Source organism: Martelella mangrovi (assembly GCF_040545495.1).
Taxonomy (GTDB): Bacteria; Pseudomonadota; Alphaproteobacteria; order Rhizobiales; family Rhizobiaceae; genus Martelella; species Martelella mangrovi.
Window position 1 is genome coordinate 57,672 of record NZ_JBEPLY010000015.1, and the last position, 57,671, is coordinate 115,342.

At 60.3% G+C, this 57,671-nt stretch carries 49 protein-coding genes and 1 tRNA gene (2 of these 50 cut by a window edge); 29 read left to right on the plus strand and 21 right to left on the minus strand.

The genetic code is table 11. From position 1 onward, the window contains the following. From ABID12_RS17920 to ABID12_RS17935, 4 genes are all read right to left on the minus strand, one after another. Positions 1–266: the start of an MGH1-like glycoside hydrolase domain-containing protein gene (locus tag ABID12_RS17920; protein WP_354435489.1), read on the minus strand. Its footprint begins 1,030 nt before the window's first position; the window shows 266 of its 1,296 coding nt (coding positions 1–266); it begins with the start codon at positions 264–266; the stop codon falls past the left edge of the window. Further along, positions 263–1,513 carry a carbohydrate ABC transporter permease gene (locus ABID12_RS17925; protein ID WP_354435490.1) on the minus strand — a complete coding sequence of 417 codons (1,251 nt, stop codon included), beginning with the start codon at positions 1,511–1,513 and terminating at the stop codon, positions 263–265. The genes ABID12_RS17920 and ABID12_RS17925 overlap by 4 nt, the downstream gene beginning before the upstream one ends. Continuing rightward, complete coding sequence (locus ABID12_RS17930) at positions 1,510–2,826, minus strand: carbohydrate ABC transporter permease (RefSeq protein ID WP_354435491.1); 1,317 nt, start codon at positions 2,824–2,826, stop codon at positions 1,510–1,512. Before ABID12_RS17930 ends, ABID12_RS17925 begins: the two co-directional genes overlap by 4 nt. A 69-nt stretch (positions 2,827–2,895) precedes the next feature. Beyond that, positions 2,896–4,239: an ABC transporter substrate-binding protein gene (locus tag ABID12_RS17935; protein WP_354435492.1), complete on the minus strand. Its 1,344-nt coding sequence runs from the start codon at positions 4,237–4,239 to the stop codon at positions 2,896–2,898. 406 nt (positions 4,240–4,645) lie between these two features. Between ABID12_RS17935 and ABID12_RS17940 the strand changes: the two genes are divergently transcribed. Continuing rightward, the gene (locus tag ABID12_RS17940) at positions 4,646–5,437 is read left to right on the plus strand and encodes a DUF1206 domain-containing protein (RefSeq protein WP_354435493.1); all 792 of its coding nucleotides are present in this window, start codon (positions 4,646–4,648) and stop codon (positions 5,435–5,437) included. A 264-nt stretch (positions 5,438–5,701) separates the two neighbouring features. After that, on the plus strand, positions 5,702–6,631 hold the full coding sequence (locus ABID12_RS17945) for an IS110 family RNA-guided transposase (protein WP_354435494.1): 930 nt from the start codon (positions 5,702–5,704) through the stop codon (positions 6,629–6,631). A 289-nt stretch (positions 6,632–6,920) separates the two neighbouring features. Here the strand turns inward: ABID12_RS17945 and ABID12_RS17950 are convergent, their stop codons facing one another. Then, positions 6,921–7,526, minus strand: coding sequence for a hypothetical protein (locus tag ABID12_RS17950; protein ID WP_354435495.1), 606 nt, complete (start codon positions 7,524–7,526; stop codon positions 6,921–6,923). Positions 7,527–7,905: 379 nt separating this feature from the next. On the opposite strand from ABID12_RS17950, the gene ABID12_RS17955 reads away from it, so the two are divergent. Next, complete coding sequence (locus ABID12_RS17955) at positions 7,906–9,675, plus strand: IlvD/Edd family dehydratase (protein WP_354435496.1); 1,770 nt, start codon at positions 7,906–7,908, stop codon at positions 9,673–9,675. A 97-nt stretch (positions 9,676–9,772) separates the two neighbouring features. Here the strand turns inward: ABID12_RS17955 and ABID12_RS17960 are convergent, their stop codons facing one another. Further along, positions 9,773–10,363: a transglycosylase SLT domain-containing protein gene (locus ABID12_RS17960; protein ID WP_319517590.1), complete on the minus strand. Its 591-nt coding sequence runs from the start codon at positions 10,361–10,363 to the stop codon at positions 9,773–9,775. Between the two features lie 250 nt (positions 10,364–10,613). Between ABID12_RS17960 and ABID12_RS17965 the strand changes: the two genes are divergently transcribed. Together ABID12_RS17965 and ABID12_RS17970 are read left to right on the plus strand one after the other, a co-directional pair. Then, positions 10,614–11,003 carry a TIGR02300 family protein gene (locus ABID12_RS17965; RefSeq protein WP_106313254.1) on the plus strand — a complete coding sequence of 130 codons (390 nt, stop codon included), beginning with the start codon at positions 10,614–10,616 and terminating at the stop codon, positions 11,001–11,003. A 320-nt stretch (positions 11,004–11,323) separates the two neighbouring features. After that, positions 11,324–11,399: transfer RNA gene (locus tag ABID12_RS17970), tRNA-Ala, on the plus strand. Positions 11,400–11,699: 300 nt separating this feature from the next. On the opposite strand, the gene ABID12_RS17975 is transcribed toward ABID12_RS17970, so the two are convergent. Next, complete coding sequence (locus ABID12_RS17975) at positions 11,700–12,500, minus strand: ceramidase domain-containing protein (RefSeq protein WP_354435497.1); 801 nt, start codon at positions 12,498–12,500, stop codon at positions 11,700–11,702. A 577-nt stretch (positions 12,501–13,077) separates the two neighbouring features. Between ABID12_RS17975 and ABID12_RS17980 the strand changes: the two genes are divergently transcribed. The 7 genes from ABID12_RS17980 to ABID12_RS18010 are packed head-to-tail and all read left to right on the plus strand — an operon-like array spanning position 13,078 to position 20,405. Then, positions 13,078–14,514, plus strand: a complete 1,437-nt coding sequence (locus ABID12_RS17980) for a M24 family metallopeptidase (protein WP_354435498.1) — start codon at positions 13,078–13,080, stop codon at positions 14,512–14,514. 51 nt (positions 14,515–14,565) lie between these two features. Then, the gene (locus ABID12_RS17985; RefSeq protein WP_354435499.1) at positions 14,566–15,822 is read left to right on the plus strand and encodes an ABC transporter substrate-binding protein; all 1,257 of its coding nucleotides are present in this window, start codon (positions 14,566–14,568) and stop codon (positions 15,820–15,822) included. A 23-nt stretch (positions 15,823–15,845) separates the two neighbouring features. Then, positions 15,846–16,745, plus strand: coding sequence for a carbohydrate ABC transporter permease (locus ABID12_RS17990; RefSeq protein WP_354435500.1), 900 nt, complete (start codon positions 15,846–15,848; stop codon positions 16,743–16,745). After that, positions 16,745–17,578, plus strand: a complete 834-nt coding sequence (locus tag ABID12_RS17995; RefSeq protein WP_106311996.1) for a carbohydrate ABC transporter permease — start codon at positions 16,745–16,747, stop codon at positions 17,576–17,578. Before ABID12_RS17990 ends, ABID12_RS17995 begins: the two co-directional genes overlap by 1 nt. 5 nt (positions 17,579–17,583) lie before the next feature. Next, positions 17,584–18,732, plus strand: a complete 1,149-nt coding sequence (locus ABID12_RS18000) for an ABC transporter ATP-binding protein (protein WP_354435501.1) — start codon at positions 17,584–17,586, stop codon at positions 18,730–18,732. Between the two features lie 30 nt (positions 18,733–18,762). Next, the gene (locus tag ABID12_RS18005; protein WP_354435502.1) at positions 18,763–19,656 is read left to right on the plus strand and encodes an ABC transporter substrate-binding protein; all 894 of its coding nucleotides are present in this window, start codon (positions 18,763–18,765) and stop codon (positions 19,654–19,656) included. A gap of 35 nt (positions 19,657–19,691) precedes the next feature. Next, a complete protein-coding gene (locus ABID12_RS18010) occupies positions 19,692–20,405 on the plus strand; it encodes an aspartate/glutamate racemase family protein (protein WP_354435503.1) in 714 nt (237 codons plus the stop codon). Positions 20,406–20,423: 18 nt separating this feature from the next. On the opposite strand, the gene ABID12_RS18015 is transcribed toward ABID12_RS18010, so the two are convergent. Next, complete coding sequence (locus ABID12_RS18015; RefSeq protein WP_354435504.1) at positions 20,424–21,299, minus strand: MurR/RpiR family transcriptional regulator; 876 nt, start codon at positions 21,297–21,299, stop codon at positions 20,424–20,426. Between the two features lie 543 nt (positions 21,300–21,842). Between ABID12_RS18015 and ABID12_RS18020 the strand changes: the two genes are divergently transcribed. Genes ABID12_RS18020 through ABID12_RS18035 form a run of 4 tightly spaced genes read left to right on the plus strand, consistent with a single transcriptional unit; the run spans position 21,843 to position 25,181 of the window. Continuing rightward, entirely contained in the window at positions 21,843–22,862 is a 1,020-nt protein-coding gene (locus ABID12_RS18020) for a Gfo/Idh/MocA family protein (RefSeq protein ID WP_354435505.1), read from the plus strand. Between the two features lie 9 nt (positions 22,863–22,871). Then, positions 22,872–23,945 carry a Gfo/Idh/MocA family protein gene (locus ABID12_RS18025; RefSeq protein WP_354435506.1) on the plus strand — a complete coding sequence of 358 codons (1,074 nt, stop codon included), beginning with the start codon at positions 22,872–22,874 and terminating at the stop codon, positions 23,943–23,945. 8 nt (positions 23,946–23,953) lie between these two features. Continuing rightward, on the plus strand, positions 23,954–24,736 hold the full coding sequence (locus tag ABID12_RS18030) for a FadR/GntR family transcriptional regulator (protein ID WP_354435507.1): 783 nt from the start codon (positions 23,954–23,956) through the stop codon (positions 24,734–24,736). A gap of 16 nt (positions 24,737–24,752) precedes the next feature. After that, a complete protein-coding gene (locus ABID12_RS18035) occupies positions 24,753–25,181 on the plus strand; it encodes a VOC family protein (RefSeq protein ID WP_354435508.1) in 429 nt (142 codons plus the stop codon). A gap of 303 nt (positions 25,182–25,484) precedes the next feature. Here the strand turns inward: ABID12_RS18035 and ABID12_RS18040 are convergent, their stop codons facing one another. Genes ABID12_RS18040 through ABID12_RS18050 form a run of 3 tightly spaced genes read right to left on the minus strand, consistent with a single transcriptional unit; the run spans position 25,485 to position 28,307 of the window. Continuing rightward, the gene (locus tag ABID12_RS18040) at positions 25,485–26,789 is read right to left on the minus strand and encodes a TRAP transporter large permease (RefSeq protein WP_106311940.1); all 1,305 of its coding nucleotides are present in this window, start codon (positions 26,787–26,789) and stop codon (positions 25,485–25,487) included. Between the two features lie 15 nt (positions 26,790–26,804). After that, positions 26,805–27,311 carry a TRAP transporter small permease gene (locus ABID12_RS18045; RefSeq protein ID WP_106311937.1) on the minus strand — a complete coding sequence of 169 codons (507 nt, stop codon included), beginning with the start codon at positions 27,309–27,311 and terminating at the stop codon, positions 26,805–26,807. 6 nt (positions 27,312–27,317) lie between these two features. After that, positions 27,318–28,307 carry a sialic acid TRAP transporter substrate-binding protein SiaP gene (locus ABID12_RS18050; RefSeq protein WP_354435509.1) on the minus strand — a complete coding sequence of 330 codons (990 nt, stop codon included), beginning with the start codon at positions 28,305–28,307 and terminating at the stop codon, positions 27,318–27,320. Between the two features lie 157 nt (positions 28,308–28,464). Here ABID12_RS18050 and ABID12_RS18055 point away from each other — a divergent pair, with 157 nt between their 5' ends. From ABID12_RS18055 to ABID12_RS18065, 3 genes are all read left to right on the plus strand, one after another. After that, positions 28,465–29,361 carry a dihydrodipicolinate synthase family protein gene (locus ABID12_RS18055; RefSeq protein WP_354435510.1) on the plus strand — a complete coding sequence of 299 codons (897 nt, stop codon included), beginning with the start codon at positions 28,465–28,467 and terminating at the stop codon, positions 29,359–29,361. A gap of 62 nt (positions 29,362–29,423) precedes the next feature. Then, positions 29,424–30,095, plus strand: a complete 672-nt coding sequence (locus tag ABID12_RS18060) for a GntR family transcriptional regulator (RefSeq protein ID WP_354435511.1) — start codon at positions 29,424–29,426, stop codon at positions 30,093–30,095. A gap of 30 nt (positions 30,096–30,125) precedes the next feature. Next, positions 30,126–32,780 carry a family 78 glycoside hydrolase catalytic domain gene (locus tag ABID12_RS18065; RefSeq protein WP_354435512.1) on the plus strand — a complete coding sequence of 885 codons (2,655 nt, stop codon included), beginning with the start codon at positions 30,126–30,128 and terminating at the stop codon, positions 32,778–32,780. A gap of 7 nt (positions 32,781–32,787) precedes the next feature. Here ABID12_RS18065 and ABID12_RS18070 read toward each other — a convergent pair whose 3' ends face one another. From ABID12_RS18070 to ABID12_RS18080, 3 genes are read right to left on the minus strand one after another with little or no spacing between them, the layout of a single operon-like run. After that, positions 32,788–34,038: a TRAP transporter large permease gene (locus ABID12_RS18070; protein ID WP_354435513.1), complete on the minus strand. Its 1,251-nt coding sequence runs from the start codon at positions 34,036–34,038 to the stop codon at positions 32,788–32,790. Further along, positions 34,035–34,541 carry a TRAP transporter small permease gene (locus ABID12_RS18075; protein WP_106311922.1) on the minus strand — a complete coding sequence of 169 codons (507 nt, stop codon included), beginning with the start codon at positions 34,539–34,541 and terminating at the stop codon, positions 34,035–34,037. Before ABID12_RS18075 ends, ABID12_RS18070 begins: the two co-directional genes overlap by 4 nt. Position 34,542: 1 nt before the next feature. Then, positions 34,543–35,529: a TRAP transporter substrate-binding protein gene (locus ABID12_RS18080; RefSeq protein ID WP_354435514.1), complete on the minus strand. Its 987-nt coding sequence runs from the start codon at positions 35,527–35,529 to the stop codon at positions 34,543–34,545. 827 nt (positions 35,530–36,356) lie between these two features. On the opposite strand from ABID12_RS18080, the gene ABID12_RS18085 reads away from it, so the two are divergent. The 5 genes from ABID12_RS18085 to kdgR all read left to right on the plus strand — a co-directional run bounded on the left by ABID12_RS18085 (position 36,357) and on the right by kdgR (position 41,534). Further along, positions 36,357–37,634: an ABC transporter substrate-binding protein gene (locus tag ABID12_RS18085; protein WP_354435515.1), complete on the plus strand. Its 1,278-nt coding sequence runs from the start codon at positions 36,357–36,359 to the stop codon at positions 37,632–37,634. A 63-nt stretch (positions 37,635–37,697) separates the two neighbouring features. Continuing rightward, positions 37,698–38,591 carry a carbohydrate ABC transporter permease gene (locus tag ABID12_RS18090; RefSeq protein ID WP_106311913.1) on the plus strand — a complete coding sequence of 298 codons (894 nt, stop codon included), beginning with the start codon at positions 37,698–37,700 and terminating at the stop codon, positions 38,589–38,591. A gap of 142 nt (positions 38,592–38,733) precedes the next feature. After that, positions 38,734–39,504 carry a carbohydrate ABC transporter permease gene (locus ABID12_RS18095; protein ID WP_227023813.1) on the plus strand — a complete coding sequence of 257 codons (771 nt, stop codon included), beginning with the start codon at positions 38,734–38,736 and terminating at the stop codon, positions 39,502–39,504. A 14-nt stretch (positions 39,505–39,518) separates the two neighbouring features. Next, positions 39,519–40,610 carry an ABC transporter ATP-binding protein gene (locus ABID12_RS18100; protein WP_354435516.1) on the plus strand — a complete coding sequence of 364 codons (1,092 nt, stop codon included), beginning with the start codon at positions 39,519–39,521 and terminating at the stop codon, positions 40,608–40,610. Between the two features lie 138 nt (positions 40,611–40,748). Beyond that, positions 40,749–41,534: a DNA-binding transcriptional regulator KdgR gene (gene kdgR / locus ABID12_RS18105; protein ID WP_354435517.1), complete on the plus strand. Its 786-nt coding sequence runs from the start codon at positions 40,749–40,751 to the stop codon at positions 41,532–41,534. A gap of 84 nt (positions 41,535–41,618) precedes the next feature. Here kdgR and ABID12_RS18110 read toward each other — a convergent pair whose 3' ends face one another. From ABID12_RS18110 to ABID12_RS18130, 5 genes are all read right to left on the minus strand, one after another. Further along, positions 41,619–42,755 carry a transporter substrate-binding domain-containing protein gene (locus ABID12_RS18110; RefSeq protein ID WP_354435518.1) on the minus strand — a complete coding sequence of 379 codons (1,137 nt, stop codon included), beginning with the start codon at positions 42,753–42,755 and terminating at the stop codon, positions 41,619–41,621. 43 nt (positions 42,756–42,798) lie between these two features. Further along, positions 42,799–43,947: a calcium:cation antiporter gene (locus ABID12_RS18115; RefSeq protein WP_354435519.1), complete on the minus strand. Its 1,149-nt coding sequence runs from the start codon at positions 43,945–43,947 to the stop codon at positions 42,799–42,801. Between the two features lie 157 nt (positions 43,948–44,104). After that, positions 44,105–48,268 carry a translocation/assembly module TamB domain-containing protein gene (locus ABID12_RS18120; RefSeq protein ID WP_354435520.1) on the minus strand — a complete coding sequence of 1,388 codons (4,164 nt, stop codon included), beginning with the start codon at positions 48,266–48,268 and terminating at the stop codon, positions 44,105–44,107. Positions 48,269–48,405: 137 nt separating this feature from the next. Then, on the minus strand, positions 48,406–50,334 hold the full coding sequence (locus ABID12_RS18125) for an autotransporter assembly complex protein TamA (RefSeq protein WP_354435521.1): 1,929 nt from the start codon (positions 50,332–50,334) through the stop codon (positions 48,406–48,408). A gap of 237 nt (positions 50,335–50,571) precedes the next feature. Further along, complete coding sequence (locus ABID12_RS18130; RefSeq protein ID WP_319517555.1) at positions 50,572–50,847, minus strand: YMGG-like glycine zipper-containing protein; 276 nt, start codon at positions 50,845–50,847, stop codon at positions 50,572–50,574. Between the two features lie 454 nt (positions 50,848–51,301). Between ABID12_RS18130 and hemA the strand changes: the two genes are divergently transcribed. The 3 genes from hemA to ABID12_RS18145 all read left to right on the plus strand — a co-directional run bounded on the left by hemA (position 51,302) and on the right by ABID12_RS18145 (position 54,476). Further along, the gene (gene hemA / locus ABID12_RS18135; RefSeq protein WP_354435522.1) at positions 51,302–52,516 is read left to right on the plus strand and encodes a 5-aminolevulinate synthase; all 1,215 of its coding nucleotides are present in this window, start codon (positions 51,302–51,304) and stop codon (positions 52,514–52,516) included. Between the two features lie 85 nt (positions 52,517–52,601). Further along, on the plus strand, positions 52,602–53,720 hold the full coding sequence (locus ABID12_RS18140; protein WP_354435523.1) for a serine hydrolase domain-containing protein: 1,119 nt from the start codon (positions 52,602–52,604) through the stop codon (positions 53,718–53,720). Positions 53,721–53,768: 48 nt separating this feature from the next. After that, entirely contained in the window at positions 53,769–54,476 is a 708-nt protein-coding gene (locus ABID12_RS18145; RefSeq protein WP_354435524.1) for an SDR family NAD(P)-dependent oxidoreductase, read from the plus strand. Positions 54,477–54,479: 3 nt separating this feature from the next. Here the strand turns inward: ABID12_RS18145 and dxr are convergent, their stop codons facing one another. Then, complete coding sequence (gene dxr, locus ABID12_RS18150) at positions 54,480–55,643, minus strand: 1-deoxy-D-xylulose-5-phosphate reductoisomerase (protein ID WP_354435525.1); 1,164 nt, start codon at positions 55,641–55,643, stop codon at positions 54,480–54,482. A 210-nt stretch (positions 55,644–55,853) separates the two neighbouring features. Here dxr and ABID12_RS18155 point away from each other — a divergent pair, with 210 nt between their 5' ends. Then, the gene (locus tag ABID12_RS18155; protein ID WP_106311882.1) at positions 55,854–56,735 is read left to right on the plus strand and encodes a 3-hydroxybutyryl-CoA dehydrogenase; all 882 of its coding nucleotides are present in this window, start codon (positions 55,854–55,856) and stop codon (positions 56,733–56,735) included. Here ABID12_RS18155 and cueR read toward each other — a convergent pair. After that, positions 56,702–57,163, minus strand: a complete 462-nt coding sequence (gene cueR / locus ABID12_RS18160; RefSeq protein ID WP_354435526.1) for a Cu(I)-responsive transcriptional regulator — start codon at positions 57,161–57,163, stop codon at positions 56,702–56,704. The genes ABID12_RS18155 and cueR overlap by 34 nt on opposite strands. A gap of 175 nt (positions 57,164–57,338) precedes the next feature. Here cueR and ABID12_RS18165 point away from each other — a divergent pair, with 175 nt between their 5' ends. Continuing rightward, positions 57,339–57,671: the 5' portion of a GFA family protein gene (locus ABID12_RS18165; RefSeq protein ID WP_354435527.1), read on the plus strand. It continues 72 nt past the right edge of the window; only the first 333 of its 405 coding nucleotides appear in the window; it begins with the start codon at positions 57,339–57,341; the stop codon falls past the right edge of the window.

Consider the following 57,671-nt stretch of genomic DNA (forward strand, 5'->3'; position numbering starts at 1 on the left):
ATTTCCGGACCCGGAAAATAGTCCGGATCGGTCTTGTGGAAGATGATATGCGGCACCATGCCATCCTCCCACTGACCGGAAAACAGCGTTTCGATTTCTTCCCATGCCCGGTTGCGGTCGAAAGTGGCAAAGCCAAGTGCGGCGAAGACGGAATCCCATTCCCACTGATACGGGTAGAGGCGCGCCGTCGGCACGGTGTAGCCGCCCCGGTCGTTCATGCGCAGGATGTCGATGGCCTGTTGTTTCAGCGAGGTATGCATGCTCATCCTTTCACGCTGCCGGCGGTCAGCCCTGCCACGAGGAAACGTTCGAACCACAGGAAGATGAACAGCACCGGCACGGTGGCAACCACCGCACCCGCCATAAGATGCTGGCGCGGCACTTCCGATGAATTGAGCGAGACGACCCCGCGCGAAAGCGTGAACATGTTGATGTCGTCCAGGAACATGAAGGCGAACAGGAATTCGTTCCAGGCGATCATGAAGACGTAGAGCGCAACCGAGGCGAGGGCGGGCAGCGCCAGCGGCAGGGTGATCTTGAGGATCACGCCAGGCCGCTTCAGCCCGTCCATCAGCCCCGCCTCTTCCAGCTCGGAGGGCAGTCCCCGGAAATAGCCCTGCAACATATAGAGCGCGACCGGAATGGTGGTCGCCGGGTAGACGATCATCAGCCCGATGAGTGAATTTCTGAGACCCACCTGCGAGAACACCGAATAAAGCGGGATCACCAGCACGATGGCAGGCACCATGTAAATCAGCAGGATGGAGCGCGACAGGAACGCCTGACCGGGAAAGCGAAGCCTGGCCACCGCATAGGCGCCGGGCACGGCAAAGACCAGCGTGATGATGACCGTTGCCACCGAAACGATGGCGGAGTTCATCAGGAAGGTGCCGAAAGAATAGACGGTGAACAATTCGATATAGGAATTGAACAGGCCGGAAAGCCCCTGGCTGAGGTCGATCGAAAGGTCGAGCGGATTGGAAATCAGCGATTGCTGGCTTTTGAAACTGGTCATCACCATCACATAAAAGGGCAGCGCCACGACGATGGTGAACAGCGTCAGGCCAAGCCCCTTCATGAAGCGCAGGAAGATGACTTCGAGGTGGTAACGGCCGATATTGCCGGCCTTCTGGTCATGAAGGGCGGCCACAATCGACCACCAGACGGCCACCAGAAAACCGGCAAAGGCGACAAGCTGCAGCCCCGTTGTGTAGGCGAGCGACAGCCCGAAGGGTTCACCGAACGTGGTCAGCATCAGCACCGCGAAAATGGCGACGATCATGAAAGCCTGTACCGCAGCCCCGCGCGCTTTCGGGCGGTCGCGGGTTCTGACCGGCGACAGCACATATATGGCCGCCCCCACCGCGCCCGCCAGTGCGGCATAGCCAAGCTGCGGTGCGCTTGCCTCACCGGAAAACAGCGTGAACACGAGGCCGATGACGATCATCCAGACGATTGCCCAGAAGGCGCCCAGAAGAATGGCGGCGATGAAGCCGGTTCCGATACGCATCATCCGTCATCCTGTGGTGAGAATTTGAAGAAGACCAGCGAGAAGAACAGCAGGACTGCGAAGACGACCACGGCAACCGCCGCGCCTGCGCCGAGATTGGAAACGGCAAAGGCCTGTTCATAGACATCGACCGTCAGCGTTCTGGTGCCGGCCGCCCCGCCGGTGAGCAGGAAAATGTCGTCGAACTTGTTGAAGGTCCAGATGAAGCGCAGCAGGAACAGAACCGCCAGAATGCCGACAAGCTGCGGCAGCGAAATGTACCAGAACTGTTGCAGCGGCGTTGCACCGTCGATTTCGGCCGCCTCGTAGACATCGGTGGAAAGCGCCTGCATGCGCGCCAGAATGAACAGGAAGGACAGCGGGAAATAGCGCCACGCCTCAAACGCGATCACGGTCGTCAGCGCCACCGGGAACTGGAAAGTCAGGCCGAAAATGGAAATATCGACATCGCGCTGACCGAAGAAATCGATCGGCGCGACAATCATGCCGGAGCGCACCAGAAGCGCATTCAGCGTGCCCGAATAGGGATCGAGCAGGATGATCCAGGTAAACGCAACCGCGATGACCGGCGCCACGTAAGGAAACAGGAACAGCCCGCGCAGCACCGAGCGTCCCTTGAAGCTCTGGTTCAAAAGCTGGGCGGCGAACAGCCCCAGCACCAGCGCGCTCGCCGTGCCGAACACGGTGTAATAGAAGGTCACCCGCAGCACTTTCCAGAAGTCCGGCGAGGAGAAAATGCGGGCGAAGTTTTCGAGCGTGAAGTCGAAATTCGTCAGGATATTGTCGGCCCGGCCCGAGGTTTGCGGCTCACTGTCTCTCAGTTCGACGGGCGATGTCAGATAGGCGGTATCGGCAATCACCTGCATGCGGATGCGGTCCCGGAATTTTTCCGGCAGGTCGCCTAGCGTGCAGCTCAGTTGACGGCCTTCCAGCGTGCAGCGTTCGTCCAGACCGGAGACCTGAAGGCCCTCGGGAATGATATCGACAAAACCGGCATTGTAGATAGAGGCCTTCTGCGAGGTATTGCGCAGCCGGAACTCGATTTCCGCCTCATCGCCGGGGTTTTCCAGATCGCCCCGGAGCCGCTCGTTGATGTTGAGCTGCGGCGGGCGCAGATCGGAAAGCTGAACCGGCTTGAACGATATCCAGAAATTGGCAATCAGCGGCAACAGCACCACGGCCAGCACAATGGCGAAGGTCGGAGCCAGCATCGTATAGGCAAAGCGCATTTCGCGCCGCGCCATCCGGCCGAAACCCTTGGGTGGTTTGGGGGACGGTTCGGGCGCGGGGCTGCCGCTGTCGGTCATGTCTGCCATGTCTCAAGCCTTTTGCGGGAAAAGCGGCCGGGCGTGGGGTTCGCGCCCGGCTGTTCTTTCGGCCAGAAATCAGTTGATTTCCGAAAGCTCCGCATTGAGCTTTTCGACGGCATCCGGTCCGGAAATCTCGCCATCGATATATTCGCGCACGACCTGATTGATGACCTGGCTGTTGACCATCTTCGAGGCGAGCGCTAGCTGGCCTTCCTTCACGCCCCAGCGATTGGCGGTCTCAAGACCGGTGACGATTTTCTGCACCGTCTCGGCTGGGTAGACATCGGCAAGCGGCGCCTTGCGGTCAACGCCGACCGGCAGCGTAGCCCACTCATCGACAAACTTGCTGGGCTCTTCCGCCGTGCCGCGACGGACCGGGAACTTGCCCTCCGGCGCCATCGACAGCGTGTTCATATAGCCCTCATCCATGGAGAACTTGATGAAGTCGGAGGCGACGTCGATATTGGCATCCGCCGTCACGCCGAGATAGCGGATATCCGCCCAGGCCGCGCCATCCGGGTTGGACGGACCGGAGAAGGTGGTGACGACGTCGGTCTTCTGGGCAAGTTCCGTGGAGGTCGGATCATCGTTGATGGTCGGCGGTGCGCTGTCGCGCAGGCCGGCAAGCTCATCGAGGATGAAGGGCGACCAGATGATCATCGCCGCCTTGCCGTCGAAATAGAGCGCGCGCGACTGCTGCCAGTAGAGTTCACCGGCAGGCGAGGCATCGGCCAGCGTCTTGTAGAATTCCAGAACCTCGATGGTCTTGGCCTCGTCCAGAGGCTTGAAGCCGTTTTCGTCCACCGGCGTCACGCCATTGGCGAGGAAGACATGCTCCAGCACCTGGCTCATGAAGTTGTCGTCAATCTTGGTGGCGGCGACGAAACCGTACATGTCCGGCGGATTGTTGAGGACTTCGATCGCCTTGGCGATGTTTTCATAGGAGTCCGGCGGAGCAAGGTCGTGCTCGTCAAACAGGTCCTTGCGGTAGATGATCATCTGCGTCCAGCCATCGACCGGCACGGCGGCGGTCATGCCTTCGAACTGCGCCATTTCGACAGCGCCGGGCGCGAAACTGTCAATGCCGAGGTCGTTTACGATTTCGTCGTCGATTTCCGCATCGAGAATACCGGCTTCCGCCCAGGGCAGCACATATTGCAGGGTCAGGTAGATGACGTCCGGCAGGTCGCCGGCGGCAAAGGCAGCGGTTGCGCGGGTGCCGAGTTCGCTTTCCGTCACCGGAATGACCTGCACCTCATTGCCGGTCTCTTCCATGAACGCGTCGGCGATTTCCTGCTGCTTGGCCAGCCGCTCGGGCTGTTCTTCCGTGGTCCAGAAGCGGATTGTGTCCGCATGTGCCAGGGATGCAGCGCTTGCCGAGAGCAAGAGGGCTGCCGTCAGTTTCGTCAGTGTCTTCATTGTCATCCTCCAAAAGCTTCCACCGGAAAACCTGAAGCCGGTCTTCCGCCACGACCCGGCAAAAGGCCGAACCGGTTTTTCGCGCGTCCGAAAGTGCAGACGACGCAGCGGCCGGGTTTAAAATCCGGGCCGTCACGAGATCATGACGCCGTATGCGTCAGGCCAGTCTGTTACCGATGGATCTCCTCCCATCGCCTGCAGTTTACTTAGGCATTTTTGAAAAATGCCAATTTAATAGACTTTAGCGCTTTCGGGCAAAGGGTCAAGGCGGGCTGTCGTCTTTGTCTGCGCGGCCTCTACGACTTTCGCAGCACCGGAACGCAAGCAGCGGGCAGCTTTCCCGGTTCCGGAACAAAGACTGAAACCGGGCGTTGCTTTCATGAAACAAAACAAAGGGGAACGCCGGATGGCAAAGGGTTCCAAATGGATCAAGCATCTGGCGCGAACGGGATATTTCGCGCGCGGCCTCGTCTATTCCATCATCGGTTTGTTTGCCATTCTTGCCGCAATCGGATCGGCGGAAAGCAAGGATACAAGGGACGCACTGCAAACCGTCTTGAGCCAGCCTTTCGGCTCGGCGCTGGTGGCTGTCCTCATTGTCGGGCTTGTGAGTTATGGTCTCTGGCGGCTGTTCCAGGCGGTCATGGACCCCGATGATCATGGTTTCGGGGCGAGGGGGCTGGCGGTGCGGGCTGGTCTTTTGTCAAGCGCCGTAACCTATGGTCTGCTGGCGTTTTATGCCTTGTCGCTCGTCGGCATTTCCAACGGTGGCGAGGGTGACGGCGCGTCGCTGGCTGAAATGATTGCCGGCTTTTTCGGTTCGCGGCCCGTTTCAATCGCACTTGCAGTAATTTTCGCCGGTGTCGCCATTGCGCACTGGTGGAAGGCCTACAGGCGCAAATATGCCGAACATCTCAAGGCCTCCGATGCGGTCATGACCTGGCTGCACCCGATATCGATGACCGGGCTGGCCGCACGGGGATGCGTTTTCGCCATTCTCGCCATGCTTCTGATTTTCCGTGGACTGATGAGCGAAGATGGTTCCGGCACGCCGGGGATCAAGGATGCGCTTGAATATACCCAGGACCTGCCGTTTGGCGCATTCCTGCTGGCTGCACTCGGCGTCGGTGTCGTGCTGTTTGCCGTCTATTCCTTCGCCGAGGTGATCTGGCGGGAGATCAATATCGAAGATGCGTGACAGGGTTCAGACCTTGCGTTCTTCGCATGTGTTCTGCTGGGGTGGGATGGAAGCTGAATTTCGGAGTGGTATGTGTAGGAAACGGACCGGAAATCCTGTGTATTGGATTTGTGCTATGTAGAGTGCGGGCGGAAGGCCGTCGGAATCCTGGTCGATAGAGACCGTTTACTGGCTTTTGGACCTCCGCCCGCTCTTGATAATCCCAACCTGAACAGTTGATGGAGGCCGTAAGCGCGGACCTCGTAGCACAGGATGAGGCTTGCCATGGTACACCCTGTTTACATCGGATGCGACGTCTCAAAGGCACATCTGGATCTTTTCGATGCCGCAACACAAAAAGCCGTCCGTATCGCCAATACCGGCACCGCCATCGACGAATGGCTTGCTACCCTTGAGGGGCGCGACGCGCAGGTCATTCTGGAGGCGACCGGACGTTATGACCGGCTGTTGTGCTCGGCGCTCGAGAGGTGGCGGCGGCCCTATTGCCGGGTCAATCCGGCGAGAGCCCGCGACTTTGCAAGAGCCACCGGCCAGCTTGCCAAAACCGATACCATCGATGCGCGACTTTTGGCGCTTATGGGCGAAACACTTTCACCACCCGTCACGACACCACCCGACCTGGCCCGTCAGCAACTGGAAAGCCTGCATACAAGGCGTGATCAGCTTGTTGCCATGCGTCAGCAGGAACGGCTGCGCCTTCATACAGCCGCGCCGTCGGAGCGCGACAGCATCGCACGCCACCTCGGCTGGCTCGATACGGAAATCGCCGCGATCGAACAACAGTGCCAGTCGCATGTGCGGACAAATGTGACGCTGAACGAGCAAAGCATCAGACTTCGCTCGATCCCCGGCATCGGTCAGATCACGGCATTCACCCTGATGGCCCACATGCCGGAACTGGGCGGCCCTTCGCCCGGCGGCATGGCGGCGCTTGCAGGCCTTGCCCCCTTCAATGCCGATAGCGGCATTCACCGCGGCCAGCGCCATATCCGCGGCGGACGAAAGCGTGTGCGTGATGCCCTCTACATGGCGGCGCTGGTGGCCTACCGGCTAAAGTCGCCCTGCGCCCGCATGGTCCAGGCCATGCAGGCCAAAGGCAAACCGTTCAAGGTCATGATCATCGCCATCGCCCGCAAACTGCTCGTCATTGCAAATGCCATTCTCAGGGATAAAACCACATTCGAAGCAGCTTGAAATAACATGCATCAATACAGTTGCCAGTCCTTTTCAGTTTACCGACAAACCTATCCTTTTTACGGACGTCATTCTCGGGCTTGACCCGAGGATCTAACCACCGCTCAGCACGAGCGGCGTTGGCGGTCTGTAATGGATTGTTTTAAATTTATTTTTTGCCCGATACGCTTGTCGCGTTCATACGTGCTTAGACCCTCGGGTCAAGCCCGAGGGTGACGAAGGAGAACGGGCGAGCTTTATCAACAAAATGAAGAAACGGACCGAAATTCTTCCGGTCCGTTTCCTTTTTTCAGGCCTTGCGGCGCAATGCCGCCGGGACGAAACTGTGGATCGAAAGGCCTTCGTCGCGGTGTTTGCCGCCGGCAACGCCGGCGAACCAAGCACCGGCTGCGGCCAGAACCGCGCCTGCCGCGGAGGCAAAGGCGGTGATGACCGAGGCATTGTGCATCATCTGCATCATTTCTTCGCTGACCTCGCCGCTGGAAGGCGCAGCACCCAGGCTGGAAAGCGCCGAGATTAACGCCGCGCCCGCGCCGAGCACCAGCGTGGAGAGCGCCCAGACGACAATGCCGTGAATGCCGTCGCGGAATTCGCTTTCATCGGGCGTTCCATCGCCGAAATGTGAGCGCATGCGACCGGCGACATAGCCACCGGCAGAGGCGCTGGCAAAGGCAACGAGGACGAGCCAGAGGCCGATGAGGAAAAGGGCCCATGACAGGCCGTCTTCACCCGGCATCGCATCGCTTACTGCAAGGCCGATGCCCGCGCCGAACTGGCTGAGCACTGTTGCCAGCGCGCCCGCGACGGCCGCGCCGCCGAAGATGGCGCCCCATTCGAGGTAGGAGGCGCCCGGCGCGGCCGGCGTGGTTACAGGATTGTGGTTTTGCTCTGTCATGACTCCCCCTTATGCCAGGCCGAGGACGGACAGGATAAACATGACGACCACAACAAGACCTACGAGATAAATAATACCGTTCATTGTTTCTGCTCCGTTTTAATTCGATGCCTATTCAACGGGCACTGACGCAGAACGTTCCGATGAAATCGCGCTTTTAGCGGGATAGAGGTGTCAGCCACGGCGACAAACCGGGGTGTTGCGGGCTATGAAAGATCGTGCATCACGACCCGATTGCTGATCATATGGAAGCAGAACATGGGAAGTGATGTCGCATGGCGATAGCCGGTTTCCGGCCGGGCCGGCGCCATTGACAATGACTGCCCAGACCGGCGCTTAGGCGTCGTGTTGCGGGCTTGCAGTATTGGGAGAAGGACATATGTCGCAACGTCGCCTGAGGTCTCGGGACTGGTTCGATAATCCGGATCATGCGGATATGACGGCGCTCTATCTGGAGCGTTTCATGAATTACGGCACAACGCCGGAGGAACTGCGGTCCGGCAAACCGATCATCGGCATTGCCCAGAGCGGCAGCGATATCAATCCCTGCAACCGTCACCACCTGGACCTTGCGCGGCGCCTGCGTGACGGCATTCGCGATGCCGGTGGTATTCCCATCGAGTTTCCTTCTCATCCCCTGTTTGAAAACTGCAAGCGCCCGACCGCGGCGCTTGACCGCAATCTTGCCTATCTCGGACTAGTGGAAATCCTTTACGGCTATCCGCTCGATGGCGTGGTGCTGACGACCGGTTGCGACAAGACGACACCGTCGGCGCTGATGGCCGCAGCAACGGTCAATATTCCGGCGATCGTCTATTCCGGCGGTCCCATGCTTGACGGCTGGTATGACGGGGAGCTTGTCGGTTCCGGCACCGTGATCTGGCGTTCGCGCCGCAAGCTTGCCGCCGGCGAAATCAATCGCGAGCAGTTTCTGGAGGCCGCCCTTGAATCCGCGCCTTCCGTCGGTCACTGCAATACCATGGGCACAGCCTCGACCATGAACGCCATGGCGGAGGCGCTCGGCATGTCGCTGACGGGCTGTGCGGCAATCCCCGCCGCCTATCGTGAACGCGCGCAGATGGGATATCGCACCGGCCGGCGTGCGGTGGAGCTGGTCAACGAAAATATCCGCCCGCTCGATATTCTCACCCGGGATGCTTTCCTCAATGCCATCCGGGTGAATTCGGCTATCGGCGGCTCCACCAATGCCCAGCCGCATCTCTCCGCCATCGCGCGCCATGCCGGGGTCGAACTGAAACCTTCGGACTGGCAGGACTATGGCTTCGATATTCCGCTTCTGGCCAATGTCCAGCCTGCCGGCGAGTTTCTGGGGGAACGCTTCCACCGGGCCGGTGGCGTTCCGGCGGTGATGTGGGAGCTGTTGCAGGCGGGGCGGCTTTCGGGCGACTGTCCGACGGTGACGGGCAAGGCTGTTGCCGACAATCTGCAGGGGCGGGAGGCGCAGGACCGCACCGTCATCAAGCCGTTTGCCGAGCCGATGCAGGAGCGGGCGGGTTTTCTGGTGATGAAGGGCAATCTGTTCGATTTTGCCATCATGAAGATGAGCGTTATCTCCGAGGAGTTTCGCAAGCGCTATCTTTCCGTTGCCGGGGAGGAGGGCATATTCGAGGGCAAGGCCGTGATCTTCGATGGTTCGGAGGATTATCATGCCCGGATCAATGATCCGTCTCTCGACATCGACGAACATACCATTCTGGTTATTCGCGGCGCCGGCCCGCGCGGCTGGCCGGGATCTGCCGAAGTGGTCAACATGCAGCCGCCGGACCGTCTTATCCGGAAAGGAATTACCAGCCTTCCGACAATTGGAGACGGCCGCCAGTCCGGCACGGCCGACAGCCCGTCGATCCTCCATGCCTCGCCGGAAAGTGCGGCTGGCGGCGGACTGGCCTTTCTGCGCGATGGCGACATCATCCGCATCGATTTCAATGCGGGCCGCTGTGATATGCTGGTCGATGACGCCGAGATCGAACGGCGAAAACAGGAGGCGCTTCCCGCTGTGCCCGCCGATGCGACGCCCTGGCAGCGGATCTACCGCAATTCCGTCACCCAGCTCGATGAAGGTGCCACCCTTGCCGAGGCCGAAGACTTTCGGGATATCGCATCGCGACCACCCCGGCACAATCATTGACCGGGCCGTTTGCTGTGGCCCGGTCACGCTGCCTTGAGCGATTGGTTTTGTAACGAGGAGGACGACAGGCGATCAGCCGCTGCGGCCGGAACCGGGATTACGGGCAGCGCTGCAGCTGTGCTTCGTAGATCTGGGTCATCTTCTGGGCGCGGGCGGCCGCGCTCTTGGCCACGGGCCGGCTTTTCCAGACACCGCGTGAATAACCGGCATGTCCTGAATGGTAGGCGAGGTAGAGATTGTAGGGGTCGTTGAGCGCAATGCCGTTTCTGATATGGCTTTGATTGTGATACCAGGCGATGAAATAGATCGCATCGCCGAAATCGGTGCGATTGGCGCCGCGCTGGCCGGTCCGTGCCTTGTATTCGCTCCAGGTGCCGTCAAGCGCCTGCGAATACCCAAGAGCGCTGGAAGCGCGCCGCCCCGGAATGAAGCCGAGGATCTTCTTGCGCGGCGGACGGGCATGGCTGTCGAAGGAGGATTCGACGTAGATCGTCGCCATCAGGACCGAAACCGGCACGCCATACTCGCGCGAGGCCTTTTCGGCATCCCGGCGCCAGTTTTCGAAGAACCCGTTTTTCTGGGCAAAAATCGCGCAGCTGTTGCCGACATTGCTGACGGTCGTTGAGCAACCTGTCAGAGTGGCAAGGCAGAGCACTGCGAACACGATCCAAAAGCGCGAAATAGACATGGAACGGACTGTATGCGGGGGACGTTAAGGAAAGGTTCTTAAAAATAGTTAACGCCGGCGATGTCTTCGGGGCGTTGCGCGCTGAGGTTCGGGCGGACGGGCCTTTCGGGCTGATGAAAATTCCTGCAACTTAGTCTTTGACAGACGGGCGGCATGACGATAAGGGGACCGCCTGAAGAACAAGCGCAGCGGTGAACGCTGCTGGATCGGCGAAAGCCAGCCTTCAACCGCAACATGAGAGGGTTTGAACGTGGCGAAAGCGGAACTCGGTACGAAAAGAACATGCCCTGACACGGGCAAGAAATTTTATGACCTCAACAAGGATCCGGTGGTTTCACCCTATTCGGGGAATTCCTGGCCGCTGACCTATTTTGAGGACACGGCATCCATCGCTGTTGTGGAAAGCGAAGAAGAAGAGGAAGTTGCGGAAGTCGACGCCGAAAACAATGAAGGCGCGATGGGCACGATCGAGGCTTCCGACGATGACAGCCCGTCCGACAACATTCCCAATGTCGACGGCGATGACGACGACGATGTGGATGTCGACGACGACGACAACACGTTCCTCGAGACCGATGACGATGATGATGACGATGTTTCCGACATCATCGGCGTTTCCGACGACGACGAGGACAATTGATCTCATCGTTATCGACGCAGCAATGCGGATTTGACACGACAAGCCGCCGGCTCTCGGGCCCTGGCGGCTTTTTCTTTGCCGGGGTTGCTGCTTTGGCGGGCCGGTTGCGATGACTGGCGCGCGGGAAATCCCGTTTTTCCGTCATGCGAAGCCCTGATCTTCCAAGCGGATAGGGGCTTTTGATGTTCGGCGAGGAGGCGGTTTGAATTTTTTTGCAGGCTTTGTTTTTTTATGGCTTGCATCCAGCGAAAATCCACAGTAACAAGCCGCCACCCGACGCGAAACGCGTCGCTTCGAACTGCTCAGGCAGTCTGGAGAATGGGGCTATAGCTCAGCTGGGAGAGCGCCTGCATGGCATGCAGGAGGTCAGCGGTTCGATCCCGCTTAGCTCCACCAAATTTTCCCTTTTGTAATGTGCTACATAGATTGAGCTTTTTGTGCAGGCTTTGACCGCTTCGGTCACTTGGCTTGAGCTTTTGGGCGTTCAACGCTGCTATGCGGGCACGATGGCTAAAGCATCAAGATGGGGTTCGCTCGTCACATGATTGCTTTGCGCGCCCATGTCTGCCGTACAAGGTCTTGGACCCAATTTCTGGAAGCGGCCATTTGCGGCACTCCGCACCATGTTTTTGAATGGGCGGAGATGAGGCATTCTTTGCATGTTGAACCAAAGGCGGCAATGCGAACGAAGCAGACTTACGCGTCACGGACGGGTGTTTCGGCTGATGGAACGTGTCGTATAAGGGCCAAAAGCAGCGCCAAGATCATTGCGCCGTTCAAAACATGCCACATGAAGTGCGTTCCGATTCCCGTCGTGGCGCAGGTCATCAAGTCGATCGTGCGAAAGACCAAGGAAGTCGTGAAACAGGCTGATGCCGTAAGCACAAGCTGTCGGGCAGGATGACGTTTGATAAGCGTCACAAGGGAAAATCCCCAGAGCGCCAAAAGGGCCGGAAGGTATTGCAACGATCCATTCAGGCGTTCGGGATCCGAGACGTCGTTCGTGGTAATGTCTCTGCCTGTCGCCCAGAACGCAGCGCTCACGCAAGCCGCGACGATAAGACATATCCTCAGTGTTCTCAGATAATTTCCGCTGTTTAGTCGAAAAATCACGGTGGCAATATACAACGCGACAAACGTCCAGATCGGGATCACGTCCAACAGCTCAGTTTTGCCGTTGGCAAAGGTGTGAAACAGGAATGAACCGAGGCCGATGGACACAGCCAGAAAAATCAGCACGCGCTCCGGAAGCCCGCGTCGGCCCGACGCCTGAAGCGCACGCCAAGCGAGCAATGCCGCGACCAGGAACGCGGCATTGCTGAGGGCATTGACGGGTTCATTCCAGAAACCTGGCGCAGAACGCTCGCAGTAGAGGTCTATGTAGCCAAGGAATGTCATGAACTCGTTCTCCGCAAGCAATCGGCTTCCGCTTTTCCCCATAGCAAAGCGGAAAGCGATCACCAAGGACTCGGAGGAGACGTTGTCTGCGGATGACACGAAAGTCCGCTCCGGGCCGAGAGTGCCGGAGCACGCAATGTAGGTCGATGTCCGCTTTGCCGCCAGGCCAATCGGAGATCTGCCCGACCGCTCCTGCCCCGCTTCTGCCGGTTTGTGCCCTCAATCCGAACGCTATGGCTGGGTGGTGTTTTTCAGAAGTGGTCGTCTGGCCGTCCCCCAAGCTAAAACAAGCCATTGTTACAAGTTGTGCCTCGAAGGGTAGCTTCTCGTCACAGGGCGGCGGGCTTGTGCCGCTTTCGCATCGCTTCGGAAGGTGCTGTTTTTCTGTTTCTGCCCATAAGATAGGCGGGGCTGAAACTGCGGTTTGATGGTTTTTTGCAGAAAATTGAAATAAAAATTTCATGGATTGGTTATCGTCATCGAAAAATCGCTGTTTTTACAGCCCCGTGAAGATAAGAGTATCTGAGCCTCTGGTCACTTTTTTGCTCCAAAATAGGCAAAAATTACGAATGCATATTTGATGGGCACGGCGCTTAAACTTGATGCGTGGTTGCTATTTGCAAAAAAAATTTCATCGATAAGCTGATCTCACCTTCAGTATCGATGAGACCATGCCATGACTGCCATAAATGCTTCCCTCGCCTCGTCAGGCTTTGCGCCCGACAATCGGTTCGAACGTCTTCTGGATGGCTTTCAGCCGTCCTTCGAGTTCGAGCCTGTCGGCCCGCTGCCGGAGAGTGAATTCGTCGACCGGCTGCGCCGCATCCGGCGGGAGGCCGTGGTTGCCGGTCATGACGTGATCCTGATCCATGCCGATTCCATCGGCTCCTACAAGGTCTCCAATTCCTATCTGCGCTATGTCTGCGACTGGGCGCGCGAGGGCGTTCTGGTCGTGCCGACGGATGACGACAAGCCGTTGACGATGTTTTCGATTTTCAGCAGCTCGGTTCTGCTGCCGCCGGCCGGTGAGCCGGTTCTTGTCGAGGATATCTGGCAGGTCGGCACATGGGGCCGGGAGACCTATAACCGGCCGGGCAATACGGTCGACAAGGTGGTCGAGGCGGTCGGTTCCTTTCTCGAGCGCGAGGGCTTTTCCGTTGCGCAGGTCGGCCTGATCGGCGATGCGACGTCCGCGCCTTACTGGAACGGCCTGAAAACCCGTCTGCCCAAAAGCGCCTTTGCCGATTGTTCATCGGTCATCGACCGGATGCAGAAAGTACGCTCCCCGCGCGAACAGGCGGTCGTGCGCGCTGCCGCCCAGCTTGCCGATATCGGCATTCAGGCGGCCTATCATGTGATCCGACCGGGCGTGACCGATTACGAGATCTATGCCGCCTTCACCTATGCCCAGATGGCGCGCGGCGGGGAGACCGGCGACGGCTACCAGATCGGTATCAACCGTTTCGGCACCCATTGCGGCAAGCCCTATGGCCATGTCGTGCGCAATGGCGACCTGATCAATCTTTATATTTCCGCCGTCATCTATCAGGGCTACACCGCCCAGATCGCCCGCATGATCGCCGTCGGCGACATCACGGACAAGCAGGAAGAGGTTCTGCAGATGTGCGTTGAGGGCGTGGAGAAAGCCGCGGCGAAGGTCCGGCCGGGCAACCTCGTTTCCGAAGTGGCGGACGCCTCCTTCGAGCCCTATCTCGAGCGCGGCTATCTGACATCGGCCGACAGCCGGACGATGCCCTATAACTGGGTTTCCGAAGACGACGGCAAGCCGCGGCTGATCCCGCGCAAGCACGTGCCGGATGAAGACTGGGAGCGCCAGGGCCGCAGGCTGATGCATGTTTACCCGGCAACGCTCGGGCCGCATAACCCCAATGTCGGCCATTCGGTGTCGATGCAGAAATTCAGGAATTACAATATCCAGTCGAACAATCACGACAAGCTGGAAGAGGGAATGACCTTCGTTCTCCATGCCCAGTGGCTCGAGCCGGAAGTGGCGGGCTGCAATGTCGGCGATTGTTATCTGGTGACAGCAGACGGTGCAGAAAACCTGAGCTGCCATACCCCGCTTGCGCCGCATCGCGTCAAAGCGGAATAGCCTCCCAACCCCAAACCAGAACAATAAAGAAAGCTTCAGAAGGAGAACGACATGTTCAAGCAGATACACCGCCGCAGGCTTCTGGCCTCCGCCGTTTTCGTCGGCCTTGCCGCCACGCTCGGCAGTGCCGGAACGAGTTTCGCCCAGTCCGGTGAGAAGGTCACCCTGGTGATTTCCAACTCGCAGTGGCTCGACGCCCTGCGCGGCCAGAACCTCTGGGCCGCCGTCAAGAAATACGAGGAGGTCAATCCGGATGTCGTCCTTGAGCAGGAAGCCATTCCGTCGAAGGAATATGCCGACAAGCTGACCACCGAGATGGGCGCCGGCCAGGGCCCCGATATCGCCATCATGCAGGAAGGCGTGTTCTTCACCATGGCCGATGCCGGCTTTCTGGTGGATGTCGGCGATGCCGTGAAGGGCGTCGACCTCAACAGCACCAACGAGAACGGCGTGATCGATGATGTGCGCTACGGCATCGCATGGCAGCGCGCCGCCTATGCGCTGATCTTCAACAAGGACGTAACCGAGGAACTCGGCGTCAATATCCCGACCACCGTGCAGGAACTCATCGCCTCGGCGAAGGAAGCATCCGAAAAGACCCCCGGCGTCATCGGTTTCACCGCCCGTCACCAGATCAACGATTTCAGCGGCTGGTCGATGGACTTCCAGAACTGGGCCTATGGCTATGGCGTCAACTGGGTCGATGACGAGGGCAATCTGACCATCGACACACCGGAAGCCGTCGCCGCCGTTCAGGCCTTCAAGGATACCTACGCCTCAGGCATCATACCGGTCGGCGACAGCATGCCGACGCAGCGCACGCGCTTCAAGGAAAAGCAGGTCGCCTTCTCGATCGACAATTCCGGCGGCACGCTGAACATCGCGTCCGGCGGCGCGCTTCCGAGCGCCGATATCGGCGCGGCTGCCATGCCGTTTGCCCATCCCGGCGCCCATCAGCAGATCTTCCTCGGCGTCAGCGCCCACAGCGACCATCAGAAGGAAGCCATCGACTTCCTGACCTGGCTGGTAAGCCCCGAAGGTCAGCAGTCGCTGCGTGCCGCTTCCGGCCCGGATGCGCTGGCAACCGATGTGCCGGTCACGGCCGAATTCGCCGCCGCCAACCCCTGGGCGAACGAGTTCGCAGAGCTTGCCAAGCACTCTCGCAGCACGCTCATTCCGGGCTATGAAGTCGAGACCCCGCAGATCATGCGCTACGTGATGCAGGCTGTCGAAAAGTCGATCCTGACCGACACGTCTCCTGCCGATGCGCTTGCCGAAGCCCAGGCTGAGGTCGATCGCGAGTTTTAATCCCCGCTGGCGGAGGAATGGCCATGACAGGCCCGAAACTGAAAAAAAGCATAACCCGCCTGACTGCCTACGGCTTCATTCTTCCGCCCATGATCTATCTGGTGGTGTTCATGTTCTGGCCGCTGGCGCGGCAGATGTATATGAGCCTCACCAAAACGCGGATCATCAATCCCAACCACGGCCGGTTCATCGGCCTTGGTAACTACGAGCGGCTTCTCGGCGATCCGTCGTTTTTCCAGTCGATCCGCGTCACGCTGATCTATGCGGCTCTGGCTGTCATCTTCGGCGTGTCGCTGGGCGTGATTTCCGCGCTGGCAATCGACCGGCCGTTCAGGGGGCGGGCCATTGCCCGCGGCATTCTCCTGTTCGGCTGGGCCGTGCCGAATGTCGCCGCCTCGCTGATCTGGCTGTGGATGTATAACGACCGTTCGGGCATCTTCAATCGGATCACCGAAACGCTCGGTCTTGGCCGGTTCGCGTGGCTCACCAGCACCGATCTTGCGCTTGCCTCTGTTCTGGCGGTGACGGTCTGGCAGGTGGCGCCGTTTGTCATGCTGGTCGTGTTGGCCGCGCTTCAGTCGGTTCCCGGCGAGGTGCGCGAGGCCGCGGCAATCGACGGCGCCGACGGGCTGAGCAGCTTCCGCATGGTCTCCCTGCCGCATATCCGGCCTGCCATTCAGCTGGCAGCGCTTCTGGTCTGCGTCTGGTCGATCCGCCGTTTCGATATCATTTACCTGCTCACCGGCGGTGGACCGGTCGGCTCCACCAGCACGTTGGTGGTCAAGATCAAGCAGGTTGCCTTCGAGAACCAGCAGCTTGGTCTTGCAAGCGCCTATGGCGCGGTCGGCCTGGTTCTGGCGCTGGCGATTGCCGGGATCCATTACTTTTTCGAACAACGCCGCATGAAGTGGATGTCGCGCTGATGACGACGAAAAAACTCACGCTCCGGCTTTTGCGCTACCTGCTGATCGGCGTTCTCGTCGTGCTGGCCGGATTCCCGGTCTACTGGATGGCCGCCACGGCGCTGTCGGAAAATTCCGAACTTTACGGCTCCGGTCAGGTGATCTGGCTGCAGCTGCGCCATTTCCCGCAGCTTTTCAACGATCTCAATCAGGTTCCGATTGGGCTGTGGCTGTTCAACACGCTTCTGGTTGCTGCCGGCGGCACGGTGCTCAGTCTGACGCTCGGCTCGCTGGCGGGCTATGCGCTGAGCCGCTTCCGCTTTCACGGCAAGGGGCTGGTCGGCTTCCTCCTGTTCGTCACCCAGGTCGTGCCCGAGGCGCTTATTCTGGTGCCGCTCTATGCGATGTTCATCACCTTCGGCCTGTTGAACAGCCTTGCGGGTCTGGTTCTCGCCAATGTCGGTTTTTCGCTGCCGGTCGCCTGTTTCGTGCTCAAGGGCGCGATGGATGCGGTTCCTTACGAAATCGAGGAATCGGCGATCATCGACAATTGCCCGCGCTTCAGCATTCTGACGATGATCATCCTGCCGCTGATCATGCCCAGCATGGCCGCAGCCGCCGTCGTGTCCTTCTTTGCCGGCTGGAACGAGTTCCTGTTCGCCTCCACCTTCCTCATGGACCGCGACAAGTGGACGGCGAGCGTCGGCCTTGCCTCCTTCGTCGGGCAGTATGAAACCCCGATGTCCGCCGTCATGGGCGCAGCGCTGGTGTTCAGCATTCCGGCCATCGTCTTCTTCCTCCTTATCCAGCGTAAAATCGTGGCCGGTCTCACCTCCGGCGCCGTCAAGGGATAACGCTCATGCCCGCTTTGACCTTCAGGAACGTTTCCAAGACATTTGGCGACAACACCGTTATCAAGACCTTCGATGCCGAAATTCATGACGGCGAGTTTCTGGTTCTTCTCGGCCCTTCCGGCTGCGGCAAGTCCACGCTGTTGCGGATGATCGCCGGCCTCAGCGATATCTCCTCCGGCGACCTGCTGTTTAACGGCGAGGTTGCCAATGACTGGCAGCCGAAGAAGCGTGGCGTCGCCTTCGTGTTCCAGACCTATGCGCTCTACCCGCATGCCACCGTGCGCGAGAATATCGCCTTTCCGCTGATCATGGATGCCTTCCGCAAATGGTATCATCTGCCGGTCGTCAACATGATCGCCCGCGCGCGGTTGATGAAGCGCGCCGATATCGCGGAGCGGACCTTGAAGATTGCCCGCCAGCTTGAGCTGGAACCGCTGCTCGACCGCAGGCCGGCGAGCCTTTCCGGCGGCCAGCGTCAGCGTGTGGCGCTGGCGCGTGCGCTGGTGCGCAATCCCTCGCTCTATCTTCTCGATGAGCCGCTTTCCAACCTCGATGCCAAGCTGCGCACCCAGATGCGGTCCGAGATTTCCGCCCTGCATCACAAGGTCGGCAAGACATTCGTCTATGTGACGCATGACCAGGTCGAGGCGATGACCATGGCAAGCCGCATCATCATCATGAACAAGGGCGTGGTGCAGCAGGTCGGAACGCCGGACGAGATCTACGACCAGCCGGCCAACACCTTCGTTGCCCAGTTCGTCGGCTCGCCGCCGATGAACCTTATCCCGGCATCGATCCGTGACGACACGCTGAAACTGTCGGGAAAGCTTGTCGCCGACCTTCCCGCCCCGCTGCCGAAGCGGCGGGAAGTCACCTTCGGCATCCGCCCGGAAAAACTGTCGCTGCTTGGCCCCGGCGAGGGCCGGCTTCCGGCCCCTGTCTCGGTGGTCGAACGCCTTGGCGCCGAAACCGTGATCGGTTGCCGGCTGATGACCGGTGATGAGGAAGACGACGGCCGCCTGCTGGAAACCGGGCTGGTGTTCGTGCGCGTCTCCGGCCACCTGCGCATGGAAATCGGCCAGTCGTGCTCACTGGATTACGACGCTGACGACGTCCTTCTGTTCGATGTCGAAAACGGCCAGCGCCTGAAATAACTCGGCGCATGAAATAACAAAGAGAAGACGATGCAGAATTTTCACATTACCGCCACCGGGCACAGCCTCAACTACCTGCCCGAATATGTCGCCGTATGGCAGGGTTTCTTTGCCGATGAAGGGCTGAATGTCACCGCCGAGGTGCCGTCGCCCTGGGACCGGGTTCTCGACGATATCGGTTCCGGCAAGGCGCAGGCCGCACTTGGCGGCATCTGGGTGCCCTCCATGTTCCACGGTCGCGGCAAGCGCTATGTCCCCTTTGCGCAGGTTGCCGCGCGCGCGCCTCTGGCGATCATCGGCCGCGAACGGCCGGAAGATTTCGCCTGGGGCGCGCTGGCCGGGAAGGTGATCGCGATGAAGGGCAGCAACGGCGCCAGTGTCGGCCTGTTCATCAAGATGATGCTGCGCGAAAAGGGCATCGACCCGGCCACGGTCGGCTTCGTGCAGGACCTTGACGGCAAGATGCTGACCGACCTGTTCGTCGGCGGCATGGGCGATTACCTCGTCATCGACTACCCCTCTGCGGTGACGCTCGAGGAGGCCGGCGGCGGCCATGTCGTGCAGCCGCTGTCGATAACCGGCGGCAATATCCCCTGGAGCGTCTACTATACCGAAGGCGAGGCAGATAATGCGCTGCTGGAGACCCATACCCGCTTCGCCCGGGCGCTGAAGCGCGGCATGGACTGGATTCTTGCCCGCGAGGCGGAAGGGTATCACGATTTCCTCGCCGAAACCTTCCCGAAATTTGCCCCCGATCTCCTGGTGAAACTGACCGATATCTACCGCGCCAACGGCATGTGGACGACGCCGCGCATTGACGCCGATGCCTATGCCCGCTGGCAGGGCGGTATCTGTGACGGCCACCTCACCGAGATCCCGATTGTCTATGACACGCTGATCGACAGCCGCCCGACCATCTTCTGAAAAACGCCCCTTCCACCGCAAAAGAGCACAAGACGATGCGTATCGCAGTCATCAACCCCAACACGACGCCATCCATGACGGCCCGCATTGCCGGTGCGGCGCAAGCCGTTGCCGGCAGCGATACGGAGATACTGGGACGCCAGTCGCTGTGCGGCCCGGATGCCATCGAGGGACCTTTCGACGGCGCGCTGGCCGTGCCGGGGCTTTTGAAGGCGATTGTCGCGGCGGAAGCCGAAGGGGCGGATGCGCATGTGATTGCCTGTTTCGACGATACCGGCCTCGATGCCGCGCGCGCTGTTGCCACGCGGCCGGTGGTCGGCATCGGCGAGGCGTCCTTCCACGCCGTCACGCTGCTTGCCCACAGCTTCTGCGTAGTGACGACGCTGTCGCGTTCGGCGCCGGTGATCGAGGACAATATCCTGCGCTATGGTTTTGACCGGCGCTGCCGCAAGGTCTTTGCCTCGGACATTCCGGTTCTGGCTCTAGAAGACCCGAAAAGCGGAGCATTCGAGACCATCTCGGCCTTCATCGAAAAGGGCATCGCGGCCGGCGCGGAAGGTGTTGCGCTCGGCTGCGCCGGCATGGCGGGCTTTGCCCGCGATCTTCAGGCGCGCCATGGCATTCCCGTCGTCGATGGCGTTTCTGCCGCCGTCGGTCTGGCCGAGACGCTGGTGCGGTGCGGCCTGCTCACCGCGAAGACAGGCGTTTGGTCGCCGCCGACGCGGACACAGCTTCTGGCCGCGGAATAAAACCGCAGGGCGGAAGCCTCAGACGGGGCCGCCCTTGGTCTGTGGTGTTGAAACATCGTCCAGCCGTTTCACCAGCCAGTCGATACGCTCGTAGCGCTTGAGGCTGTCATCGCCCATGCCCGTCGCCACGCTCCAGGCCAGATAGTTGATGATGGTGAGCGCCGCGACGAAGGAGTTGAACGGCGAGGGCGACTGACAATGGCAGCGCAGCACATGTTCGGCCGCCTTGGCGCTCTCGGCCGCGCTGAGATCGGTGATCAGGATCGTGACCGCGCCGGCGGCGCGGGCCTCTTTCAGGATTGTCGGCAACAGGCGCGGACGCCTGCGAAAGGCAATCACCAGAAGAACATCGCCTTTGGTAATCGATGCAATCTCATGGGAATAGCTGGCGCCGCCGGTCGGAATGACATGCACATCGCTTTTCATCAGCGTCAGATAATGTGCTGCCTGATGCGCCAGCCCATAGCCGCTGCGCAGCCCCATGATCCAGACCCGCTTTGCCGCAATGATCGCCTTGCTCGCTTCCTCAAGCGTCTTTTCCGGCAATCCTTCCGCCGTGGCGCGGATATTGTTCAGATCCATCTGCATCGTCGTCGCGATCGATAGTTTGGCAGGTGCCGGTTCGTTGGCATCGGCCAGTCCGGCGCGGGGCGATCCCCAGTGCTGGTCTTCACGGATCTGCCGCTTGGCATCGGGATAGGTCTTGTAACCAAGTGTGCGGATCAGGCGGGCGGCGGTTGCTTTCGAAACATGCGCTTTTTCCGCCAGTTCGCCCGCCGTATAGCTCGGCAGGTCCATCTGGAATTGCAGCAGAACCTCCGCAAGCCGTTTTTCCGCCGGCGTCAGGGTCTCGTAAATTGCATAGATTCGGGCTTCGAGAGAGCGTTTTGGCATGTGTCTGTCATTCGGGATTGCGGATGAACGCACGGCAATGCCGTTTGTCGGATGACTGCCGCAGTCAGTCGTATCGGTAGCGGGCAAGCCTGGAGTGTATGCGTTCCTGTTGGTGCCGGCAAGGCATGCCTGGTCTAACTGTCTCTCTGATCTTTGCAGAGGAAGGCGAGGAAGCGCGTGCCCGCACAAAGGATGCTCAGGTTCTGTTTAGCCGCCCTCCGAACGATGCCTGTTCGAATTTCGGGGCGGTGTTTGTTCGACGCCGTGCCTGTCATCGCTCAGTTCCGTCACGGCTCTTTCCCTTGCATTGATTGGTTAGACCAAAAGAAAAGTTGCTGATCTCCTCGAAACTTTAAGTTCGCGTTCATTATCTAAAATTGGCTATAATATGCGCCATTTTGGACCTTTCACACGACAGTATCTGTCTTGACAAAATCGCCGCAATTATATCTGGTCTGTCCAAAGTGGAGGTGCTGCTGCAGTTGCCGGCCGGTTTGTGCGGTCGGCTGCGTGGCGGTTTGGGCATAGCGGAGGATACGTCAAATGCTGCGATTTGCTGTCGTGGGGATCGACCACGGGCATATTTTCGATCAGGTCAAGGGATTGCTTGCCGCCGGAGGAGAGTTCGTCGGCTATTGTGACAAGACTTCCGTTCCGGCTCTTGTCGATGGTTTCAGGGAGACATATCCGGACATTCCGGTAATCGACCGGGATGCGATTTTTGCCGATCCCGATATCGACGTCATCTGCATCGCGGCCATCCCCGCCGACCGGGCCGATCTTGCGATCCGCGCCATGGAAGCGGGCAAGGATGTGATGGTCGACAAGCCTGGTGTAACCACGCCGGAGCAGCTTGCCGCCGTAAAGGCCACGGTCGAAAGCACCGGGCGGATTTTCTCGATCTGCTTTTCCGAACGTCTGTGCGTGCGCTCCGCCGTCAAGGCCGGCAAGCTGGTGCGTGAGGGCGCCATCGGCACGGTGGTGCAGACGCTCGGCATGGGGCCGCATCGCAAACAGTTCGACAAGCGCCCGGACTGGTTCTTCAAGCCGGAGCGCTTTGGCGGCATCATCGTCGATATCGCCTCTCACCAGATCGACCAGTTCCTGTTTTTTACCGGTTCTGCGACGGGCGAAGTCACCGCATCGAGCATCGGCAATTTCGGGACCGAACAGCACGCGGCGTTTCAGGATTTCGGTGAAGTGCTGCTGCGCAGCGATCATGCTTCCGGCTATATCCGTGTCGACTGGTTCACGCCCGAAGGCCTGCCGACATGGGGAGACGGCCGGCTGACCATACTGGGAACCGATGGCTATATCGAACTGCGCAAATATATCGATATTGCGGGCAAACCGGGCAAGGATCATCTGTTCCTCGTCAATCAGACGGGCGTCGAATATATCGACTGCTCGGCTGAGCCGATTGAATATTTTGGCCAATTTATTGCCGATGTGCGTGATCGCACCGAAACCGCGATGAGCCAGGATCATGTTTTCGAGGTTTGCCGGCTGTCGCTTGCAGCGCAGGCGAAGGCCGAGAACATTTCCCCGCGCCGGGCAGGGTAGGGGGCGATCATGACCAGGAAATTTCGTGTCGCCGTCATTGGTGCCGGCATTGCCGAGCGGCACCTGACAGGATTCAGATGGAATGCAGAGCTTTTCGATGTGCCCGTGCTGTGCTCACTGGATGAGGACCGCGGGCGCAAGCTGTGCAATGAATTCGGCATACCGGAATACACGCAGGATGTGGACACGCTGTTTGCCCGCGACGATATCGACATCATCGATATCTGCACCCCGCCGCACAGCCATTTCGAGCTGAGCCGGCGGGCGCTTGAGGCCGGAAAGCATGTGATCTGCGAAAAGCCGCTGTTCGGCTCGGTCGCCGATATCGATGCGATCAGCGATGTCGCCAGGGCAACGGGCAAGACCATCATGCCGATCTTTCAGTATCGCTATGGCGCGGGGCTGCAGAAACTGAAGCGCCTTGTCGAACTTGGTCTGACGGGCCGTGCCTTCCTGACCACGATCGAGACGCATTGGTGGCGGCCGCCTGAATATTTTGCCGTCGAATGGCGCGGCAAGTGGAAGACCGAGCTTGGCGGCGGTTTGCTGGGCCATGCCATTCACGCCCATGACATGCTGAACTACATTCATGGCCCCTGCGATGAGGTCTTTGCCTATGGTGCCACGCTCAACAATCCGATCGAGACCGAGGATACGATGGCGCTGGCGGTTCGGATGAAGAACGGTTCGCTGGCTGCACTCTCCATGACACTCAATTCGCATGAGGAGATTTCCCGCCTGCGCTTCTGCTTCGAGAAGGTGACGGTGGAAAGCATTCTTGAGCCGTATACCGTGGCCCGTGACCCCTGGCGGTTTACGGCCGCGGACGAGGCCCAGCAGAGGCTGGTGGAGGCGGCGCTTGCCGAAATGCCGAAGACCGAGGATGGCTATACCCGCCAGTTCGAACTGTTTTATCATGCGCTCGTCGAAGGCGGCGAACCGCCCGTCACGCTTGACGATGCCCGCAATTCGCTGGAATTGGTAACGGCGGCCTACCACTCCGATCGCACCGGCCGTGCCACGCCGATGCCGATCACCGCGGACCACCCGCTCTATGGCTCGTGGCTGCCACAACAGGGATAGCGAACGCCGTGCAGGAAGACCGAAAGGATGGGGAGGAAAGGACAGGCGATGGCCGCAAGGTGCGCCTGCTGGCCGCCAAACGGCTCTATCAGGTCGTTGCACGCCGGATCGCCCGGATGATCGAGGAAAACCAGGCGACGCCGGACTGGCACCTGCCGTCCGAACGGGAGCTTGCCGAGCAGCTTGAAGTCAGCCGCACGGTCGTGCGCGAGGCCGTCATCGCGCTTGAAATGCGCGGCATTGTCGAGGTGCGCGGGCGCGCGGGCATCATCGTGCTGCCGGCGCATGTCAACGCGCTCTCCTTCGATGCGCTCAACACCGATATCGGTCCGGGGCCTTTCGAGCTGCTGGAGGCGCGGCTTGCACTGGAAACGAGTGCCGCAGCATTCGCGGCCGAGCGCGCCACGCGCTACGATATCATGGAGCTGGAAGAGTGTATCGAGCGCATGCAGCTCGAAACCGACGAAGTGGCCGTCAACGAGAAGGGGGATCGGGAGTTTCATCTCTCCATCGCCAACATGACCGGCAACGCCATTATTCTGTCGATGGTGCAGGCGTTGTGGGACCAGCGGGATTCCTCGCGCATGTGGCAGCGGGTTCATCGCTATATTCATGCACCGCGCCTGCGGGCGCTGTGGATCGGCGATCACTACGCCATCGTTGCGGCGCTGAAAATGCGAAACAGCGAAGCAGCGCGCGACGCCATGGCGCGCCATATCAACAACGTCAAGGATGAGCTCTTGAAGGCCGATGAACTCGGGCAGTTCTCATCCGGCGAAACGGACGAATGAGGAGGTTCTGGAATCCATGTTGAAGGGCTTCGAACATGTCGGCATGACCGTCAGCAATATCGACAAGAGCCTGAATTTCTATGTCGATCTGCTGGGCCTGAAGCTGGTCGTGCGCCGGTCGGGCGACGAGCGGTCCGATGGGGAACCGGTCGACCGGCGGCCGGCCGGCCACCAGCTCTGCTTCCTCGATGCAGGCAATGCCATGCTGGAGATCATGGGGCCGGCCACAGGCGCGCTTCAGGCGGAAGACGTTGCCGCCGGCCGCGCCGGCCTGCGCCACCTGACCTTCTGCTTCGATGATGTCGAAACACTTTACCGCAGGCTGGAAGCGGCGGGTGTGGAAATGGTCGAGGCTCCGCGCCAGGCCTATAACCGGGATATCATCAATAAAGTGGCCTTCTGCCGCGACCCCGATGGCATTCTGATCGAGCTGGTGGAGCGCTGAGGCATTTCTGCTCTGGTGAATGCGAAGCGGCCGGTCTGTTTCTGGTCCGGGTGCCAGACTGCCGGCGGGGCGAGAGACACGGGAATTCGTGTTGCAGTCGACCGTCCCACAGGTGTCATGCTCGGACCTGATCCGAGCATCCATTTCGATCAAGGCATTGAGTTCGCGTAATTTTCCGAAGCCATACGCCATACTGCCTGGATCCTCGGGTCAAGCCCGAGGACGACGCGGAGCGGGGGAAGGCGGGCCAATAATCTGACAGCCGGTCTGTCTCGGGACCGGCTGCTTTTTTTCTGCGTGCTCTCAGAGCATGCCCGCTGCGCGCGGCAGCCACAATGTCAGGCCCGGGATGAAGGTCAGCGCCAGCAGCATGGTGATCAGGATGGCCATGAAGAACCATGTTTCCCGGATCATTTCCGCCAGGGGTATCCCGTTCAGCGCCTTGATGATGAACAGCAATATCCCGTAGGGCGGGGTGATCAGGCCGATCATCATGTTGAAGACGAGGACCACGCCGAGATGGTTGAGGTCGATGCCCAGTGCTGCCGCCGTCGGGATGAACAGCGGGGTTACCACCAGCATGATCGTCGAGACATCGAGGATGCAGCCGAGCAGCAGGTACAGGATGTTGAGCAGGATCAGGAACTGCCAGGTTTCCAGCTGGAAGCTCTCGAACAGGTGGAATACGGCCTGGGGAACGCGCTCGACGGTGATCACATAATTGAAGATGAAGGCGCCGCACAGCACCATGGTGACCACGGCGGTGGTCTTCATGCTGGAAACGACCACGTTCCAGAAGGATTTCAGACCGAGCACCCGGTACGCGAAGACGGCCAGCAGCAGGGCATAGAGTGCCGAAACGGCAGCCGCTTCGGTGGGCGTGAAAATACCCGAATAGATGCCGCCGAGCAGGATGATCGGCATCAGCAATGCGGGAAAGGCGCGGATGATGATCAGCGGCAGGGCGCGGAAGGGCACGGCCTGTTCGATCGGGAAGCCGCGGACCTTGGCCATGATGCCGACGGCGATCGCCATCACCGTGCACATCAGAATTGCCGGCACGACGCCGCCGAGAAACAGCACGCCGACAGACGTCGATGAGATCAGCGCATAAAACACCATCGGGATCGACGGCGGAAAAATCGGCCCGACAACGGCGGACGCTGCGGTCAGCGCACCGGCAAAACCGCGCGGATAACGGTTTTCCTTCATCATCATTTCGGTGATGATCTTGCCCACACCTGCGGCATCGGAAATCGCCGAGCCGCTCATGCCGGAAAAGATCAGGCTGGTGAAGATGTTGACCTGTGCCAGACCGCCGGGAAGCCGGCCGACCACGGCGAGCGCAAAATCGAGCAGCCTGTCGGATATCTTGCCCTCGTTCATCACATTGGCGGCGAAGATGAACAGCGGCACGGCGAGCGCGACGAAATTGCCGAAAACGCCGTTCAGCACATTTTCGGCGGCAAGCCCCACATCGCGGCCGGCCAGGAACAGATAGAAGATGCTGGCGACGATCATCGAGATGCCGAAGGGCAGCCCGGTGATGGTGATCGTCACCATGATGACCAGCATGACGATCAGCGCATGCTCGGAAAGAAATGCCATGTCAAAAGTCCCCCGTCAGATCTCTTCGGTCCATTTGGGCCCGAAAAGACGCACGAGCCGCCAGATCGCCTGGACGGTGAAGCCGAACAGGAAGAGCAGGTAGCAGCCATAGACCCAGTTCATTGGGATGCGCAGAACCGAGCTCTTCTTGCGTGTCAGAAAGTCGAGATAGTCCCAGGTATACGGGATCAGCAGGGCAAAGGCGGCAATCAGCATCACCATCGAAAACATGGTGAAAAGCCGGCGCGTGCGCTCCGGAACGATGTCATAGACGACATCGAAGGAGACATGCTCGCGGATCGGCACGCAGAAGGCGGCGGCCCAGAAGACCGCCCAGACGAAGGCGATCATGGTGAATTCCTCGGTCCACAACAGCGGCCGGTTCATCACGTAGCGGTAGAAGATCTGGATGATGAAGCCGACAAAGGCCGACAGAAAGAACAGGGCGCCGATCGTATCCGCGACCGCCTTTAGAAAAATGCCCCACTTGCGCAGGGCATTGGCATTGTCTCGGGCCGGCATGGCGGATCACTCGGCGAGTTGGTTGATTTTTTCGACCCAGCCCTCGGGCCAGTCCGCCGCGCGCGGCGAATTCATGTAGGCCTCCTGAACATGGGCGCGGAATGCATCGACATCCGGCGTGGTGACGGCCAGACCCTCGCCCTCGAAGAAGGCGACGAGGTCCTGTTCGACCTTCACGCGTTCGGCATTGTTCCAGTCGCAGGCAGCCTTGGCGGCCTTGGTGACGGCTTCTTTCTGCGCGTCGTCCAGCTCTTCCCAGAAGATGTTGGAGACGGAGAAGTTGATGGCGTCGACAAGGTGCGAGGTCAACGTGATCTGGTCGGTGACTTCGTAGAACTTGGCGGCCTCGACGGTCGGCAGCGGGTTGTCCTGGGCATCGATCGTGCCGGTCTGCAGGCCGAGATAGACCTCGCCAAAGGGCAGCGGCGTCGGATTGGCGCCAAGCGCCTGACCGAGGAACAGCCATGCATCCGAGCTTGGCATGCGCAGCTTGACGCCGGCCAGATCATCCGGGGTCTGGATGTCCATCTCGTTGCGCAGGTTGAGCTGGCGGGTGCCGAGATAGCAGGCGTCGAGCAGCTGGATGTCCATCTCGTCGGAGACGGTCTGCTTGAATTCTTCGCCAATATCGCTGTCGAGGAAGGCGCGATAGTGTTCCGGGCTCTGGAACAGGTAGCCGGCGGTCAGAAGACCGTATTGCGGCAGGGCGTCGGCGATCAGCTGATAGGACACATAGGTCATTTCGGCATTGCCGCGCTGCAGGGCGTCAAGGTCGGCCCCCTGGCCGAACAGCGAGCCCGAATCATAGATCTGTACGTCGAACGCGCCGGGCATTTCCTTTTCGATTTCTTCGGCAAAAACGTGCAGCGCCTTGGTGTGCAGGTCGGTCGGCACGCTCGGCACGGTCATTTTGAACTCGATCGGATCCTGGGCCAGAGCGGGCGTTGCGATGAACACCGAGCACAGGAGCGCCTTGGCGATAAGTGACTTCTTCAAAATCATTCCTCCCTAAACGTCAGGTCAGCCGGGCCCCTCATTTAGCAAAATGTCCCGGCGGGCAAAATAGACTTTACGGGTTTCGATCACTGATGTAAATACTGATTGTATCAGTTATAGGATAAAACATCGTATCAATACGCGGGAAAGGAACATCATGCTGGCGGAAAGTGATCTGAGAGGTGTTGTCGGGGCGTGCGTGACACCGGTGACGGCTGCCGGTGAAATCGATGTTCAGCGCCTCAAGTCGCACATGGAATTCGTGCTGGCGGAGGGCTGTTCCTTCGTTTCGGAATTCGGCACGACGGGTGAGGGCGCTTCGCTCTCGACCCGCCAGAAAGCCGCGGCCTTGAGGGCGCTTGCCGGGACCGGCATGGACATGAAGCGCCATATCCCGGGCGTGGTCGCTTCCGCGCTGGACGAGGCCGCGGACATGCTGGCCGCGATCACCCAGGTCGGTGCGCGCGCGGCTCTGGTGATTCCGCCCTATTATTATGCGCCATCCTCGCGCGCGGCTGTCGCTGATTTCTACGAGGCGATGATCGAGCGCGCCGGGTCGCCGGATATCGAGATCGTTCTTTATAACTTTCCGCATTTTTCCGGCGTCACATTCGATGTTCCGCAGGTGGAGGTGATGCTGGAACGGTTCGGCAAGCGAATCATCGGCATCAAGGATTCCACCGGCAATCTTGCCGACGGGCTGAAGCTGATCGGAGCCTTCCCGCAACTGTCGATCTTTACCGGTGATGACCGGATATTGCCGGATATGGTGGCCGCCGGCGGCGCTGGTATGATCGGCGGTATGACAAATCCTTATCCCGCTGATACAGTTCAGCTTTATACCGGACCGGTCACGGATGCGCTGAGGGCCCGGGCCAAGGCACGGATCGAGGCTGTTGACGGCTATGGCGGTACGGTGGTTTTGAAGGCGCTGGTTGCCGAAAAGCACCATGATGACGCTTTCAGGCGCACGCTGCCGCCGCTTTCTCCGGCGAGCGATGCCGATATGGAGAAGGTGCATGCGGCAATCGGGCATGAGCCGGTCGCCGGCTGAACGGGTTGACGGCAGGGGCAGCGCCATGGTGCTGTCCGGGCCGAAAGAGGGAGAGATGAACCGTGGCAAAACAAGGTGCAGCCGAAGCTGGCGGCGCGGGCGTGAAGGATGCGGCCTACGACCTCTTTCAGGAAGCGCTGATGAACGGGCAGTTACGGCCCGGCCAGATGGTCTCCCAGCGCGCGCTTGTCGAAATGCTGAACCTGTCGATCGGCGCGCTCCGGGAGCTTTTGCCGCGCCTTCAGGCCGAAGGGCTGGTCAGCGTGCTGCCGCAGCGCGGCATTCTGATCCCGGCAATCGATCTTTCGATGATCCGCAACACCTTTCAGATGCGCGCCGCCCTTGAGCGCGAGGCGGTGATCCATGCCGTGAAGGAAATGTCCGACACGGTTCTGGAAAGCCAGCGCAAGCTGCATGCCGAGATGATCGAAGCTGTGCGCAAGGCGCCGACGCCGGAACTGCTGGCGCGCGGGCAGGAGATCGATACCGGCTTCCACAACCTGCTGATTTCCGCCACCGACAACGAGCTTTTGCGCAACGCCTACAACATCAACGCCATCCGCATGCGACTGATCAAACTCGACCGGATCCGGCTCAATGAAACCGTGCTGCCGGAAGCCTTCGGCGACCATCTGGCGGTGATCGATGCGATTCAGAAGCGGGACCGGGCGGCGGCCGTCGAGGCGATGGATGCGCATGTGCGCAATGCGCGCAATCGCGCCCTCGAACTTTGAAATCCTGAACAAGACAACGGGAACGGGACGATGCTGAAACCCTTGCGCCTGCGCGTTGCCGCCCTGGACGAGGCGGCCGGGCTGAACGGCGAGATGCCGCGGTTTTCATGGGGCCTGGGCGGAGACGCGCGGGAACAGCGGGCCTTCCGCGTTGTCGCCGGAAGCGATCCGCTTAGTGTTGCCAAGGGAAAGGGCGATCTCTGGGACAGCGGCAGGCGCGAAGAACGCTGGCCGGGTGTTGCCTGGGACGGTCCGCCGCCGGCCTCCGACCTGTCGGTCTGGTGGTCGGTGCAGCTCTGGGACGAAGCCGGGGAGACAACCGGCTTCGCGCCGCCTGTGCGGTTTTTCACCGGGCTTCGGGCGGAAGACTGGCAGGCGGAATGGATCGCGCGCTATTTCGTGCTGCCGGCAGGCCGCGACGTGCCGCAGGGCAATCGCTACGACAACCGTTTTCAGGCGCGCCCGGCCGATTATCTGCGCCGTGCCGTAAGGCTTGGCGAGAAGCCGGTGCGCGCATTTGCCTATGTGACGGCACTCGGTCTTTATGAATTCTCGATCAACGGCGCGCGTGTCGGCGATCATGTGATGGCGCCGGGCTGGACCGATTATCACACCCGCGTCGAATATCAGACATTCGATGTGACCGGGATGATTGAAGGCGGTGAAAACGTCATTGGCGCGATCCTCGGGGAGGGCTGGTATTCGGGCCGGATCGGCCACAACCAGCGCCGTGCCGGCAATCATTATGGTGGCCGCCCGGCCTTCAAGTGCCAGATCCAGCTCGAATATGCCGACGGCCGTATCGAGCGAATTGTCAGCGACGGCAACTGGCAGACGGCGCAGGGGCCGATCCTCTACAGCGATTTTCTGGCGGGCGAGGCCTATGACGCGCGGCTGGAAATGGACGGCTGGGACAGGCCGGGCTTTGATACGTCAACATGGCAACCGGTCGAAGCCTTCATTCCCGAGCCGGGCGCGCCGCTGCTCGATGCCCAGCGCGTGCAGCCTGCCCGCGAGGTGGCGCGGTTTGCCGGACGTTTCCTGCATGAAAAAGACGGCATGCGGATCTACGATTTTTCGCAGAACCTTGCAGGCTTTGCCGAACTGAAGGTGAAGGCCCCGGCGGGAACCGTCTTCCGGCTGCGCTTTGCCGAACGCCTGCAGGATGACGGCGCGCTTTATCTCGACAATATGCGCTATGCGGTCAACGAGGATATCTACATCGCCAAAGGCGTAGGCGAGGAAGTGTTCAAACCGCGCTTTACCTTCCGGGGTTTTCAGTATGCGGGGCTGACCGTGGAAGGGGCGGCGGAAAGTACGGCGGAACTCACGGCAATCGCGATCCAGACCGATACGCCCGTGCGCGGCGAAATCGAGACCGGCCATCCGCTGGTCAATCAATTGCTGTCGAACATCCTCTGGGGCCAGCGCGGCAATTTCCTCTCCGTGCCGACCGACTGCCCGCAGCGCGACGAGCGCTATGGCTGGTCGGCGGATGCGCAGGTGTTCTGGCGCACGGCCGGCTACAACATGGATGTCGAGGCCTTCCTCTCAAAGTGGATGGAAGACCTGATCGACGGCCAGTCGGGCGAAGGGGCGTTTCCCGATGTCGCGCCGACCAAGCCACTCAATCCCTATCGCCTGACGCCGCAGCCCGGCGCGCCGGGATGGGGCGATGCGCCCGTCATCATGGCCTGGCATCATTTCATGCGCTATGGCGACCGCGCGCTGCTCGTCAGGGTCTATGACCGGCTCGTGGCATGGATGGACTATATCGAGGCCGCCAATCCGGATGGCCTGCGCGTCAACCGCAACAACAACAATTACGGCGACTGGCTGAATGTCGGCCCGAAAACCGATCCCTTTCTGGTCGCAAGCGCCTACTGGGTGCATCTGGCCGACCTGATGGAAAAGATCGCCGGCGCCACCGGGCGTGACCGCCGGCGCTGGCAGGCGCTGGGCCGGAAACTTCGAAAAGCCTTTGTCGCGGCCTATTGGAACGACGGAAAGCTCACCTCCGATACCCAGACGGCCTATCTGCTGGCGCTCGATTTCGCGATCCTGCCGCAGGCGATGCGCAAACAGGCCGCCACCCGTCTGGAAGCGCTTTTCGGGGCGGCGGACTGGCATTTGCAGACTGGTTTTCTCGGTGTGCGGCATGTCTGCCCGGTTGTGGCCGACCACATCGGTCCGGCCCGCGCGATTGATCTGCTGCTGAAGGACACTTATCCTTCGTGGGGCTTTTCGATCCGCCACGGCGCAACCACGATCTGGGAGCGCTGGGATGGCTGGACGCCGGGGGGCGGTTTCCAGAGCCCGAACATGAACTCGTTCAACCACTATGCCTATGGCGCGGTGGGCGAGTGGATATGGTCGCGCCTTGCCGGCATCGACTGGAACGAGGCCGAACCCGGCTATCGCGCGGTTCTGGCGCGCCCCGTCTTCGACCGCCGCATTGGCCATGTCGCTGCCCGTTATGAAGCGCGGACAGGCGTGATCGAGAGCAACTGGCGCGTGAATGGCGACGAAGGCGAATGGCAGCTGGTGCTGCCGCCCTCGGTGAGCGCCGATGTCGAACTGCCCGAAGGCGTGCGCGATGTCGTGGTCGATGGCGCGCCGCTTGACGGCAGGCGAACCCGGCTTGCGCCCGGAACGCATCGCGTTCGCTTCACGCTTTCTGCCTGACCATCTCTCAGCCGAGGATCAGCGGCACGAAGGCGATCAGAAGGTAAACGACCAGAAGAACGGCGAGATAGGGGATCACGGCCCGGATGATCCGCTCGATCGGCTGGTTGGCGGTCGTGGAGGCCACGAACAGGTTCACCGCCACCGGCGGCGTCACCATGCCGATTGCCAGCCCGACGACGATGATGATGCCGAAATGGACCGTGCCGAGACCCATCTGTGCGGCCAGTGGCAGCAGCATCGGCGTGAGGATGATCAGCGCGGATGCCGTTTCCAGGAAGGTGCCGGTCAGAAGGATCAGCAGCATCACGATCAGCAGCAGAAGATAGACATTGCCCGAGAGTGACAGCGCAAAATCGGCAATGGCGCCGGGAACCTGCCAGTTCGAAAGCGTCCAGCTCAGCACGGACGAGGCCGCAATCACGAACATGATGACAGCGGTGGTCACGCCGGCCTTCACGACGATGCGATAGAGATCGCGCAGCGACAGATCGCGATAGATGAACAGCGAAACGATGACGGCGTAGTTGACGGCGACCGCCGCGGCCTCGCTGGGCGTGAAAATGCCCGAAAAGATGCCGCCGAGAATGATGACGGGTGCCATCAGGCCCCAACTTGCCGATTTCAGCGTTTTCAGGATCGTGCGGATATTCAGCTCGGTTCCGCGCGGATAGGCGCGGCGGTGGCCCTGCACGAGCGCGATGCCGATCAGCCCGAGCCCCATGGCGACGCCGGGAATGATGCCGTTCAGAAACAGTTTCGCCACCGATTCCTGGGCAATCACCGCATAAAGGATCATCGGTACGGACGGCGGTATCACCACGCCGATCGTGCCTGAGGCGGCAATCAGCGAGGCAGCGGAAGCCGGGTCATAGCCCTTGCGCTTCAATTCGGGCACCAGGCTGGCGCCAACGGCTGCGGTTGTTGCCGCGCCGGAGCCGGAAATCGCGGCGAAGAACATCCCGGCCAGAACCGAAACCACCGACAGCCCGCCCTTGACGAAGCCGAAAATCGCATCGGCGAAGGCGACCAGCCGGCGGGAGATTTCGCCATGCGCCATGATGTCGCCGGCAAGCACGAACATCGGCACCGCCACCAGCGCAAACGAATTGATGCCGGCAAACATCTGTTGCGGCACCACCATCAGCGGCACATTGGCGGCATTGAGCGCCATCGAGGTGGCAGCGCCGATGACGATGGCGACGGGAATGCCCATCAGCAGGAACAGGACGAAAAGGACGACCAGCAGCAGCGTCATTCCGCAAGCTCCCCGGGTGCGTCACGCAGTTCCTTGCCGGCAAGAATGCGCACCACGTCGATGACGGCCAGAACCGCCATCAGCACGGCGGAAACCGGCATCACCGCATAGACCCAGAACATCGACAGGCGCAGCGACGGCGAGCGCTGAAAGCTCTGCACGTTCATGTATCGGGTTCCGATGATGGCCAGCATGATGAGAAAGGCGAGGATCACCAGCGTGCCGGCGAGCGCGACGATGCGGCGCGGCAGCGGCGGCAGGCGGTCGCGCAGGATGCTGACGGCGATATGACGGCCTTGCTGGAAGGCGAGCGTCGCGCCGAGAAAGGTGGTCCAGATCAGAAGAAAGCGGGCGACCTCCTCCGTCCAGGGGACGGAGGTGAAGGCCACCCGCGATACGATCTGAAGCGTGATCACCAGGCTGAGACCCACCATGCCGGCGAAGACCACCGGCTTCAGCAGTGCGCCAAGCGCACGGTCAATCCACGCCAGCACCCGCAGCATGTCAGTTCAGCTGTTCGCGGATGCGCGGCAGGTAATCGCCGAACTGGCTGCCGTATTTTTCGTAGACCGGCTCGACGGCTGCCGAGAAGGCCGAAAGGTCGGCGTCGTCGATGATTTCCATGCCGGAATCGCGCAATGCCTGAAGCTGTTCGTCTTCCTGCGCTGCATTCAGGTCCCGCTCATACTGGGCAGCGTCGCGGGCGGACTGGAGAATGATTTCCTGCGCTTCTTCCGACAGGCCATTCCAGATCGGCATGCCCATGACGAACAGCGCCGGCGCGTAGCTGTGGCGGGTCATGGTCATGTTGGTCTGGGTTTCGTTGAGCTTGAAGGAATAGACCACGTTGACCGGGTTTTCCTGACCGTCGATCGTGCCCTGCTGCATGGCGGTCAGCGCTTCGGTCCAGGCCATGGGCACCGCATCGGCGCCGAGCGCGCGGAAGGTATCGATGTAGACCGGGTTTTCCATGACGCGGATTTTCAGCCCGTCCATGTCTTCCGGCGTGTTGACCGCATGTTCGGAATTGGTGAGGTTGCGGAAGCCACGCTCGGCATAGGCGAGGCCCTTCAGGTTGACTTCCGAGAGGCGGTCCAGAAGTTCCTGGCCGATCTCGCCGTCGAGAACCTCATAGGCGGCGTCGCGCGAGGGAAACAGGAACGGCAGTTCGAAAACCGCAATATCTTCGACAAAATTCGAGACCGGACCATTGGTGATCACGCCCATGTCGATCGTGCCGATCTGCATGCCTTCCAGAAGGGTGCGCTCGTCGCCAAGCGTGGCATTCGGGAAAATCTCGACTGAAATCGCGCCGTCGGAGCGCTCGGAGACCAGTTCCTGGAACTTGGTGGCGGCGGCGTGGAAGCCGTCCTGCTCGTTCACGACATGGGCAAGGCGCAGGTTGACCGGGTCCATATCGGCCCAGGCCGGCATCGCCCCGGCAGACAGGATTGTGGCAGCGATGGCCGCTGCGGGCAGTATCTTTTTCATCAAGGTCCTCCCGGAAATATGTTTTTCGACGCGGGCGCGCCGCTATTGTTCTCACCAGCCGATTCCGGCGTGCTTTTGGTCGGTCAGAAAAACCTTACAGGACCGTCATTTGTCAATAGCTGATGGCCGGTTGGCCCTGTTTTGCGGTGTTTTCGGCGGTGATACAGGGCGCATATTGACCGGTGATGGCGTTTTGCTCCGCCGGCACGCACTGTCGCCTGCCTGCGTTTCGCTGGCGGGTTTGTCCGTCGACCAAAGTCCCTGCCATAAAGGCGATCAGGCCTTTCCGGCGCCGCACCCGTCTCTGGGACAGATGAAATGATCCTTGCAATCATCGAAGTGCTGTGTTGTAAATTTCATAAGCGGAACGCTGTTTTGAAAAAAACGGTATGCAGGTTTACAAACTGTGTCCGGTTGAAACGGGTTCCGTCGGCTAGCGTCTGCGGGGAGGAACGAAGCAGACAGGCCGACTGGCGATACGGGTGATGCCGTGACGTGACCGAAAGGGAGGAAATTCGGAAAACAGGAACCGGCCCTGACGGGCTGCAGACTGCTGACAAAGCTGTCCATTCCACGAGCGTCATCCTCGGGCTTGTCCCGGCATGACGAATGAGAGTGAAGCAACCTTTGTTAACGCGCTGTAGCGTTGGCGGGCTGTTCTGAACTGCCGAGGCGGGGTGGCATGTCGTGCCTTGCCGGGCGGTGGCTGATGTGGTTTCCGCTGTTTTCCCAATGGCGCCGGGCTGGTTCCGCGCCTGCACACATATGCGACGTATCCGGTTGAGGAGCCGGGATACACATCGGAAAGCCATGAAAAGGAGGAGTTTATGGCCGTTTCACGTAGGAAATTCCTGACCACCACGGGCGGGCTGGCGCTGGCTGCGGGCCTGCCGATGCCCGCGCTTGCGCAGGATCGCAGCATCCGCCATTTCTGGTGGGGCAATCCCGAGCGCGACAGGCGCACCTTCGAGGTCATCGAGGTTTTTGAAAAGAACCATCCGGGCATATCCGTCTCGGGCGAGACCATCGGCTGGGGCGATTACTGGACAAAGATGGCGACCCAGACCGCCGGCCGCAACATGGCCGATCTGGTGCAGATGGATTATCGCTTCCTGTTTGAATATGTGCGCCGTGGCGCGCTGCAGGAGCTTGACCCCTTCATCGGCAATGGTCTCGATCTGTCGAATTTCGACGAGGGCCCGCTGCAGGGCGGCATGGTCGATGGCAAGCTCTATGCGCTCAATATCGGCTCCAACAGCCAGGTGTTCGTCTATAACAAGACGATCTTCGAAGAGGCCGGCGTCGATGTCGATGTGATCGACTGGACATGGGAGCAGTTCGCCGACGTCTGCAAGACCATCACCGAGGCCACCGGCGGCAAGGTCAAGGGCTCCGACGACTGCTCGGTGGTGCTGGAAGTGTGCGAGGTCTGGATCCGCCAGAACGGCAGTTCCTTCTTCGGCCCGGATGGCGATGTGACCGTGTCTCCCGACATCATCGCCGATTACTGGCAGTTCTGGCGCGACCTCAGGGACGCCGGTGTGCTGCGGTCCGCCGACAAGTCGCTTGATGCCAACCTGCCGATGTCGGATGTCGGCATTGTTGCCGGCGATACCGCGATTTCGAACTTCTGGTCGAACCAGATCGTCGGCGTTCAGGCGCTGATGCAGGATCCCGTCGGCGCCGCCATGGTGCCGCACAGGCAAGGCGGCGATCCCGGCCAGTTCATCAAGCCGTCAATGTTCATGAGCCTGACGCGCGACAGCGAGGATACCGAAGCCGCGATCATGTACATGAACGACTGGATCAACAATCCGGAAGAGACGAAGATCCTCGGTCTGGAACGCGGTATCCCCGCCAATCCGGACGTGCGTGCGGCGCTGGCGCCCGACTTCACGCCGGCCGAAAAGGTCTCCGTGGATTACTTCAACGCCATCCAGGACAAGGTCGGCCCGCTGCCGCCGCCGGAACCCAAGGGGGCGGGCGAAGTGCGTGACGCCTTCATCCGCGCCGGCACGAATGTGGTGCTCGGCGATATCGAGCCGCAGCAGGCAGCCGAACGCTTCGTCGACGATGCCCAGGCGATCATCGACCGCGCCCGCTGACAGGTCTTGCCTCCGGTCCCCGTCTGGTGCGGGGACCGCCTTTCCTTTTGAAAGAGTGGTTCGATGAAGAATACGAAAGCGCGCAACGCTTCCGGATATATGTTCCTGTCTCCCTGGCTGATCGGCTTTTTCCTGCTCGCCATCGGCCCGATCCTGGTGTCGCTCTATCTGTCATTCACACGCTATGACATGGTCGGCGATCCGCGCTGGACGGGGCTGGACAATTATATCTACATGTTCACCCGCGACCGGCGCTTCTGGAAAACACTGGAAGTCACCTTCCACTATGTCATCTTCGCCGTGCCGCTGAGGCTGATCATGGCGCTGAGCGTCGCCATGCTGCTGGACAAGGGCCTCAGGACAATCGGGCTTTACCGCGCGATTTTCTACCTGCCGTCGCTGCTGGGCGCCTCGATCGCAATCGCGATCCTGTGGCGGCAGCTGTTTTCAATCGATGGCGTGGTCAACCAGGTGCTTGCCGTGTTCGGCATTCAGGGCGTAGGCTGGATCACCAATCCATCGACCTCGATCTATACGCTGATCGTGCTGGCGATCTGGCAGTTCGGCGCGCCGATGCTGATCTTTCTCGCCGGTCTTCGCGGCATACCGCGCGATCTCTACGAGGCGGCGGATATCGACGGGACCTCCCGCTTTCGCAAGTTCTACGCGATCACCCTGCCGATGCTGGCGCCGGTGGTGTTCTTCAATCTGGTGCTGCAGATCATCGAGGCGTTCAAGATCTTCTCGCCCGCCTTCATCATTTCCAACGGCACGGGCGGCCCGGCCGACAGCCTGCTGGTTTACACCGTTTACCTTTTCAACGAGGCCTTCAAGTTCTTCCGCATGGGCTATGCCTCGGCACTGGCCTGGGTGCTGCTGGTGATTATCGGCCTGTTCACCGCGCTTGCCTTCGCGACCTCGAAATATTGGGTGCATTATGAAAATGAACGCGACTGAGGCCGCGCTGGCCGAGACGGAACTGGAGGCCGAACGCGATGAGGCCGCACGGGTCGCGCATGAATACCGGCTGGCGAAGAACAGGCGGGAGCGGCGTGCACGGCTGTTCAAGCACATCTTCCTGATCGTCTTTTCTTTCATCATGCTCTATCCGCTGCTGTGGTTGCTGGCGTCCTCGCTGAAGCCGGAAAACGAGATTTTCGGCAGTCTGGGCCTGTGGCCCTCACGCTTCCAGTGGAGCAATTACACTGAAGGCTGGGAAGCGCTGCCGGTTTCCTTCACGGTCTTCTACCGGAACTCGACCATCGTCACGGTCTTGTGCGTGATCGGCAATCTGTTTTCCTGTTCGTTTGCGGCCTATGCCTTCGCGCGGCTGGAATTTACCGGAAAACGGCTGTTTTTCGGGCTGATGATGATGACGTTGATGATCCCCTATCACGTCGTTCTGATCCCGCAATATGTGATGTTTCTGAAGCTTGGCTGGGTGGATACCTATCTGCCGCTGATCGTGCCGCGCTTTCTCGCCTCCGACGGGTTCTTCATCTTCCTGATGGTGCAGTTCTTCCGCCAGATCCCGCGTGAGCTTGACGAGGCGGCCCAGATCGACGGCTGTTCGAGTTTCAAGATCTACTGGGCGGTGATCCTGCCGCTGTCACTGCCGGCGCTGGCGACCTCGGCAATCTTTTCGATGATCTGGGTCTGGGAGGATTTTCTGGCGCCGTTGATCTACCTGAACGACATCAAGAACTACACCGTGCCGCTGGCGCTCAGGCTGTTCATCGACACGGAGGGCGAATCCGCCTTCGGGCAGATGTTCGCCATGTCGGTGCTCTCGCTGGTGCCGGTGGTGATCTTCTTCGTCGCCTTCCAGAAACTTATCGTTCGCGGCATCGCGACATCGGGCATGAAATAAGCAGGAGCTGAAAGATGGCTGAACTCAAACTCAGAAAAGTCGGCAAATCCTACGGTTCGCTGTCGGTGATGCACGACCTCAACCTGGAAATCCACGATGGCGAATTTCTCGTGCTCGTCGGTCCGTCCGGCTGCGGAAAATCGACACTCCTGCGCATGATCGCTGGTCTGGAGGAAATCACCGATGGCACGATTGCGATCAACGGCAAGGTGGTGAACGACCTGCCGGCCTCCAAACGCGAGCTTTCCATGGTGTTCCAGTCCTATGCGCTCTATCCGCATATGACCGTCCGGAAAAACCTCGCTTTCGGCCTCCAGAACCTCAAGATGAGCCGGGACGAGATCGACCGGCGGGTCGATGAAGCCGCGCGCATCCTGCAGATCGAGCCGCTCCTGGCCCGCAAACCCCGCCAGCTTTCCGGCGGCCAGAAACAGCGCGTCGCCATCGGCCGTTCGATCGTGCGCGAGCCGCAGCTTTTCCTGTTCGATGAACCGTTGTCGAACCTCGATGCCGAACTCAGGGTGCAGATGCGGGTGGAGCTGGCAAGCCTCTATGAGCGTCTCAAGACCACGATGATCTATGTGACCCATGATCAGGTGGAGGCAATGACGCTGGCCACCCGCATCGTCGTGTTGCGCGCCGGGCAGATCGAACAGGTCGGGACGCCGGAGGAGCTTTATACCCGGCCGGCAAACCTTTTCGTCGCCGGCTTTATCGGCTCGCCGAAGATCAACATGTTCGAGGCGACGGTCACCGGAACGGGGGCAGGGCGCAAGCTTGATCTTGGCGATTTCGGAACCCATCCGCTGCCGCCGGGCCTGCCGGAGAGCCATGAGCGCCTGACGGTCTGTGTACGCCCGGAGGCTATCAAGCCGGATGCCGGCTCGATCCAGACAGAGGGACGCGTTCGTCTGGTCGAGTATCTCGGCAGCGAGACCATCGTTCATGTGGACCTTCCTTCCGGCAAACCACTGATTTTCCAGACCCATCAGATGGAAAAGCACAGGGTCGGGGAGACCGTGCGTATTGGTTTCGAACCGGCTGACCAGCATCTTTTCGATGCCGAAGGGCAGCGTGTCGAACTGGGGGAAGCAGTCCCGGCGTGACCGTCGCGACCCGGCAGCACGGTCGGGGGCGTGATTGGTGGGGATTGAGGACGTGATACGCGTTGAATGAGCGTTAAGCGCGTTGTCTCTTTAGGGCGGGGGCCGGTTGTCGGCTGATGCGGGCAGGGGAGCATTTGAATGAAAAACGACAAACCGAAAACGGAGAATGTGGCTGCCGTCCTCAAGGTCTTTGCGGTTCTGGAAACGCTGGCGGAAAACCGCAGCGCGGCGCTCGCCGAGATCGCGCAGAGCGCCATGACCTCGAAAAGCACCACACACCGGCTCCTGCACACGATGATGGAGCTTGGCTATGTGGCGCAGGATGAAAAAAGCGAGCGCTATGAGCTGACGCCGCGCCTGTTCAGCCTCGCCGCGCAGACGATGAAGAGCCAGGCGGATATTCTGCGCGTTGCCGACAAGGCCATGGGGCGGCTGTCGCGGGCCACCGGCGAATCGATCAATCTCGGCATTTTCGACGGGCGCGAACAGCGCGTGGTCTATATTCATCAGTATGATTCAAGCTACAGCCTGTCGATGAATTCGACGCTGGGAACGCGCAATCCGCTGCACTCCACCGCGCTGGGCAAGGCGCTTCTGGCCTTTCGCGATGACGAGGAAATCGAGGGGCGGCTTGCCGTTATGGATATGGAGGTCTCCGCCCCCAATACCGTGACCGACAAGGCTGTGTTGCGTCAGCAGCTCCAGGCGGTGCGGGAAAATGGTTACGCAGAGGAAATCGAGGAAAGCGAGGCCGGTGTGCGCTGCATCGCCGCGCCGGTGCTCAACCATGTCGGAAAGTCGATTGCGGCGATCAGCATCGCCTTTCCGCTGTTTCGGTTCGACGAGGCCCGCAAGGAAGATTATGTCGCGCTCCTGAAATCGGCAACGCGCAATGTCTCGCAGGCGCTCGGTTATGCCAATTAGGAAGACGGTCGGAAATATGCGCTGAGACAGCACATCGCTGTCGCCTGTTCGCGGCCCGGGCCGCCGTGTCTTCAGGCGGCGGCTTTATCGCTCGTCGCCGAAATATTGCTGGCTGAGTTCTGCCAGATAGCCATTTTCCTTCAGCGCAAGCAGCCGCACGGTGACGGGGTAGATTAGCGTGTCCTGTCCATAGGGAAGGGCAAAACCGAACTTGTCGGGCGCAAACAGCCGGCCGACGACATCGAGCCCGAGGCTCGGATTCTGCGCCTTGAAGTATTCGAGAACCGGCGCATCGGCGACCAGCGCGTCGACTTCGGCATTGCGCAGCCCTTCGACCGCGGTTTCGATGCCGCTATAGGTGACGAAGTCGTAGCCCTCGCGTCGCACGAGATTTTCGGCAGAGGAGCCGCGGAACACACCGACGGTGTGGCCGGGAAGATCGTCCGGCCCGGTGACGCTGCCGGTGATGGCAATGCTGGTCATGACACTGGTGACCGAGGATGTGACATAGGCGACGACCGCAATGCCGATCACCAGCCAGAAGGCGGCGAACACCCGTCCGATCCAGCCGAACAGTTTGGACCGGCTTGGAAGCGAGCCTTTGGTGACCACCAGCATCACGGCATAAAAGCTTTCGGACACACCGTCGCGCCAGCGGCGGGGGAAGTTCTTGTCGAAATGGCGGTCGAAGAAGGTGAGGCCGATCGTGCCCAGCACGATAAACACCAGCAGCCAGCCATAGTATCGCAGGTATCCGGCCTCGGCGAGCCCGTTCCAGATATTGACCAGCGACGACGACGACCGGTCGTCAATCATGATCCTGAGGCCGGAATCGAACCAGGGTTGGGTGAAATCGACAACTTCGGCGCGGTCTTCGGTAATCGAGATGGCGCCGACCGCGACATCCAGTTCTTCGGCTTCAACGGCGGCAAGAAGGTCGGCAACGGTTTCGTATTCGGTATAGCTGGCGGTCACGTTGAGACCGGCCTCGATCTCCTTCCAGAGTTCGGTTGCCATGCCGGTGAAATCGCCGTCGGCGTTACGCATGACAAAGGGCGGCGTGACGCGGTAGCCGACCCGGATTTCCTGCGGGGGCTCGCTGTCCTGTTCCTGCGCCCATGCCGTCGTTTCGCCCGGCATCGACACCATTGCCACCAGGAAAAAGCCGATCAGAAGGCTGAAGACTGCCCGGAAAAACCATGCCGTGACTGCACTTGTCATTGATTTCGATCCTTTCCTGTGTCGCGGTATCGGCGGCGATTGCCTAGCCGTTAAAGTTCAGAACAAGAAATGCGATGAAAAGCAGAAAATGCACGGCGCCCTGTAGCAGATTGGTGCGGCCGCTGGAAAAGGTCACGATACTGACGGCGAGAATGAGCACCAGCAGCAGCATATCGGTCGGGTCGAGGCCAAGCTCGAGGTCAAGCCCGAGCAGGCTGGCAATGACGAGCATGATCGGCACGGTAAGGCCGATCGTGGCAAGAACCGAACCGAGAAAGATGTTCACCGACGACTGCAGCTTTTGGTCAAGGGCGGCACGCACGCCGCCGATGCCTTCAGGGGTGGTCACCAGAATTGCCATCAAAATGCCGCCGATCGTGGTGGGGGCACCGAGTGTTTCGATCACATAATCGACCGGTCTGGCAAACTGCTCGACCAGAAACACCACGGGAACGATGTAACAGAACAGCATGATGACATGGAGAATGAGCGGCGTATCCGGCGCCGCATGCTGTTCTTCGGCCTGTGCTTCTTCCTCCAGCGGCTGCGAAAAATAGCCGCGATGCCGGCCGGTCTGGATCAGCAGGAATGTGAGATAGAGCCCGCCCGCCATCGCGCCGACCATTGTTTTCTGCAGTCCGGTCAGGGTCGGACCCTGCGTCGACAGGGTCACGTCCGGCAGGATCAGGCTGAACACGGCCAGCGGAATGATCACGCTCAGATAGGCGTTGGCGCCCTGAAGGTTGAAGGTCAGTTCGCGATGGCGAAATGCGCCGAGCAGCAGGGAGATACCGACCATGCCGCCCATGATGATCATGACCACGGAAAACAGCGTATCGCGCACAAGGGCGGGGTTGTTGTCGCCGTGGAGCATCACGGCGGTAATGCTCATCACTTCGATACCGGTGATGGAGAGTGTCAGGACCAGTGTGCCGAACGGTTCTCCCAAGCGCTCCGACAGCGCCTCGGCATGGCGGACGACGCCGATGGCTGTCGCCAGGATGACGAAGAAAAGCCAGGCCATCGTCAACACCAGCAGCACCGGTTGATCAAGACGTGCAAAGAGCTTGTCTTCGAACAGCAGCACCAGCAGGCATGTCAGCAGTGTGAGGCCGTAAAACCGTTCACGCCGGACCAGCGTGCGAAAGGACGGAAAGGCAATCGGGTCTCGAGCGGATTCCGGCTTGGGCAAATGCAAATCTCCTCTTGTGGGCCAGCACAGAGAAGATCAGCATGCGCCTGCCCCCTCATTCGATTGCCATGATATCGCCGTTATTTCAACTCCGTCATGCCGTTGGTCTGCATTGCGGCAGGCAAGGGGTGTGTTTCAGGGATTGCCACGAACCGCTCTAGTATTCCTTCTCGTAGAAAATCCCGCCGCTGGTCTCGCCACGCGAACCCGCCGATCCCTTGACGATGAAGTTGCGGCCGATATCGATATTGACGCTGGCCTTGGTGCCGCTGTCGCGGCTCTGCTCGATTTCAACATAGGTGTTGCTGTTCAGGTATTTGCCGACGCTGACGGCGGTGTTGCCGTCGGAATCCGTCGATACATCGAGATTGTCGATGCCGAGCACATCCCGGATCGAGCCGAACAGCGACTGATCGGTTCCGCCGGTCAGCTGGATCACGGCATCGGCAAGCTGGGCAATCTGCAGTGCCGACAGCCCTGAAGACGACTGGTTGAACAGAAGCTGCGCCAGGATCTCGTCATTCGGCAGTGCGGGAACGGAGCTGAGGCTGACCTGCGGATCGGTTGCCACTCCCTGCAGTGTGATGGTGATGGCCGTCGAACCGGCCGTCGTCCGTGTCTGCAGGTCGATCAGCGGTACCAGTGCGCCGCCGAAGGTGATCCGTCCACGGTCAAAATCGAAACGGCGGTTGAGGATGGAAAGACGACCGCGGATCAGATCGAAACCGCCGGTAATGATCGGGTTTGCGGTCGTGCCGGAAACGCTGATCGAACCGCCCAGCTCGGCATCGACGCCGCGGCCCCTGACGAAAATCGCGTTGGGGGCGGAGATGGTGATGTCGAGATTGAAGGATGAGCGCGCATCGGTCGTCTGCTGCGGCGAAAGTTCCTGCGCCTGCCGTCTCACAGCCTCGGAGGCGTATTCATGCACGATGTCGATTTCCGAGATCGATGCCGGCAGTCGGTCGGGAATGACGATGGCGGTCCTGCCGAGATTGAGCCGGCCGGAAACCGTCGGCTGTCCGAGCAGCGGTCCTTCAAGCGTAACAGTGCCGTTGACCGTGGTCGTCAGCAGCCGTCCGTCATTGATCACGGCATCGTTGGCATCCAGCCGCAGCGAAGCCTGAAGGTCGCCGGCAAGCGAAATACTGCCGCTGGTGGTCATCGTGCCGCCGGCAGCAAGCCGTCCGGTAATGTTTTCCACGACCATGCGATCGCCGGAAAGCGATATCCGGCCGCGTATGTCATTGACCCGCAGATTGCGCCTGAGGTCGGTCACGGAGGTGATGTTGACGTCCATGCCGCCGGAATAGGACGGCGCTTTTACGCTTCCGCCGATGCTCATGTTCACGTCGGCATTGCCGGAGACCGCAAATCCGGCATTGGCTGCCGCAACGGAAGCAAGCGCAAGCGGCAGGCGACCGGTGACGGAGATATCGAGCGGCATGTTCGCGCCCAGACCGACGGAACCGTTGGCCCTTGCCGTCAGCCCCTGCGCATTGGTCACCGTCGTGTCGGTGGTAACCCGGTTGTTTTCGTAGCGGCCGCTGGTCGACAGGCTGAAGGGCTGGCCGCCGATTGCACTGGCTTGCGTCAGATTGGCATTGTTCCAGCTCAGGTCGTAACTGGCCGCCGGGTTCGACAGGGCGCCGCTTGCCGTGATCGTGCCGGAAACCGTGCCCTGCAGGCCGAGGTTTGGCACGAATGCGTTGGCAATCGACGCGCCGACATTGGCGATGTTGACGGTCATGTCCATGCTTTCGCCAACGCTGCCGCGCGCGCTGACCGTGCCGCCGCCAATGCCGATCCTGAGGTTTTTGATATCGGCCGTGCCGTCTGCGATCGTGATCCGCCCCGGTTCGGCAAGCTTGAGCGCAAGCGACATCGGCGACCCCTCAAGCCGGAGGATTTCGATATCCATGGTTTCTGCACGCGTGACGCGGATTTCGGTGCTGACGGGCTGTCCGTCATAATCGGCGGAAAGGTCGAAAGTGGTCTGAGCCCCCTCATTGCTGGCTGAAAGGACGATATTGGAGACCCGCTGTCCGCTGGTAGAAACCGAACCGACCGTGATCTTGCCGTTGGCTTTCAGTTCCGAAAGATCGGCGACGGTCATGTCGGCATCGATGTTTTCAGCCGTGATCGTGGAAAAGGAAAGCCTGTTCCCCGCAGCGTCGAGCGAAAGACCGAGCGCGTTGCCGGCATTGTCGAGCGCGATCCGGCCCGAAATGCCGCCCGATGCGTCCTGTCCGGCAAGACCGGCCAGAAGTTTCAGGTCGGGAAAGTCGAAATTGATGCCGCCGGCGGGCAGAAAGCTTTCATTGAGCGTCAGATCGCCGGAAAGCGTATTGCCCCCGACTGCGCCTTCAAGCCCGGAAATATTGATCCTGCCATCCGTGGAGGTGACATCGGCGGCAAGTGTCAGCGGGGCATCGGCATAGGTGCCCTTCGCCGAAATGGAGCCGCTGGGGGCTGCCGGATCGGCCTTGCCCTTCAGCGAAAGCGAGAAATCCTTCAGCGTCTCGCCGGAAATCACCAGATTGTCGGCCGTTGCGGTGGCCTCGATATCAGGTGCGGACAGGGCGCCGGTCGCGGAAGCCGAAATTTCCGCTGCGCCGCCGACCTGCGGAGCAAATGTGCCGAGTTCGGTCAGTGCCGCCTTCAGCGAGGCATCGATTGCGCCGTCTGCCAGCGAAACGTCGCCCGTGGCGTCAACGAGGCTGTTCTTGATGTGAAGATCGGAAAGCGTATAGCTGGCATCGGCAAGATCGGCTGAAAAACCGGTCTCGATTTCCGTCATGCCTTCGATCATTCCGGCGGCCGGTGCGGGCAGGGCATCGGCCAGAACGAAAAGCCGGGCATTGCCGGAGGCATTCTGTGCGTCCATGTCGTAGGCCACGGATGCGGTGCCGCCGATGCTGCCGCTTTCAAGTTCGGCGGATGCGATTTCAATGCGTGAGCCGGAAAGGGAAACCGGCGCCGAGAGCGATATCGGCGCCTTGACGAGCTGGTTCAGGTTCTCGTTTTCGAAGGACAGGGTTTCAACCGTCAGCGCGGTATCGAGCGTGCCGCTGCGGTTTGCAAGGTTGAGCCCCGTGCCGCTGGCGACGAGGGCAAGCCCGCCAACGCTGATATCCGGCATCGAAAGCCTGTCAAGCGTGACGGATGTCTGAAGATCGGCATTCTCTGCGGCCCCAGTCAGCGCGATGGACGCATTCGAGATGGCAAGGTCCAGCATGTTCTCGCCCAGCGGCCAGGAAAACGGCACGGGGCCGTCAGTGCCGTTCAGAGTGGCCTTCAGGTCGTTATTGCCCGCCGGGTCATAGGCGCCGGATGCTGCAAGGGTGAAACTGCCGGTGGTGATATTGCCCTTCGAAATGGCGATACGGCCGGACGGCGACAACGACACCGCGATGTCGAGGTTCGTGGTGCCTTCGACAAGGCTGGCAAAGGCCTCGGGCGTCAACGGCGCAAACTGTCCGGTGCCGGAAACGGTGATCAGCCGCTCATTTGCGCTGTCGAGCTGGTGGTGAATATCGATTTCGCCAAGCGGCGCTCCGGAGAGTTCGGCCGTGACCTTGCCCTGCCAGTCCGACAGCGGCCCGTCGCCGCCGAGGGCGATGTTGAGCGCGGGCGCGCCGGGCAGTTGCATCAACGTGGCGATAACCCCGCCCTGCGGCTCGTTGACTTCGGCATCCAGATCGAGGCGGTTGTCGGCCGGGGCATATTCGACATCGGCCTTGACATAGGTGCTGGGGCGGGCGCGATGCCTGGCATCGAGCGATGCGGAAATCGTATCGGTTGCCGCGGTGAGTTTTCCGGCGGCCGAAAGTGGATAGTCTTCGCCAAGCACCGGTGCGGCAATATCGATCTGCGGAAAGTCGAAGCTGGCGATCTTGATGCCGATCGGCAGCGAGAAACCGCCGCCTGCATCACTGCTTTTCTCCGCCTTGTCTTCACCGGCAGCGGGGAGGCGGTCCAGCGCGACATTCTGGGCGGAAAGGGTTTCGGCGACAAAATTGCCGCGGAGAAGGGCAAGCGGAGACCAGTCCAGCACGACATCGTCGACCGAGACATAAGGGCCGTCGATATCCGAAACCGTGACCGATTCAACCGTGAAATGACCGGTGAGCGGCGCACTGACCCGGCCCACATGAACCGCGAAATCAGGCGAGGCAATCCGCTGGGTGACCTGCTGTACGGCGAAATTGGCGCCAAAGCCGGTGAAGCCGACGAAAATGATGACGGCGAGCGCGATGAGTACGACGCCGGCGACAAGTCCCGCGATCACCTTGATCAATATGCGAAGCAGTGCGGCCATTTTCTTCCTGTGCTTTACGGTGTCCCCGATACAGGCTCCCTACCTGATCGGGCCAGTTATATGCCATGGAACGTGTGAATACAGCGTCAATCCGGGCGTGGCGGACGTCATTTTCGGGGATGTCCCCGGTCCGCCGGTCAGAAACTCTGTCCGATCCCGGCATATATACCGAATTTGTCGCCGTCCGGATAGCGATCAAGCGGCAGGGCGACATCGAGCCGGATCGGACCGAAGCCGGTCAGATAACGCACCCCGATGCCGGCACCGGCACGAATATTGCTGAAATCCGGGAAATTATCGGCCGAAACATCGGCAGCGTCGATGAAGGGCACGATCTGGATGTTTTCGGTGACGCCGATGCGGGCTTCAAGCGAAGCCTCGACATAGGACCGGCCGCCGGTTTCCTCGCCATCGGCATTGCGCGGCGAGATGGATTTATAGGCGTAACCGCGCACGCTTCCGCCGCCGCCTGAATAAAAGCGCTGGTTGGCGGGAATGTCTTTCAGGCTTCCGCCGCCGACGATTGTTCCGGCGCCCACCCTTGCGGCAAGCGTGAACCGGTCATCTTCACCCGCCGAAAAATAGGTCGAACCGACGGCATCGAAGGATGAATAGACCGTGCTGTTGAGAAAGTCATAGGCCGGTTCGGCCGTTGTGACGAGATAGATGCCCTCGGTCGGATTGAGCGCATCGTCGCGGGTGTCGCGGTCAAAGCCGACGGGCAGCGAGAAAGTCAGGTAATCATCGGTGCCGAACGCATCTTCGATATGGGAATATTCCGTCGTCGCGCCGAGCGTGATCGTATTGAATTCATTCTGCTCGTAGCTGTAGGAGACAGTGCCGGCTAGGGTCTTGGCGGTGTAGGGATCCGGGTTTTCGGTTCCCGCCACGAGGCTTGCCGTGAACATGCCCGAGGGATGGAACAGGCCGGGCTTGGTAAAGGTGATGCCGCCGGCATAGTCGAGCGAGCCGAGGTCACCGGTGGCGCCGATGCGTGAAACGCCCGCTTCAAGGCGAAGACCTTCCGCCTTGCCGAACAGGTTTCTGTGGCCCCAATAGCCTTCCAGCCCGAGGCCGTCGATCGACGATACGGTCCCGCCAAAGCCGAAATAACGGAACTTGCCGTCCTTCACCGCAATGGTCGCGGGAAGCTGGCCGTTTTCATCCAGCGTATCGGCCGTGTTGATCACCACGGAATTGAAGGTCTTCAGCGTGCGCAGGCGGTTGGCGGCATCGGAAAGCGTTTCCGGTGAATACGGCTCGCCGGCCTTCAGCCGGGAATAGGTTCGGATGAAATCGGGATCCACGGCATCCGAGCCGGTGATCGCGATCGGGCCGAGATTGGCTTTCGGGCCGGCCTCGGCATCGATGACCACATCGATGGTATTGTTCCTATGGTTGGCAATCACCTCGCGCCGGGTAATCGTCGCGAACGGGTGACCGTCATCTTTCAGGTCGGAGACGATCTGCCGGGCAGCGGTCAGAACCGTTGTCGAATAGGCGGGGCTACCGGCAACGAGACCGAGTTTTGTGGCATTGAAGCCCGGCGGCGCATCCACGATATCGATCTTTGCGAAGGTGAATTGCGGTCCGGCCTCGATATTGACCGTCACAGGCACCGGATTTACCCGGTCGAAATTCGGCAGGCCGACGATATCCTCGATCGACTGACCTTCGATACTGATATTCACAAGGCCGCCGTAACGGGCCTTTTCGTAAAGCGAACCGACGAGAATCTGCAGGTCGTCGCGGGCCTTGACCAGAAGACCGAGATCGCCGTCGACCGGTTTCTTCTCATCAGAGACGAGCTGGGAGCGGTTGCGCAGGAATTTTTCCAGCTCACTATCGCCGCCAGTAACGCTGAAAGACACATTATAGCGAACCGGGTCTTCGACATTGTCGATCTCTTCTTCGCGTTCGCCCCACAAATGGACGCCGAACAGGGAGAAGGCCTGCGCCTCGCCGACACCGACGGACAGCGCTGCGAACAGGGCCGCAGATAACAGAATCCCGGCCTTGAGAGACGCAAGCGTGCTGTATTGTCGCCGGTTGAAACGGGTTACCATAATGTACTCAAACCAAGTCGCTGATCCGTAAATTGAATAGACGCGACAGTATATTAGCACGGAAGCGATCTATGCATTCCGTGAAAATCCAAAACCCGGCAACAGCGTTAACCGAACCTTTCGGATACGCTGGATTGTCGGGTTTTTGTTGTAGCCATTGCCGTGTTGTTCCTGTCGAACGCCATGGGCACAGCAAACAGACAGCCGCCGCCGGAGACCGACGGCGGCATCATGGTTTTAGCGTCGCGGGCAATCGTCGACATATTCGCGGCCGTAGCGGTCGCGGTAATAGCATTTGCCAGGCTGGTTTTCGACGGCCCGGCCGACCAGTGCGCCGGCGCCTGCGCCGATTGCGCCACCGAGAAGCGCACCGCCGAGGCCGCCGTCGTCAATGGCCGTGCCGATCAGTGCGCCGCTGCCTGCGCCGATTGCAGCGCCTTCCTGTGTGGGTGTGCAGGCCGTGGCCGCAAGCGAAGAAATACCGATCAGAAGTCCTGCGAATAGTTTTTTCATAATTCCCTCATCACCGATTTGGTCGCGGTACGACCGGACGCTCCCCGGGGTCCCGTGCCTGCCGCCGCTTTTCTTGCCACGGCCGATTTTCGGCCGCTTCTACAAATACATATCCGAATAGAGCTGACGCGGGAAGTGAAAAAGCATCCAAAGCATCCAAAGCATCAACCGGTCAATTCGACTATGGCAGACAACGATATGCTGTCAGTCAATTATTTCTCGTCCTGCGGGCGTGTTTCAAGGGGCTGTTTTCGGGGTAGGTGGATAATCTCTGTGAATTGATACCGATCAAGTTTTACCATGGGCGGTTGCGTGTAGAAGCAGTTTGGAATAATTCAAACATGGGCCTTTTGCCGCATGTGCCCGTTTTTTGAGGCTTTGCGGCTTGACGTTGTGCAAACTTCGTCAAATCCTGAAGGAAAACAAAACGGCCTTGCGGTGGAGCACTTGAGTGATGGATTTCGAAGCATTTTTCAAAAGTGAACTTGCGGGACTGCATGATGAGGGCCGTTACCGTGTCTTCGCAGAGCTGAAGCGGCATCGCGGTGAATTCCCCCGTGCCTCGCGGTTCAGGGACGGCACGGCATCCCCCGTCACGGTCTGGTGTTCCAACGACTATCTCGGCATGGGGCAGTGTCCCACCGTGATCGCCGCCATGCAGGAGGCGATCGAGGCTTGCGGGGCAGGGGCCGGCGGCACCCGCAATATTTCCGGCACCAATTATTATCACGTTCAGCTTGAGGAAGAACTGGCCGATCTGCATGCCAAGGAAGCGGCCCTGATCTTCACTTCCGGCTATGTGTCCAACTGGGCAACGCTTGGCACGCTCGGCCAGAAAATCCCGGGCCTGATCATTTTTTCCGATGCGCTGAACCATGCTTCGATGATCGAGGGAATTCGCCACGGCAAGAGCGCGCGGGTGATCTTCAAGCACAATGATCTCAACGATCTTGAAGCTAAGCTGAAGGCAGCCGATCCTGATGCACCGAAGCTGATCGCCTTCGAATCGGTCTATTCGATGGACGGCGATATCGCGCCGATCAGGGAAATCTGTGATCTCGCCGACAAATACGGCGCGATGACCTATCTTGACGAGGTCCATGCCGTCGGCATGTACGGTCCGCGCGGCGGTGGCGTTGCCGAACGCGACGGGCTGATGGACCGTCTGACCATCATCGAGGGCACGCTCGGCAAGGCCTTCGGCGTCATGGGCGGCTATATCGCCGGCTCCAAGGCCGTTGTCGATTTCGTTCGTTCCTTTGCCTCCGGCTTTATCTTCACCACCGCGCTGCCGCCGTCGCTGGCTGCCGGTGCCGTTGCCTCTATCCGCCATCTGAAGGTCAGCCAGATCGAGCGCGAGCGTCACCGCGAGCGGGTCGCCACACTGCGCCGCAAGCTCGATGCGCAGGGCATTCCGCATATGGACAATTCGAGCCATATCGTGCCGGTCATGGTCGGGGATGCATCGAAGTGCAAATGGATTTCGGACATTCTGCTCGATGACTTCGGCATCTACGTCCAGCCGATCAATTATCCGACTGTGCCGCGCAAGACCGAGCGGCTGCGTTTCACGCCGACCCCGCTCCACAGCGATGAGGATATGGATCATCTGGTCGAAGCGCTGCATTCGCTCTGGTCGCAGTGTGCGCTGGCCCGTGCTGTTGCGTAACGGCCGTTACCGGGAATTCACTTGACTTAAACCTTGGCTTTTCGGATCAAGCAGGCAATGCTGGTTATGGTCCGGAGAGCTGTTCATGGAACTTTTGCAGCGCGTTGATGCGGCGATTGACCGTGCGATCGAAGAAGCGCGTATCGTCGGAACCGTGGTCATGGTCTGGCGCGATGGCGAGCCGGTCTATGAACGCGCCGCCGGCTTTGCAGACCGCGAAGCGGGCCGGGCGGTTGCGCTGGATACGGTCTTCCGTTTTGCTTCCGTGACCAAGCCGTTCGTGGCGGCGACGGCACTTGCGATGATCGATCACGGCCGGCTGTCGCTTGCCGGCAGGGTCTCCGATTATCTGGACTGGTTTCATCCGCCGGGGCCGGACGGGCGGATGGCCGATATCACCATTCGCCAGCTGCTGACCCATACCGCCGGGCTGACCTACAAGCTCGACACAGGCGATCTGCCCGAGCATGAAGCGGTCACTGCCGGCCTTGAGAATACCGAGATGACACTTGAGGAGAATTTCTCGAAGCTGAACACCATGCCGCTTGCCTACAAGCCGGGAACGGCCTGGGAATATTCGATTGCGATCGATATTCTGGGGGCCGTTGTGGCACAGGTTCACGGCGGCACGGTGGAAGAGGCGATCCGGGCCTATATCCTTGATCTGCTGGGCATCAGGGATACCGGCTTTGTCGTTGACGATCCCGCGCGGCTTGCCGTGCCTTACGTCAACGACACGCCCGAACCGCGCCCGATGGGAGAGCCCGAGCGTGTTCCCGGCCCCTATGACAATGTCTATTGCTTCTCGCCCGCGCGCATTTTCAACCGTCATGCCTTTCAAAGCGGCGGCGGCGGCATGGCGGGAACCGCCGGCGATGTGATCCGGCTTCTCGAAATGATCCGCAAGGGCGGCGATGGCGTTTTGAAGCCCGAGACAGTCGCAGCGGCCATTGCCAACCAGATCGGCCGGCTCAATGTCCGTCCGGGCGTCAAGTTCGGCTTTTTGGGCGCCGTCACGGAAGATGCCGCTCTCGACAATTCACCGCTGCCCGATGGCACGGTGTCGTGGGGCGGGGTTTACGGCAATCGCTGGTGCTATGATTCGGCAAGCGGCACGGTCGCCGTTGCCATGACCAATACCGCGCCGGAAGGATGTGACGGCGCTTATCCGTTCGAAATCTGGCAGGCGATTTTCGACAGGTAATCCGGACGAACCTCCCGCGCGTAGATCAGGTTCTACAGGGAGAGATGGATGTCGAAGATGGAAATGACCAGCCTGGCAGAGGGCTATCATGCGCTCGTCATCGGCGCATCGGGCGGCATTGGTCGGGCCTTTTGTGAAGCGATTGCGGATGACCGGTGCTGCGGCGGCCTCGACAGGCTTTCGCGGCGCGATGACGGCTTTGAGATCACCGACGAAACGGCCGTTGCCGCGGCAGCCGCAGAACTTGCCGATACGCGATTTGACCTCATCCTGTGCGCCACCGGTGCACTCCACATTGATGGTGTTGGACCTGAAAAGACCATCCGGGCAGTGGATGCCGGCGCGATGTCGAACCAGTTTACCGTCAATGCCATCGGCCCGGCGCTGGTCATGAAGCACTTCCTGCCGCTGATCGCGCGTGACCGTCGAACGATTTTTGCCTGCCTTTCGGCGCGTGTCGGTTCAATCGGCGACAATCACATCGGCGGCTGGATGTCCTATCGGGCCTCGAAGGCCGCGCTCAATCAGATTGTCCGCACCGCATCGATCGAAGCCCGGCGCAAACTGCCGCGGCTCTCGCTTGCGGCACTTCACCCCGGCACGGTGGCCACGTCGCTTTCCGAACCCTTTGCGGCCGGCAATCGGCGGGTTGAAGCCGGAGACGCGGCGGATAACATGCTTTCGGCGCTGAACGGGATTGCAGAAGGCGAAACCGGTCTTTTCCTGGCCTATGACGGCAGCCGGATAGAGTGGTAGATTTCAGCCGGTCACAAGCGCTGCGGCCTGACGCCGGGCCTCCCGGTCGGCGGCAAAAATATCATCAATGCCGTTAGCGGCGGGCAGATGGCTGAGGTCGTCCATGACCTTTTCGGTGATGTCGGCCATTTCCAGAAAACCGCAGCGCCCGGCGATAAACGCCTCCAGCGCCACTTCCTTGGCGCCGTTCAGCACTGCGCCCTGAAGCCGGCCCCGATCCATGGCGACCCGCGCCAGCCTGAGGGCCGGAAAACGCGTCTCGTCGGGGGCTTCGAAGTCGAGCCGGGACAGTTTTGCGAAATCGAGCCGTTCCACCGAAAGTGCGGGGCGGCCGGGATAGGCCAGCGCATAGCCGATGGCGGTGCGCATGTCGGGTGTGCCAAGCTGGGCCAGCACCGAACCGTCGGCATAGCCGACCATGGAATGAATGATCGATTGCGGATGGACGATCACCTCCACCTGATCGGGGCGCAACGTGAACAGATGCATGGCCTCGATCATTTCCAGCGCCTTGTTGAACATCGAGGCGCTGTCGATCGAGATTTTCAGGCCCATCGACCAGTTGGGATGGGCGCGGGCGGTGGCGGCATCCACATGGCGCATTTCTTCCAGGCTTTTCGTCCTGAACGGCCCGCCGGAGGCGGTGATGATCACGCGCTCCAGCGCGCGACGCTGATTTTCCTCGAACACCTGAAAGACGGCCGAATGTTCACTGTCGACCGGGATCATCTTGCCGCCGCCGGCAGCGATCGCATCCATGAAAAGCGGTCCCGCCGACACCAGACATTCCTTGTTGGCAAGTGCGATATCCGCGCCGGCCCGTGCCGCTTCAAGGGTGGGTTTCAGGCCCGCCGTGCCGACGATTGCGGCCATCACCATGTCGTTGTTCATCTGCGCGGCTTCGGACAGCCCGCTTTCCCCGGCAGCAGGCATGACAGGCGAGCCGGACAGCGCCTCTTTGAGCGCGGCATAGCGCGTTTCGTCGGCGGTGACGGCCATCTTCGCGCCGTGGTCGATGGCCTTGCGCGCAAGTGCGTCGACATTGGCATTGCCGGTGAGGGCTGTAATCTCGAAGGCGTCGCGCCCCCCGAGCTGTTCGATCACATCAAGTGTATTGACCCCGATTGACCCTGTGGCGCCGAAGATGGCGATGCGTCGCGTATTCATGATGCCGATGCCGTTATCCGTCCGTTTTCTGTCACAGGCTCTAGCGGACTTTTTCGCCCGGCGACAGGGGAAACGCAAAGAATTAACCGAGCCTCGATCGGGCGAACCCGTCCGCAAGGCACTGGAAAAGGTGGACCTGAGCGACTATCAAGTGGTACGGAACGGGCGCGCGGCGTCTCTTCATGTGCCGACAACAAGAAGGAGCGCGAAATGGCTGATAACATAAAGCGCATCGGGGTCGTGGGAGCCGGTGCCATGGGCTGCGGAGTGGCCCATGTCTGTGCGATTGCCGGCTATGACGTGCACCTGATCGATCAGGAACGCGAGCAGATCGAGGGTGCGCTTGCCACCATCAACGGCAATCTGGCGCGCCAGGTCAATTCGGGAAAGCTTTCCGATGAAGACCGCAAGAAAGCGCTGTCGCTGATCAGCGGATCGACGGATCTGCAGGACCTTGCCTCGGTCGACATGGCAATCGAGTCGATTACCGAAAACGAGGCCGCCAAGCGCGAGCTTTACGCAAAAATCTGCCCGATCCTGAAACCGGAAGCCTTGCTGGCGACCAATACATCGGCGTTTTCCATTACCCGCCTTGCTGCCGCCACCGACCGGCCGGAACGGTTTATGGGCGTGCATTTCATGAACCCGGTGCCGGTGATGGAGCTGGTGGAACTGGTGCGCGGGATCGCGACCGAGGAAGTGACGTTCGAAACCGCCAAGGAATTCGTCCGCTCGCTCGGCAAGACCCCCACCGTGTCGGAAGATTTTCCCGCCTTCATCGTCAACCGCATTCTGCTGCCGATGATCAACGAGGCGATCTATGTGCTTTACGAGGGCGTCGGTTCCGTCGATGCCATCGATGTCGCCATGAAGCTCGGCGCCCGCCACCCGATGGGGCCGCTGGAGCTTGCCGATTTCATCGGCCTCGACACCTGCCTTGCGGGCATGCAGATGCTGCATGAGGGGCTGGCCGACAACAAATACCGTCCATGCCCGCTGCTGGTGAAATATGTCGATGCCGGCTGGCTGGGGCGCAAATCCGGTCGTGGCTTTTATGATTATCGCGGCGAGGAGCCGGTGCCGACGCGCTGAACGGTCCCGTCATTCATCTCGGGAAGGCTTGCGCAGCAATCCTTTTCGCCGGAAAGCTCCTCGAGAATGGGGCAATCCGGCCGATGGTCGCCATGGCAGTTTTCGGCCAGATGCTGGAGCGTTGCCTTGAGGCCGGCAAGTTTTTCGAGCTTGGCGTCGATTTCGGTGATCTTTGAAAGCGCCAGCGCCTTCACCTCCGCGCTTTCGCGGGCATCGTCGTCATAAAGCGACAGCAGCATCCGGCATTCCTCGACGGAAAAGCCGAGATCGCGCGAACGGTGGATGAAATTCAGCCGGTGGACATGATTGTCGGAATAGTCCCGGTATCCGTTGGACGCGCGGTCGGCCACCACGAGGCCGATTTCCTCGTAATAGCGGATCGTCTTGGGCGGCAGGCCCGATTGCTGGGCGGCTTGGCCGATATTCATCAACGCTCTCCTGGCGCATGATCTGGAGCGTCGATCTGTTTCAGTCGGATCGGCGCTCCAATGTGTGATTGCATTAATCTGATGCCGGTTTCAGGATTCTTCAAGCCTTGTCGTGTTGCACTGCATCGGTGCGCCATGGCAAAAACAGCCTCCCACAACAAGCGGAGAATACACCATGGACGTCACCGGAGGCTGCTTTTGCGGCAATGTGCGCTTTGAGGCGAGCGTCGACCCAGAAGCCGTCGTTGTCTGCCACTGCAACCAGTGCCAGCGGCTGTCGGGATCGCCCTATCGTATTTCCGTTCTGGTATCGGGCGAGGATGTGGAGATATTGAGCGGCGTGTTGCGCGAATACTGGAAAATGGCCGAAAACGGCAACAAGCGGGCCCAGGCCTTTTGCGAGACCTGCGGCGGGCCTGTGCTTTCCCATGGCGAGGGGGAGGCCGCCGGCGACTGGGCGCTGCGCTGGGGATTGATCGACCAACGCGGCGATCTGCCGCCCAAACGA

Coding starts and splice junctions, on each gene's coding strand:
- ABID12_RS18155 (WP_106311882.1), top strand. CDS start 55,854: ATGGCTGATAACATAAAGCGCATCGGGGTCGTGGGAGCCGGTGCCATG.
- ABID12_RS18140 (WP_354435523.1), top strand. CDS start 52,602: ATGGAACTTTTGCAGCGCGTTGATGCGGCGATTGACCGTGCGATCGAA.
- ABID12_RS18040 (WP_106311940.1), bottom strand. CDS start 26,789: ATGGCATTTCTTTCCGAGCATGCGCTGATCGTCATGCTGGTCATCATG.
- ABID12_RS18095 (WP_227023813.1), top strand. CDS start 38,734: ATGCTCTATCCGCTGCTGTGGTTGCTGGCGTCCTCGCTGAAGCCGGAA.
- ABID12_RS17940 (WP_354435493.1), top strand. CDS start 4,646: ATGGCAAAGGGTTCCAAATGGATCAAGCATCTGGCGCGAACGGGATAT.
- ABID12_RS17960 (WP_319517590.1), bottom strand. CDS start 10,363: ATGTCTATTTCGCGCTTTTGGATCGTGTTCGCAGTGCTCTGCCTTGCC.
- hemA (WP_354435522.1), top strand. CDS start 51,302: ATGGATTTCGAAGCATTTTTCAAAAGTGAACTTGCGGGACTGCATGAT.
- ABID12_RS18100 (WP_354435516.1), top strand. CDS start 39,519: ATGGCTGAACTCAAACTCAGAAAAGTCGGCAAATCCTACGGTTCGCTG.
- ABID12_RS18080 (WP_354435514.1), bottom strand. CDS start 35,529: ATGAAAAAGATACTGCCCGCAGCGGCCATCGCTGCCACAATCCTGTCT.
- ABID12_RS18015 (WP_354435504.1), bottom strand. CDS start 21,299: ATGCCAAAACGCTCTCTCGAAGCCCGAATCTATGCAATTTACGAGACC.
- ABID12_RS17985 (WP_354435499.1), top strand. CDS start 14,566: ATGTTCAAGCAGATACACCGCCGCAGGCTTCTGGCCTCCGCCGTTTTC.
- ABID12_RS18010 (WP_354435503.1), top strand. CDS start 19,692: ATGCGTATCGCAGTCATCAACCCCAACACGACGCCATCCATGACGGCC.
- kdgR (WP_354435517.1), top strand. CDS start 40,749: ATGAAAAACGACAAACCGAAAACGGAGAATGTGGCTGCCGTCCTCAAG.
- dxr (WP_354435525.1), bottom strand. CDS start 55,643: ATGAATACGCGACGCATCGCCATCTTCGGCGCCACAGGGTCAATCGGG.
- ABID12_RS18130 (WP_319517555.1), bottom strand. CDS start 50,847: ATGAAAAAACTATTCGCAGGACTTCTGATCGGTATTTCTTCGCTTGCG.
- ABID12_RS18020 (WP_354435505.1), top strand. CDS start 21,843: ATGCTGCGATTTGCTGTCGTGGGGATCGACCACGGGCATATTTTCGAT.
- ABID12_RS17950 (WP_354435495.1), bottom strand. CDS start 7,526: ATGACAGAGCAAAACCACAATCCTGTAACCACGCCGGCCGCGCCGGGC.
- ABID12_RS17925 (WP_354435490.1), bottom strand. CDS start 1,513: ATGATGCGTATCGGAACCGGCTTCATCGCCGCCATTCTTCTGGGCGCC.
- ABID12_RS18090 (WP_106311913.1), top strand. CDS start 37,698: ATGAAGAATACGAAAGCGCGCAACGCTTCCGGATATATGTTCCTGTCT.
- ABID12_RS18125 (WP_354435521.1), bottom strand. CDS start 50,334: ATGGTAACCCGTTTCAACCGGCGACAATACAGCACGCTTGCGTCTCTC.
- ABID12_RS17995 (WP_106311996.1), top strand. CDS start 16,745: ATGACGACGAAAAAACTCACGCTCCGGCTTTTGCGCTACCTGCTGATC.
- ABID12_RS18055 (WP_354435510.1), top strand. CDS start 28,465: ATGCTGGCGGAAAGTGATCTGAGAGGTGTTGTCGGGGCGTGCGTGACA.
- ABID12_RS18085 (WP_354435515.1), top strand. CDS start 36,357: ATGGCCGTTTCACGTAGGAAATTCCTGACCACCACGGGCGGGCTGGCG.
- ABID12_RS18070 (WP_354435513.1), bottom strand. CDS start 34,038: ATGACGCTGCTGCTGGTCGTCCTTTTCGTCCTGTTCCTGCTGATGGGC.
- ABID12_RS18005 (WP_354435502.1), top strand. CDS start 18,763: ATGCAGAATTTTCACATTACCGCCACCGGGCACAGCCTCAACTACCTG.
- ABID12_RS17930 (WP_354435491.1), bottom strand. CDS start 2,826: ATGGCAGACATGACCGACAGCGGCAGCCCCGCGCCCGAACCGTCCCCC.
- ABID12_RS18045 (WP_106311937.1), bottom strand. CDS start 27,311: ATGCCGGCCCGAGACAATGCCAATGCCCTGCGCAAGTGGGGCATTTTT.
- ABID12_RS17990 (WP_354435500.1), top strand. CDS start 15,846: ATGACAGGCCCGAAACTGAAAAAAAGCATAACCCGCCTGACTGCCTAC.
- ABID12_RS17935 (WP_354435492.1), bottom strand. CDS start 4,239: ATGAAGACACTGACGAAACTGACGGCAGCCCTCTTGCTCTCGGCAAGC.
- ABID12_RS18065 (WP_354435512.1), top strand. CDS start 30,126: ATGCTGAAACCCTTGCGCCTGCGCGTTGCCGCCCTGGACGAGGCGGCC.
- ABID12_RS17955 (WP_354435496.1), top strand. CDS start 7,906: ATGTCGCAACGTCGCCTGAGGTCTCGGGACTGGTTCGATAATCCGGAT.
- ABID12_RS18110 (WP_354435518.1), bottom strand. CDS start 42,755: ATGACAAGTGCAGTCACGGCATGGTTTTTCCGGGCAGTCTTCAGCCTT.
- ABID12_RS17945 (WP_354435494.1), top strand. CDS start 5,702: ATGGTACACCCTGTTTACATCGGATGCGACGTCTCAAAGGCACATCTG.
- ABID12_RS18075 (WP_106311922.1), bottom strand. CDS start 34,541: ATGCTGCGGGTGCTGGCGTGGATTGACCGTGCGCTTGGCGCACTGCTG.
- ABID12_RS18120 (WP_354435520.1), bottom strand. CDS start 48,268: ATGGCCGCACTGCTTCGCATATTGATCAAGGTGATCGCGGGACTTGTC.
- ABID12_RS18035 (WP_354435508.1), top strand. CDS start 24,753: ATGTTGAAGGGCTTCGAACATGTCGGCATGACCGTCAGCAATATCGAC.
- ABID12_RS17980 (WP_354435498.1), top strand. CDS start 13,078: ATGACTGCCATAAATGCTTCCCTCGCCTCGTCAGGCTTTGCGCCCGAC.
- ABID12_RS18000 (WP_354435501.1), top strand. CDS start 17,584: ATGCCCGCTTTGACCTTCAGGAACGTTTCCAAGACATTTGGCGACAAC.
- cueR (WP_354435526.1), bottom strand. CDS start 57,163: ATGAATATCGGCCAAGCCGCCCAGCAATCGGGCCTGCCGCCCAAGACG.
- ABID12_RS18145 (WP_354435524.1), top strand. CDS start 53,769: ATGTCGAAGATGGAAATGACCAGCCTGGCAGAGGGCTATCATGCGCTC.
- ABID12_RS18025 (WP_354435506.1), top strand. CDS start 22,872: ATGACCAGGAAATTTCGTGTCGCCGTCATTGGTGCCGGCATTGCCGAG.